This is a genomic window from Collinsella aerofaciens, assembly GCF_039758965.1.
Lineage (GTDB): Bacteria > Actinomycetota > Coriobacteriia > Coriobacteriales > Coriobacteriaceae > Collinsella > Collinsella aerofaciens_BR.
Genome location: NZ_JBDMSL010000010.1, coordinates 1 through 57,671, shown reverse-complemented (window position 1 = coordinate 57,671; position 57,671 = coordinate 1). Strand labels below are relative to the sequence as shown.

Genomic DNA, 57,671 nt, shown 5'->3' with positions numbered 1-57,671 from the left:
GCACTGCCGTTTATGATCGATGGTGAGATCAAGGCCTTTGCACTCAATGACGAGGTGCTGGCCTACAACCGTACGGGCAAGGACGGCGAGTCTGCGACCGTTATCATCAACCGCAGCCTGCGCAACTCGCATCGTGTGACCATTCCGGCACTCGGCGAATGTGCGAGCGATGTGATTAGTGGCCACGAATGCGAAATCCACAACGGCACGGTCACGCTCGACTTGTACCCGCTGGGCTCGTCGATCATCTATCACCATGCCGAGCAGCGCCTGCAGGAGCCGCTCGATTACGGTGCGGGTGTTGTGTGCCATATCACATCGGTGCCGACCGACGACGGCAAGCCCGGTACGATCGGCGCGCCCACGCGTCGCTTTATCGACCATCTGGCCGCCACGGGCATGCGCTACTGGCAGGTTCTCCCCGTAAACCCCACGGACTTCTTCCGCTCCCCTTACGCCGGCCCTTCGGCCTTTGCAGGCAATATCGACCTGCTTCCCGAAAGCCACGAGGAGCTGGCCGCCGACTTTGAGGCCTGGAAGGCCCGCGGCGGCGAGGATGCCGACCCGCTGTACACGGCGTTTAAACATCGCAACGCCGATTGGCTCGAGAAGTACTGCGTCTACATGGCCGTTAAGAAGTACTTTGAGGGCGAGTCGCGCCACGATTGGCCTGCAGATGTCGCGCGCTACAACGAGTATCTGATCGATGACAAGCGCTTCCACGACGAGGCCGAGCTGCAGGCGTACATGCAGTACCGCTTTGACCTGGCTTGGTGCGAGCTCATGAACTACGCGCACAAGAAGGGCATCGAGGTCATCGGCGATATCCCGATGTATGTCTCGGACGATTCGGCGGATGCGTGGAGCGAGCCCGAGAACTTCTGGCTGTCCGATACCGGCAAGGCGATCGAGATTTCCGGCGCGCCGCCCGACAACTTTGCACCCGAGGGCCAGGTGTGGGGCAACCCGACGTTCCGCTGGGACCACATGAAGCAGAACGGCTATAGCTGGTGGATGGATCGCCTGCGTCGTGCGTTTTCGCTCTACGACCGCGTGCGTCTGGATCACTTCCTGGGCTTCCACAGCTACTTTAGTATCCCCGCGGGCAAGGCTTGCGCCGACGGTCGCTGGCTGGCGGGCCCGGGCAAAGACCTGTTCCAGACCGCCTATGACGAGCTGGGTCCGCTCAACTTTATCGCCGAGGACCTGGGCTATTTGACGCCCGGTGTTCGCGCCATGGCTTCGACCTGCGGCTTCCCCGGCATGGACGTGCTGGAGTTTAGCAATTACGACGTCCGTTGCGGCGTGCATCCCACGCCCGGCAAGATTCTGTACACCTCGACGCACGATACGTCGACGCTGGCCGGTTGGTGCACACGTTCCTTTGCGGGCGGCGATGAACCGAGCGGTGTTGAGGTGGCGGCAAAGCTGATGAGCGACGCGCTTGCAAGCGACGCTCCCCTAGTGATGATGCCGCTACAGGATATCCTGGGGCTTAGCGACGACGCGCGCATGAACGTTCCGGGCGTGGCAACGGGCAACTGGACCTGGCAGGCTGACGAGGCGGACATTGCAGCCGCCGAGGACAAAACCGCACAGCTCCTGCGCAACAACCATAGATTCTGGGGCGAAGCGTGATAAAACCCCCGATATAGGGTACAGTTACAGACGTTTGAATTTATGCGGGCAGAGCGATCTGCCCGCTTTGTGCTGAAAAGGAAGTATTATGGCGCGCTACGATTACAAGTGCTCGAGCTGCGGCAACGTGTTTGAGGTTGAGCATCCCATGTCCGAGACTCCCGAGGTCGTTTGCCCGAGCTGCGGCGCCCCGGCGGCCAAGACGTTCTCGGCCAGCGGCATTAAGTTTGAGGGCAGCGGTTTCTACAACACCGACCAGCGAAGCGGCGGCTCCAGCACCAGCGCCACAAGCGGCTGCTGCGCCAACTGCCCGCATAACCACTAGGAACAACGCGGCCCCGCGATCGAAACCGATCGCGGGGCTGTTTCTTTAGCTACCCAGGTTTCCTTATGAGTTGCGGTGAGATAAGGACTGTTTGGTGGGCAGAAGCGGCTTTTCAATCCATATTTCACCGCAACTTAGTAGTTACTTGCGGACCAGTCTGGCGCAGAAGTGGCCGTCGTAGGAGTCGGCGTTTACCGGCACGCTTTGGAAGAGGCCTCGATCGTTCTGGCGTACGGATACGAGCTTCTTGGCCTGATCGAACTCGGGGAGTTGCAGAATCTGTGCCTCGGAGAGCGGTGCGACGCTAAAGTCGGCGCCCTCAGGAGAGGTCAGGAAGGCATCCACGACCTGTGTGTTCTCTTCATCAAAAACCGAGCAGGTGGCATAGATGAGCTCTCCGCCGGCGGCCACGCGCGCAGAAGCCTCCTTAAGCATCGTCAGCTGAAGCTTGGGTAACTCGGCCGTCACATCATTCTCGGTTAGGCGCCACGGGATCTCGGGATGACGGCGCATGGTGCCGGTGCCCGAGCACGGCGCATCGATAAAGACCGTGTCGAACTTAACCGGCTCGCCAAGCATGGCATCAAACGATGTGAGCACCGCATCAAGCTCGCAGGCATCACCCGAAACCGTACGAACGCCCCGAATACCCGCCTTATGCAGGCGCGCGAGATTCTGATCACATTTACGATCATGCAGGTCAAGCGCCGTATGCTGACGCGCATAGCCCGCACGTTTGGCCTGGCACATCATCACATAGGTCTTGGTACCGCGACCGGCACCAATCTCAAGGCAGCTTCCAGGGCGCGTGGCAGCTGTGGCGATAAGCTGCGCGTTGAGATCAGACGCCACCGCGGCAGCACGCTCAAACACACCCGAAGCAACGGTAACCTGGGCATCAACCGGAGCATGGCAGCCCGGGAAGAGAGGCGCGACGAGCTGCGAGATATACGGATCGGGCTTAGTCGCAAAGGCGTTCTCATGCAGGGCCAGCGGCGCGGGGGCCAGATTACCGGCAAAGCTAAGCGCGCCCTCCGGTGTGTCAAACGAAGCCATAATACGAGCGCACAGCCAACGCGGCAGGCCCATCAGGCGCGACAGACGAACCAAGCGTCGCTCAGACTCATCCACATCGGACGCAGTAGCAAAGTCCTCAACGTTGTCCGCGACCTTATGCAGCACAGCGTTCGCCAGACCGGCGGCAGACTTAGCTCCGCTGCGCACCAGCTCAACACCCTGACTTACGGCAACGCGGCCAGGCGTATGCAGATAGAGCATCTCGAAGGCCGAGATGCGAAGTGCCATGCGAACACGCGGCGCAACCTTTTTAGGCTTATCAAGAAACTGATCGAGCAGCTCGTCCAAAATACCCTGTGTGGCGGCCACGCCAAGCGCCAAGCGAGCTGCAAAAGCGGAATCGCGCTGGTCAATAGCCTTGGCCGATGCGCGAGAGGACAGCACGTCACGCGCATACATGCCGCGGCGATCGGCCTCCATCAGCACATCGAGCGCAAGCTTACGCGCGGGAGACAACTTGCTCATGACAAAACACCCCAGATAAGATCGGCGCCTTGCAGGCCAGCAGCCCAAGCAGAAGCGGCCATAGCACGCTTACCATCGGGCTTAACCTCGAGCAACTCAACCGAGCCATCGGAAAGACCAAGGTAGACGCGCTTGGCTTGAACGGCAACAGCGCCCTCGCCAAGCGACACATCAGCCGGCGCAGCATCGAGTACGCGCACGGTCTTGCCGGCAATCACGCAACGAGCAGGCGCGGTATCGGACGAAGCAAGCACATGACGCACACAATCGAGCGCCGCCATCTGCGGATCTAGACGCATCTCCTGCTTAGAAATCTTGGCGGCATGGGTAACAAGCGACTCATCCTGTTCAGTCCACACGGCAGTACCATCGGCAAGGGAAGGAAGCGTATCGGCAAGCAACTTGCCGCCAAGCTCAGCAAGCTCCATGGTCAGCTCCTCAGCATGCTTACCGGCAACCGACGTGGAAGCCTGAGCACAATAAGCACCAGTATCCACGCCATGCCCAATACGCATAATGGAAACGCCAGCGACCTCATCGCCAGCAAGAATCGCACGCTGAATAGGAGCAGCCCCACGCCAACGAGGCAGCAAGGACGCATGAACATTCACAATACCAAGCGGCGCCATATGCAGCACCTCATCGGGCAAAATGCAGCCATAGGCAGCCACACAGAAAATATCGGCATCTGCAGCCTGGAGCGCCTCAACAACCTCGGCCGTCATACGATTAGCCTCAATAACCGGCAACCCCAGCTCAAGCGCCTTAGCCTTAACAGGAGACGGCTCCAGCTTCTTACCACGCCCACGAACAGCATCAGGACGAGTAATTACGAGCGCAATCTCATTACCAGCCTCAACAAGCGAAGTCAGCGAAGGCACAGCAAAATCAGGCGTACCCATAAACACAATACGCATAAAAGATAGTCTCCTCTCAATAACGAGCCGAGACGGCTACAAAAAAGCGTTCCAGGTCGCAAGCGCACCCAGCCGCAATAACAATTCAACAAAACAAATATACCCAAAAACAAAGAAAGAGCCGCATAAAAGCAGCTCTTCCAACAAAGCAATTATCAGCGAAGACGCCCCTCCCTGGCCCAACGGCACCCGGGCGAAGCAAGCCAGAACAACGCAGTCCCCGGTGCTGAGCGCCCACATATCGTCCCGCGCGCAGTTTCGCAGCGCAGCGAGAATGTTTGAGCACGGGATGATATGTGGGCGCTCAGCACCGGGGACGGTGGGACCTACTCTGTCTCGCCCGGTCGAGCGCCGCGGGCCAGGGCGTCCTGGTACTCCTTGACTGCCTTGATGCGCTGCATCGGCTTCAGTCGCTCGAACATGGTGTTACCGTGCAGGTGATCGATCTCGTGCTGCAGGCACACGCAGAACAGATCGCCCGTGGCCTCATAGCGAATAAGGTTGGCATCCAAGTCATACGCCTCGACGACGACATGGTCGGGACGCTCGATCTCGCAGCTAATGCCGGGGATGGACAGGCAGCCCTCGCTAAACGGCACCAGATGGTCGCTCTGCTCCACGATCACGGGATTGATGAGCACGTAGGGGTCATAGTCGTTCTTGTCGCTGTAGTCGCAGTCGATGGTGACGAGCTGAATAAGCTCGCCGATCTGCGGGGCAGCCAGGCCGCAACCGCCGTTATCGAACATCATCTTCTTCATCTTCTCGGCAAGCGCCTCGATCGCCGGAGTGATCTCCTCGATGACGGCGCACTCCTGGCGCAGACGAGGGTCGGGCGACAGTACGATTCCGTTGGCTTCCATGGCCATCCTTTCGGGTTGTTACATCAAATCATAGGCGTCGACGTCAACACTCACGCTCACGCCGCGCACGGAGCCCACCTCTTTGAGGCAGGCGTCGATATCATCAGAGACATGGTACCCTACCGGCGACTTTACAAGCAGATGGAAGCGGTAACGGTCCTTGGCTCTCTCGATTACACATGAAGCCGGACCAAGCACCTGAGGCACGGCGCTCCCCGCCCGCAAAAAGTCGGGCGCGGCGGCATGCCAGCGGCGCTTAAGAAGCTTTGCGATGCGCCCGATGTAATCCTGCGCGTCGTCTCGGTTCGCCGACCACACCAAGATGTTGACCAGGCGAACAAACGGCGGGTACAGCGCGTCGCGGCGCTGGTCCAGGTCGTAGTCGGTAAAGATAGAGCGGTCGTGCTCGGCGACGGCGCGAATGACCGGATCCCCGGGCAGGTAGGTCTGGATGATCACCTCGCCGGGGCGATCGCCTCGACCGGCACGGCCCGCCACCTGTTCCAGCAGGTCGTAGGCGCGCTCTCCTGCGCGAAAGTCCGGCAGCTTGAGGGCGAAGTCGGCATTAACCACGCCCACGAGCGTGACCTCGGGAAAATCGAGACCCTTTGCGATCATTTGGGTACCCAGCAGCACCGCGCAATCGGCCGCATCGAACTGCTCGAGCAGCTTTTTGTGCGCATCCTTGCCGCGCGTGGAATCGGCATCCATGCGAATAATGGCGACATCCTCGGGAAGCATCTGGTGCAGTGCGTCCTCGATCTGCTGCGTGCCCAGACCCATTTTTGCCAGGTAGCGACTGCCACATTTGGGGCAACGGCTCGTGGGTGCGGGATACGGCTGCACGCGCCAGGACGAACCACAGGTGTGGCACTGCAGTGTATGGGTGCGCTCATGGTACGTAAGCGCGGTGGAGCAATGGTTGCAGGTGGGGACGCAGCCGCACTCGCGGCACATCAAGAAGGGCGCAAAGCCGCGACGGTTATGAAGCAGCACGGCCTTTTCTCGGCGCTCAACGACACGTTCCAAGCCCTCCATCAGGGGTTTTGAGAACATGGATCGGCTGCCGTGCGAGAACTCGCGACGCAGGTCGGCGATGCGGACTGTGGGCAAGACCGCGTGTCCGGGGCGCTCGGGCATCTCGACGCGCGTCCAGGTGGCACCGTTATTCGTGCCACGGCGGCAGCGGTCGAGCGCCTCGGCAGAAGGCGTGGCGGAACCCAGCACGAGCGGACAACGATAGCGGCGCGCCATCTCGGCCGCAACCTCGCGCGCATGGTAGCGCGGGCTGGAACCCTGCTTGTAGCTGGTCTCGTGCTCCTCGTCGATAATGATGAGGCCGAGGTCGCTGAGCGGGCAAAAGAGCGCCGAACGTGCGCCAACGACCACGCGGGCCGCACCGCTGGCGACCATATCCCACTGGTCCAGACGCTCACCGGCCGAGAGACGCGAGTGGAAGACCGCGACCGTCTCGCCAAAGCGCGAGCGGAAGCGGCCGACAGTTTGGGCCGTCAGCGAAATCTCGGGCACAAGAACGCAGGCAGAGCGGCCGGCCGCGAGCACGCGCTCAATCGCCGAAAGGTAGACCTCAGTTTTGCCGGAGCCGGTCACGCCGTCCACAAGGACCACGTCACCGTGAGCGTCCAGGCGGGCGCGCTCAATCTGCGCGAGCGCCTGCTGCTGGCCGTTGGTGAGTGCCACCGGGGCCTTGCCGCTTGCCGAAGACAGTGTGGTCTGCTCGCTGCAGCCACGCCAAGCGCGACGCTGCTCCACCACGACGACGCCGCGTTTTTCGAGCGCCTTGATGGTCGCCGACATGCTGTTGTAGAGCAGGTTGAGTTCGCGCGTCGTGACCGGACCGCACTGGAGTGCCTCGATGAGCTGACGCTGACGAACCGCCGTTTTGGGCGGCGTGTAATCAAAGCCCTCAGGCGTGAGCATGACCCAACGGTTTTGGATGGGTTTGACGGCGGGGCGCTCAACGGTCCACACGCCGTCGTCGCCCTTGACCACGCGTGGACTACCGCCCGGGGGCAAGAACAGGCGCAGGCACTCGGAAAGCGTCGCGACATACTCGCGGCTCATCCAGCGTGCGATACGGGCAGCCTCGGCACCAAAGAGCGGTTTGCTGAGGATGGCTTCGACGGGCTTAATGCGCGAGGGGTAGAGGGCGTTGTTGCCCTGTAGGTCGCCCAGCTCAGGCGCAATGTCGACGATATAGCCCGCGGCCGCACGGTTGCCAAAATGAACTAGGACGGTGGAACCGATCTGGACATCGTTGGCGAGTGACTGCGGAATGCCGTAGGCGAACGGCTCGGACAGCGCACGCGTCGGGATGTCGAGAACCACGCTCGCATAGGCGGCGATGGGCTCAGGTGCGGGCTCGGGCTGCGCCGGGGCGGCGGCAGGAGCCGCGGACTTCGGAGCCCCCTCCGGTTCCGGCGTACCAAACAGCGAAAGTTGCTCGGCCATAGCCCCAGCACCTCCTATCCCATACGTCTACAGAAACAAGAGCCCCGCTCTGAGTGAACGGGGCTCGGATACAAACGTTTGCGCAGCGATTACAGCGCCATCGTGCGGGCGCGGTCAATGCGCGCCAGGCAGTCGTCGCGACCGACGAGCGCCATGGTCTCGCCCAGCGGAGGGCTCACCATGTTGCCGCAGACGGCGACGCGCACGGCCTGGAACACCACGCGCTTCTTAAGGTCCATCTGCTCGGGCAGCGGCTCAAGCGCGGCGTCGATGTTGGCAGCCGTCCACTCGCCCACACCCTCGAGCGCGGCCTTGGCGGCATCCAGAATGGCACCCATGCCCTCCTTGGCCAGGCCCTTGTTGACGGACTTCTCGTCATACTCGAGCGTCTCGGCCGTAGCGAAGATGGGAGCGGCAACGGTCACGGCATCGGCCGGCATCTTGGTGCGCGGCTTGACGATGGCGGCAAGCGCATCGATCCAATCCTCGCCGTACTCGACATTACCCTCGATGAGACCCGCCTCGTGCAGTTCGGGGACCATGATCTCGTCGGCAAACTGGGCGTCGGACATGCCGTTGATGTACTCGGCATTGACCCAGTCGAGCTTCTTGGGGTCGAAGGTCGCCGGGTTCTTGGAGATGCGGTCGAGCGAGAACTTGCTGGCCAGGACATCGCGCGGGATGATCGTAGTCTCGCCGTCGAGCGACCAGCCGAGCAGCGCCAGATAGTTGACGAAAGCGTCGGACAGGTAGCCGGCGTCGCGGTACTCCTCCACCGAGGTGGCGCCGTGGCGCTTGGAGAGCTTCTTGCCGTCGGCACCCAAGATCATGGAGATGTGGGCGAACGTAGGCACGGGCGCGCCGAGGGCCTCATAGACCATGACCTGACGTGGGGTGTTAGACAGGTGGTCGTCGCCGCGGATGACATGGGTGATCTTCATCATGGCGTCGTCGACGACGGTCGCGAAGTTGTACGTGGGCGTGCCATCGGAGCGGAAGATGACAAAGTCGTCGAGCTCCTTGGCGTCAAAGGTTACCTCGCCGTGGACGGCGTCGTGGATAACGACGTCGCCGCGGTCCTCGGGCACCTTGATGCGTAGGACGTAGGACTCGCCGGCCTCGATGCGACGGCGGGCCTCCTCGGGATCAAGATCGCGGCAACGGCGCTGATAGCCCTGGAAGGGGTCCTTGCGCTCCTGCGCGGCCTTGCGGTCGGCGTCGAGCTGCTCCTTGGTGCAGAAGCAGGGATAGGCCTTGCCCTCGTCCCAAAGCTTCTGGGCGGCCTGCTTGTACAGATCCATGCGCTCGGTCTGAGCATAGGGGCCAAAGTCGCCGCCTACCTCGGGACCCTCGTCCCAGTCCAGGCCCAGCCAGCGCATGGCGCGCAGGATGATCTGCGTGTTCTCGTCGGTGGAGCGGGTGGGGTCGGTGTCGTCGATGCGCAGGATGAAGGTGCCGCCGTTTGCGCGGGCGAAAGCCCAGTTATAGATAGCGGTGCGGGCGCCGCCGATGTGCAGCTTGCCCGTCGGTGAGGGTGCAAAGCGGACGCGAACGTCTGATGCCATGGAAATCTCCTCGATTGCAGGATGGATGTCTAACCGCACCAGTATAAAGCATCAAAGCAACCTCCGCACAAAGGGCACCGACCTACTCATTGGGGACAGACTTAAATGACCATTCTTTGGGCAACCTGTCGACACTTAGGTAAGGCCGATCATTTAAGTCTGTCCCCAATGAGTAGGTGCGGAAAGGGTGTGAATGTTTGATTTACGCGCTATTATGTGCCCTTGCATAGAGAGCCCGGCGGAATGGTAACGGTCGCCGGGACACGTTTTTGAAAGGACAATCATGTCAGAAGAACTTCGTTCCATCCCGCCCCAACACGGGTCCTTTGTTTTTACGTCGGAGTCGGTGACCGAAGGTCATCCCGATAAGATCGCTGACCAGATCAGCGACGCCGTCCTCGACGCAATCCTCGCCAAAGAAATAGAGCTGCAGGAGCAGGGCTACATCGCCCCCAACGGCGTGCCTGCCAACGTGGAGAACGTCCGCTGCGCCTGCGAGACCCTCGTGACCACCGGCACTGTTATCGTCGCCGGCGAGATTCGCACCCAGGCCTACGTCGACGTACAGGAAATCGCCCGCGGCGTCATCCGCCGCATTGGCTACAACCGTGCCAAGTTCGGTTTTGACTGCGACACCTGCGGCGTTATGAGCCTCATCCACGAGCAGTCGCCCGATATCGCCCAGGGCGTTGACGAGTCCTTCGAGACCCAGACCGGCGCCACCACCGACCCGAACGACCTGATCGGCGCCGGCGACCAGGGCATGATGTTCGGCTACGCCTCCAACGAGACCAAGACCCTCATGCCGATGCCACACTACCTGGCAAGCCGCCTGGCCGAGCGCTTGGCCGCCGTGCGCCACGACGGTACCCTCGCCTATCTGCGTCCCGACGGCAAGACCCAGGTCACCGTGCGCTACGAGGAAGGCAAGCCCGTCGAGGTCACGACCATCGTCATCTCCACGCAGCACGCCGCCGAGATCGAAGACATGGGTAAGATCAAGGCCGACCTTATCGAGCACGTCATCACCCCCGTGATGGCTGCCGAGAACATGCCGTGGGACAACGCGGACATCTACGTGAACCCCACCGGTCGCTTTGTCGTTGGCGGCCCCATGGGCGACACGGGCCTCACCGGCCGCAAGATCATCGTCGACACCTACGGCGGCTACGGCCGTCACGGCGGCGGTGCCTTTAGCGGCAAGGACTGCACCAAGGTCGACCGCTCCGCCGCGTATGCCGCGCGCTGGGTCGCCAAGAACGTGGTCGCCGCCGGCCTGGCCGACCGCTGCGAAGTCGAGCTTGCCTACGCCATCGGCGTTTCCAAGCCCCTCTCAATCATGGTCGACACCTTCGGTACCGCACATGTTGCCGAGGACAAGATCGTCGAGGCCGTAGAGAAGACCTTCGACCTGCGCCCGGGCGCAATCATTCGCGACCTGGACCTGCGTCGCCCCATCTACGAAAAGACGGCAGCCTACGGTCACTTCGGCCGCGAAGACGCCGACTTCACCTGGGAGAAAACCGACCGAGTCGAAGAGCTAAAAGCAGCCTGCGGCCTGTAAGCTAACGAGAAAAGCCACAGACAAATAGCAACGCACCAAAAGAAGTACCGCCCCCAAGCGGTACTTCTTTTTTATTAATCCGGTGGTGAAGATATTTCGATATGAGCCCACGCTGCGTCACCAGCTAATGAATTTTGCAGTACGCGCCCTTCTACCATGTATCCTTAGTCCCGAGGGGCGGGGCATAAGGTCGATCGCGAGTTCCGCACGAGCCGGAGAGCACTTAATGTGCTCTCCGTGCGAGCAGGACTGTCCGAGCAGGCGACCTTATGCCCCGCCCCTCGGGACGACGAGACAAGGCAAAGGAGCAGCCATGGCAGGCAAGCCGCAAACACTAGCTACGACCTCGGCATTCGAGATCCTGGGCCCCGTCATGGTCGGCCCCAGCTCATCGCACACCGCCGGCGCCCTGCGCTGCGCCCAAGTTGCCGCCAGCCTGCTGGAAGGCCGCATCACCAAAGTCACCTTTGGCCTGTGGAACTCCTTCGCCCACACCTACCGCGGCCACGGCACCGACCGTGCGCTCGTCGCGGGCATCCTGGGCCTCGACACCGATGATGAGAACATCAAGCAGGCCTTCAACCTCGCACGCGAGCAGGGCCTCGAATATCACTTTAACATCAAGGGCGACGACGCCTCCATCCACCCCAATACCGTCGACATCGACATGGTCGACGACACGGGCGCCACGGCACAGGTTCGCGGCGAGAGCCTGGGCGGCGGCAAGATGCGCATCAGCCGCATTAACGGCGTCGGCGTCGACATCTCGGGCATGTATTCCACGCTCTTCGTGGCGCACAAGGACGTCCCCGGTGTACTCGCCGCGCTCACCAACCTGCTCGCCTACGCCCACGTAAACATCGCCTTCTGCCGCACCTACCGCACCGAAGTGGGCGGCCAGGCCTACTCCGTCTTTGAGACAGACGGCGCGCCCGACGACACCGTCGTCCCCATGCTGCGCAAGCTCGACAATGTCGATTACGCAACGTTTATCGAGCTCCCCGGTTCTGCCTCGTCGCTCTCCCCCGGCGTCTCGGCCAAGGAAATCTTCGACGACGGTGAGCAGCTGCTCGATGCGTGCGAGGAACTGGGGCTCAGCATCGGCGCCGTCATGGCCGTTCGCGAGGCGCGTCTGACCGGCGAGGCCCACGCCGTCGCCGCCATGCGCCGCGTGCTCGACGTCATGCGCGAGGAGACCACGGCCCCCCTCGCCAATCCGCAGCGCTCGCTCGGTGGGCTAATCGGCGGCGAGGCCAAGCTCGTCGAAGCCACCGGCCGCAACGATTTGAGTGCAAGCCTGATGGGCCCCGTTCAGACCGAAGCTGTGGCCCGCGCGATGGCCGTGCTCGAGCGCTCCGCCACGATGGGCGTGATTGTCGCCGCCCCCACGGCAGGATCCGCGGGTGTTGTGCCCGGCTGCGTGCTGGCACTCGCCGATCGCCTTCAGCTCGACGACGAGCAGGTCATGGACGCGCTCTACTGCGCAGCCGCCATCGGCCTCAACCTCACCACAAGCGCCTGCGTTGCCGGCGCCGAGGGCGGCTGCCAAGCCGAGGTCGGAAGCGCCGCCGCCATGGCAGCCGCCGCGCTGGTGCAGATGCTCGGCGGCACGCCCGAGCAGGCTCTCGACGCCAGTTCCATCGCGCTGAGTAACCTGCTGGGCCTCGTTTGTGACCCCGTCGGTGGCCTCGTGGAGGTGCCCTGCCAAAACCGCAACGCCATCGGCGTGGCAGCGGCCTTTAGCTCGGCACAACTCGCCCTCGCAGGCATTAAGAGCCTGGTGCCGTTTGACCAGATGGCACATGTCATGCTCACGGTGGGTCACGCGTTGCCGGCCACGCTGCGCGAGACGGCAAAGGGCGGCATCGCGCAGGCTCCGGCCGCACTTTCGGCCTGTGCAAAATGCGGTGTGTGCGGATAGCGGCAAAGAACGACTCAAAGGTGGGACAAATGTCCCAGCTCTTTCGAATGCCACCGTTTCCGTACCACAAACAGCAGGGCAATCGCTATAATGCAAGCCCAGTAAAAACACGATGAACCGCAAGGCGAAAATCGAAGGATATGCATACGATGTCGCAAAACGATCGAACTCAACTGATTCCCGATCCGCAGCAGCCGAGCAGGCACACCGGCGGCGTTCAGTCGCCGCGTCCTATCGCGCCGAGCCACGGTCAGCAGCGTAGTGCAGCAAACGCTTCCCAACGCCCGAACCAACAGCGACAGCAGCGTCAACAACGTCAGCAGCGCCAGGCAAACGGCAATGCGCCCAAGCAGCCCCCCACGCACGCTCGAGGCGATCGTGGCCCCGCGCGCAAGTCCGCCGGCAACAATAAGTCGGGCAAAAAGACGACGCTCTTTGTCGTCCTGGGTCTAATCGTCATTGTCTATATCGTAGGCGTCGTAGCATTTTCGCAGGTAGCCTACCCCAACACCACCATCGCCGGCGTCGACGTCTCGTTCTCTAACGCTTCGTCTGCCGCCACCAAGGTCAACTCGGCATGGAAGCACTATAAGCTCACCGTGACAGGCGATGACTTTAGCTGGACCTATCAGCCCGAGTCCGATGAACCCATCGTCGACGGCGAAGCTGCCGCAAAAGAAATCATCAGCCACAACGAAGCCTTTGTATGGCCGGTCCGCCTTGTGGAATCCTTAAGCGGTAAGGCCAAAACAACCGCTACCTCCAACGAAGTCGATCTTGATCAGGACGTCGACCTGTCCATGCTCTCCGACACCTTTGACCAAAAGCAGTTTGAGAAGGATCTGGGCGCCGCCATCGACGAGTTTAACGAGGGCCGTTCGGGCACGTTCGAGGCCAATAGCTCCTATGACGAGCAGGCCGGCAAGTTTACCGTCGAGAAGGCGCGATCCAACGAAAAACTCAACCGCGAGCACGTCATTAAGTACGCCGAGCTCGAGCTTGCCTCGCTGGCCGAGACCGTAGATCTTTCCAAGCTCGGCAACGATGCCTATGAGCCGCTCAATGGAACGCTGACCGATGATCAGATTCAGGCCGCATGTGATGCCGCCAACAACTTCCTGGGCGTCAACGTGACCCTCAAGCTCAACGGCGAGGACGCTGGCAAGGTTGATGGCAGCTCTGTGTTGCAGTGGATCAGCTTTGCCGATCCGGCCAACCCCACACTCGATACGTCGCAGATCAGTAGTTGGGCAGCCGAGCTCGCCAACGGCTTTAATACCGTGGGCTCCACTCGCTGGTGGACGCGCGCCGATGGCAAGCAGTGCGCCGTCGAAGGTGGCGACTTTGGTTGGTCCATCGACAGCAGCTCGCTCGCCAAGCAGGTCGAGGACGCCATTAACCACAAGCAGACCGGCGAAATCGAAATCAAGTACTCCAAGAAGGCCGACACCTTTACCGCAAAGGGAGAGCCCGACTGGAAGGCGTATATCGACGTCGACCTGTCCGAGCAGCACGCGCGCTACTACGACGAGAGCGGCAATATCGTGTGGGAGGCCAACTTTATTTCCGGCAAACCGGGCGAAGACGCCACCCCCGAGGGCGTGTGGCAGATCAACAGCAACGACGGCGGCAGCACCCTGATCGGAGCCAAGGACCCCGAGACCGGTAAGCCCAAATACGAGAGCCCGGTGAGCTACTGGATGCCGTTCGAGGGCAATATGATCGGCTTCCACGACGCTACATGGCAAAACGACAAGAGCTTCGATAATGCTGAGTCGTACAAGTGGTGCGGCAGCCACGGTTGCATCAACCTGCGCCTGGCAGACGCCAAGGCACTGCACGATTGCATCAAAGTCGGCCTGTGCGTGGTTGTGCACTCGTAGTGCAACGCGTGCATTCCTACAACGTGGAACCGCTTCGACCAATCTAACAGTTCCGAAAGAAACCGTCCTATGCGCCCGCCCCAACCGGTGGGCGCATATAATTATCGAGGTTCTTTCTATAAAGGAGACGCTATGCCGAATGTCCCCACGATCACCCCGGGCCCAGATGATACCGAGCGCACGCCCGAAGGTGCCACCGAAACGTTTCCTCTGATTACAAACGTACATGCCGACAAGCAGAGCGGACGCGGGAACGATGCGACCGAGATTTCCGATGAAGAGGCATATGCCAAGCTCAAGGCAAAACGTGCCGAACGTCGACGCAAAAAGCTGATTCGACGCTGTATTGCCGCCGGCGTCGTAGGTGCCATCGCGCTCATTGCCATTGTCGCAACCCTGGTTATCAATGCGCAGCCTCAGAGCGCTAGCGGGCCTGTGACCGACATGGTGACCGAGGGCACGTTTACCACAACGGTCGAGGCGAAAGGCCAGCTCAAACCCATTTCGTCCTCAGTGGTCTCCCCTTCTGTCGACGGCACGGTCGATTCAATCAACGTGCAGGCGGGCCAATCCGTCAACGAGGGCGACGTGCTTATGACCATTAAAAACGACGAGCTCGATCGCAACGTTGCCGAGGCGCAGCGTGCAGTTGCAGCCGCTCAAGAAGACCTCGCCAACGCACAGAAAGCCGCAGCCGCCGCGCAGGCCACCCCAACGACGAACGTTGATGGAGCTTCCGCAGCGGCTGGCATCTCCGCCGCATCGGCGGACACGAACGCCGTATCGGCCGCGCAGCGCAGCCTCGCATCGGCCCACGCAAACCTCGACCAGGCGAACGCCAAGGCCGCCAGTCGCACGGTCACGGCCCCGAGCTCGGGTAGCATCGTGGAGCTTAACGCCAAGGTGGGCGCCACGGTAACAGGCGGCATGATCATGGGCGAAAGCGATACGAGCGGCGGCAAGCAGTGCATGCAGATCGCCGACCTATCCAAGATGAAGGTGACCGTGCAGGTGGGCGAAAAGGACATCGCCAAGATCGCCGTTGGGCAGAGCGCCAACGTCACGTATCCCGCGTTTCCCGATATCGTGAGCCAGGGCACCGTCACGGCTATCGCGTCGGTGGCAAACTCTGACGCCGCCAACGGTGGCGGCGGCAGCGTAACCTTTAACGTCGACATTCTCATAGAGGCGCCCGACGCGCGCCTGAAGCCGGGCATGACAGCCGAGGTATCAGTGGTGACCGAGCAGCTCGACGACGTGGTGATGGTGCCGACGATGGCGCTCATGACCGAAGACGGCGAACACTATTACGTCAACGTGGCGACTGATGACGAGGGCAAGCAAACCCGTCGCGTGAAGGTGACCGTCGTGACGCAAAACGACAACGAAGCCGTAGTCGGCAAGACACAGGTCAAGCGCGACGACCAGGGCAACGAGATCAACCCCAACGTGCCGGTTACCAAGCTGCGCGATGGCGACACCCTCGTCATGGACACCGGAGCGGACGCAGCGGCTGACGGCGGCTACGGCGCGGATTCGGGCAGTATGTCTGCCGACGAGGGCATGTAATGCGTCCCGTTATCGACATCCGCAACGTGCACCGCATCTTTGAGAGCGAGGCGGGGTGCGCCCACATCCTGCACAACGTGAGCCTGGCGGTAAATCCCGGCGAATTCGTCGCTATCACTGGCCCCTCGGGCTCGGGCAAATCAACGCTCATGAACATCCTAGGCTGCCTGGATAAGCCGACGGCGGGCGACTACTACCTGCAAGGGCTCAACGTGGCCGAGCTCGATGATGACGAGCTCACCGAAGTTCGCGCCCTGAGCATTGGCTTTGTCTTTCAGAGCTTCAACCTGCTGCCGCGCCTGTCGGTTATCGAAAACGTCATGCTGCCGCTGGCCTACACCAATGTGCCCCGTAGCCAGCGCGAAATGCGCGCCGTGCACGCGCTGCAGGCCGTCACGCTACCGGTCGACCACTGGGACCACCGCATATCCGAGCTCTCGGGCGGCCAGATGCAGCGTGTCGCCATCGCACGCGCCCTCGTTAATGACCCGCCCATCATCCTGGCCGATGAGCCGACGGGAAACCTGGACTCCGCTACCGGAGCGCTTGTGATGGAGACCTTCCATAAGCTCCAGAAGCGCGGCAAAACCATCGTGCTTATCACACACGACCCCGGCATCGCCGCCGAGGCCGACCGTGCCGTGACCATCCGCGACGGTCGCATTCACGACGGCGCGTATATTCCACATGCACCGCGGACCCTACGCAGCGCCGTAGATAGCCTGCCCATGATTTCCGCCTCCGCCAACCCGCCGAAAGGAGAGATGGCATGAGCGCCCGCGATCTTATCCAGGAAGCCCTTCACTCGCTCGAGGCCAACAAGGGGCGCAGCCTGCTCACCATCCTGGGCATTGTCATCGGCATCGCCTCGGTTATCGCCATGACTTCGCTCATCGGCGGCATCCAAAACAGCTTGGTCAACAGCCTGGGCCTCAATGCGGCACGCATGGTGCAAATCTATTCGTCGCTAGAACTCACCGAGTCGGACATCGAGAAGCTTCAAAAACTGGTGCCGCAGATAGAGCAGATCGGCATTGTCGACAGCGCGTATACCGAGTACAAGACCGGCAATAAAAGCTATACCGTCATGGCACAGGGTGTCGATAGTGACATGCTTGACGCCGTGGGGGCCAGCAAGCTCGTTGCGGGGCGTACCTATTCCCAGGCCGAGTCTCAATCAGGCTCGCGCGTGGCGCTCATCAGCCGCGGCGGCGCCGATCAGCTGTACGGCAACGAACAGGATGCGCTGGGGAAAACCATCAAGGTGTCCAACGGCGAGGTGCAGATTGTAGGCGTGATTGATGGCGGCAGCGACTCCATGGGCTCTCTCACGCTGTATATGCCACGCGAAACCATCTCAGGTCTGTTTGGCGACGAGAATCCCTCATTCCCCAGCGTGATGGCACTTGCCGCCGAGGGCACGGACATGGATGAGCTTTGTAAGACCATCGAGTCCAAGGTGCGCGCGATGAAGGGCATCGAGGAGGAGGATGAGTACGACAGTGTATCGGCGACATCCATGAAAAGCGCCATCGATGCACTCAACTCCTTTATGGGCGCGTTCTCGCTCATCATGGGTGCTGTCGCCAGCATCTCGCTGCTTGTCGGCGGTATCGGCATTATGAATATGATGCTTACCAACGTAACGGAGCGCATTCGCGAGATCGGCATCCGCCGCGCTCTGGGCGCCAGTCGTCGCGATATCACCGCGCAGTTTTTGGCCGAGTCTTCGGCGCTGTGCGTCACCGGCGGACTGTTGGGTGTCCTGATTGGCTATCTGCTGGCCTGGGCTCTTGCGATGTTTGCCTCCGGATCCGGGATTCTTGGCGAGCTCGGTGCCAGCTGGCAAATCACACCGAGCTTTTCAATCGCCACGGTATTGCTGGCCTTCGCCGTCTCCGTCGGCATCGGCGTAATCTTTGGCTTCTACCCCGCTCGCCGCGCGGCAAAGCTCGACCCGGTGGAGTGCCTACGCTACCAGTAAGCCACCGCCAACAAGTTGCGGTGAATTAGAGCGCCTAGCGCGCGAACTCCCGTAAGAGCGCGTCTTCCACTTCCCTAAGCGAAAGGGCCCCGCCTCCCTCGGCGGGACGGGCGACCACGATACAGCGCGCTCCCACGCCGCGCGCGGAGGCGATCTTCTCGGCCGTGCCGCCTACAGTTCCCGAGTCCTTGGTCACAAGCCACTGGGCGCCCACCTGCCGAAGCATCGCCTCGTTGAGCTCGCGGGTAAAGGGCCCCTGCATGCCGATGACGTGCGACGGCGAAAACCCCGCGTCGATGCACTTCGTTATAGCACCGGGCAGCGGGAGCACACGCACGAAGAAGCGCTCCGCGAAATCGGCGACACGCGTGTAGGGAGCAAGCTCCTTGCTCCCCGTCGTGAGAAGCGCGCGACCCGGGTTCTCGGAGAGAAAGCGCGCCGCGCAGGCGATCGACGCGACCGGCACGACGCCTTTGGGCAGCGCCTCGGCCGGGCGCGCAAGGCGCAGGCATCGTGCACCCACGGCGAGCGAAGCGGCCCGGATGTTGCCGCTTGCGAGCGTAGCGAAGGGGTGCGTGGCATCGACGACGATGCGCGCGCCGGAAAGCTCGCGCTCCATGTCGGCCTCGTCGAGCCTGCCCGCATGCACCTCGATGCCCGGAAGCTCGCCCAAAAGCTCGCCTCCGTACTCGGTTGCCGCGTAGGCACGGGCGGGGATGCCCGCCCCGCTCGCCCATTCGCACAGAAGGCGGCCCTCGGTGGTGCCGGCGAAGATGCGCAGCGCCGGCGCGGATGCGGGCGGCGTCACTTCGGGCCGCCTGGGCGCGTGATCTGGTAGAGCAGCGCGTTCATAATGGCAGCCGCCACGGTCGAGCCGCCCTTGCGACCCCTCGCGACGATGGCCGGCACGCGTCGCGCAAGTAGCTCCTCTTTCGCCTCGACCACATTCACAAACCCGACCGGCACCCCAACGACGAGCGCGGGCGCGATCTTCCCCGCGTCCATGAGCTCGGCGAGGCGCAGAAGTGCTGTGGGAGCGTTGCCGACGGCCACGATGAGCGGACCCTCGATGCCGCAAGCTTTGTCCATGCTCGCAACGGCGCGAGTCGTGCCCGCGGCGCGCGCAGCCGCGGCGACATCAGGGTCGGCCATATAGCACACGGCCTTGCAGCCGAGCTTAGCGAGCGCGGGCTTGCTTATGCCTGCGAGCGCCATGTTCGTGTCGGTGAGCACCGTGGCCCCTGCGCGCAGTGCGTCGAGCGCACAGCGCGCGGCGTCATGGGTGAACACGAGGGAATCGGCGTACGAGAAGTCAGCAGTGGTGTGGATGACGCGCTTCACGACGGGCTCTTCGAGCGGCGGGAACGTCCGGCCGCCGAGCTCTTCGGTGATGATCTCAAAGCTGCGCCGCTCGATGTCGCCGGGCGCCATCTCCTTGGAATCCATCTAGTACTCCACTCCTTCCCTTGCACATATCCCCTGCTCGTAGGGGTGTTTCTCGCACCGCATCTCGGTTATGTAGTCGGCCTTCTCCACGATCTTGCGGGAAGGCGCGCGCCCGGTGAGCGCTACTTCGACGCCGCGCGCGGACATATCGAGCGCGCGGTCCACGAGCGCCTCGTCGACAAGCCCCTTCGAAAGCGCGTCGAGCGCCTCGTCGAGCACGAGCAGCCCCTCCTGCGCGCCCTCGAGCTCGGCGAGCGCGGAAGCGAGGTTCCCATCGTGCAGCTCGCGCGTCGCGGCAAGTTCTTCCGACGTCATGGACCAGGTAAACTTGTCCGACGCCTTCCCCGCGAAAACGGGCACGCCGAAATGCTCGGCGAGCAGGCGCACCTCCCCGCTTTCGCCGTCTTTCAGGAACTGCACGACGACGACGCGGCGGCCTGCGGCGAGCATGCGAAGGGCGAGGCCCATCGCCGCCGTGGTCTTGCCTTTGCCGTCGCCATGATACACGTGGATCATACACCCTCCTCGATAATGCGGTAGACATACTCCATGTCGAGCGCCCCGCGCACGGAGTCGGCCAGGCGGTCGAACTCGCGCGCACGATGATCGGCCGCGGACACCGCGCCCTCAGCACCCACGACGCTCTCGGGCAGGCCGCGCATGCGCGCGAGCGAGCGTGCGAGGGCGAGCGCCACCCCCGGTTCGTCGAACAGGCCGTGGAGATAGGTTCCGAACACGTTTCCGCAGGCCGCGCCTTCTGGTTTGCCGCCAATCGTGCCCGCAGGGGCGCAGAAGACGGTCGTTACGCCGTCGTGAATCTCGTACCCGCGCGCCGTCATGCCGTTCCACACCGAGAACGCGCCTTGGGCGCCCGTGATGCGCAGCTCCGACTGGGCGAGGCGCTTTTCCTCCTTGAACACCGTACTTGCAGGGATGAGCCCGAGCCCGCGCGCGGTTCCAGCGCCTTGCCTGCCATGCGGGTCGGAAAGCTCGTCTCCCAAAAGCTGGTAGCCTCCGCATATGCCGAGCACCGGCGTGCCCGCGCCCGAGAGCGCGCGTACACAGGCTCCGATGCCGCTAGCCGCAAGCCAGCGCGCGTCGTCGAGCGTGGTCTTCGAGCCGGGGAGCACCACCAGGTCGGGTCGGCCCAGATCGGTCGTCGAGGAAACGTAGCGCACGCCCACGCCGGGCACGCGCGAAAGCGGGTCGAAGTCGGTGAAGTTCGACAGATGCGGAAGGCGCACGACGGCGACGTCGATGACGCCGCGCGCCTCGCGGGCAGATAGGCGCGGCGCGAGCGAGTCCTCGTCGTCCAGGTCGAGCGTAAGATACGGCACGACCCCCACGACGGGAACCCCGCACATCTTCTCGAGCGGGGCCAAACCCGGGCGCAGGATTTCCACATCGCCGCGGAACTTGTTTACCACAAGCCCCCGCAAAAGCGCGCGATCCTCGGGCGCAAAGAGCGCGACCGTGCCGTAGAGCTGGGCAAACACCCCGCCTGGGTCGATGTCGCCCGCGAGCAGCACGGGGGAGGACACGGCGCAAGCGAGCCCCATGTTGACGATGTCGTTTTCGGAAAGGTTGATTTCGGCGGGGCTGCCGGCGCCCTCGATGACGATGACGTCGTTTTCCTCCGCGAGCGAATCGAACGCCTCCAAAATCTGCGGCATGAGCGCCTTCTTTCGCGCGAAGTAGTCCCTCGCAGCGAAGGCTCCCTGCGCCTTGCCGGCCACGATGAGCTGGCTTCGGTGATCGCTTTCGGGCTTGAGCAGGATGGGGTTCATGCGCACGTCGGGCGCGATGCCGCACGCCTCGGCCTGCATGATCTGAGCGCGCCCCATCTCGAGCCCGTCGGCCGTGACACCGCTGTTGAGCGCCATGTTCTGGCTCTTGAAGGGAGCCACGCGCAGGCCGTCCTGCGAAAGCACGCGGCACAGCCCCGCCGCAAGCAGGCTCTTCCCCGCGTTCGACATGGTGCCCTGGATCATGATGGGCTTCGCCCTACCCACGGGTATCGACCTCCTTCGCCGAGCCTCGGCCATCCGCGCCCGCCATAGCGCCGCTGCAAGAAGCGCCGCCCCGTTCGTCGGGTTCGCCTTCGCCAGATGCGCCTTCCGCCCGAAGCGCGTGGCTGAACGCCATCGCAAGCCGGGCGTTCTCCTTGCGCGTGCGCACCGCGACGCGGCACCAGGAACGGGACAGTACCGAAAACGAGTCGCACGTGCGGACCAAAACCCCCTGTTTATACAAGCGCTCGGGGATGTCTTTCGCCGGCGTGCGGACTAAAAGGAAGTTCGCATCCGACGGCACGACGGAAAGCCCGAGCGAGGAGAGCTCGTGGGAAAGCCACGCTCGCTCGCCCGCCAATACATCGCGCGTGCGCGAAACGTATTCGACGTCTTCCAGGGCGGCGATGCCCGCGGCCTCGGCGACCGAGGAGACGGGCCACGCCTGCCCCGCCCGGCGAATCCCCTCGATGAGTTGGGCGTTTCCGCTGATCAGATACCCCAACCTCAACCCTGCCATTCCGTAGAGCTTGGTGAACGCGGAGAGCACGGCCACATGGTGCGAACACGCGGCGCGTGCGGCCACGCTCCTTTCGCGGGCGTCGGGCGCGAATCCGAGGAAGCACTCGTCCACGACGAGCAGCGCGCCCACCTGCTCGCAGCGGCAAGCCGCGGCATCGATCACGCTGGGGTCGACGAGGCGCCCCGTCGGGTTGTTCGGATTGCAGAGGTACGCCACGTCTCCCGGCCCCTCGATCGCGCGGGCGAAGGAGGCGGGCACGTCGAAGTCGTCCGCTTCGGAGAGCGGGAACGCCTGCACGCATGCGCCATAGTACGATGCCGCCTCCGCATATTCAGAGAACGTCGGCGCGCACACGACGATGCGTTTCGGGCGCACCGCCGCGGCGAGCCGCCAGATGATGTCGGACGCGCCCGCGCCGCAGACGATAGTATCTTCGGGAATGCCCTGGGCGCGCGCTAGGGCGCGAACGAGGGCGCGGCTTTCCCTATCGGGGTAGGCGTCGATTCGAGAAAGCGCCTTGCAAGCTGCGGCGACGGCGAGCGGCGAGGGGCCTGCCGGATTCACGTTCACCGAGAAGTCGATGAGGTCGGAGGCGCCCCCTTCGCAACCGATGCCGAGCGATTGCGCGCTGCCCCCATGCGTACGGGCGCGCAGGATTCCCCCGGCAGCCCGGGACGCGGCGTGGTCTTCCCTCATACAATCGCCCCCACGGCGAGCACGACCGCCGCGCGCGCGGCGCCGAAGACGACGAGCGCGCATACGGACGCGGCGAGCATGAGCCTTGTCGCCCGGGCGATGTCGCCCCACTCGATTTCGCGGGACGCGTCGCCTATCGTCGGTTTCTCAACGAGCTTGCCGAAATACACCGCGGGTCCTGCCAGGCGCAGCCCGAGCGCGCCCGCACACGCTGACTCGGTCTGCGCCGAGTTGGGGCTCGCATGGCGACGCCTGTCGCGGCGCCAGATGCGCGCCGCCCCGCGCGCGTCGAGCCCGACGATCGGGCACACGGCGATCATGAACAGGGCCGATAAGCGCGAGGGAATCCAGTTCACCACATCGTCGAGGCGCGCCGAGGCGCGGCCGAAGTCGATGTAGCGCTCGTTTTTATAGCCCACCATGCTGTCGAGCGTGTTCACCGCCTTGTACGCCATGCCCAAGGGCGCACCCCCGATCATAAGGTAGAAAAGCGGCGCGATGACGCCGTCGCTCGCGTTCTCCGCCACCGTTTCCACGGCGGCGCGCGCGAGGCCCTGCTCGTCGAGAACAGACGTGTCGCGTCCCACGATGAGCCCGACGGCTTCGCGAGCCGCGACAAGGCCGCCCTTCGAGAACGCGCGGGCCACGGCCAGGCTCTGGCGGCGCAGCTCGCATGTCGCGAGAATCTGATAGCTCGCCCATGCCTCGGCCACGAAGCGCAAGCCGGAGTGAACCATGCCGCAAAGATGTAGGATACCCCAGGTCAAAAGCCCACACGCAAGCGGAAGCGCCACGGCGAGCACAAGCCCTGCGGCACGCGTGCCCGCGGACGTTTGCGGGAATGCGCCCCGCAGGCGGCCTTCGGCCCATGTGATCGCGTGCCCCATGGCGACGACGGGATGGGGAAGCCAGCGCGGGTCGCCGAAGGCAAGGTCGGCCGCGAACCCGGCGGCGACGGCAAGAATCGTCATCACCGGGCATCGCCCCCCGAAGCGGGGCGAACGTCGCGAAGGCAGCGCCCATCCCAGGTGGCGGCCCATGCGCCGCCCGGCTCGGTATGCACGTCGAAATATCCCATTTTCGGGACAGCTAGCTCGGAGAGCAGCGCTTTCACGGTACCCGCGTGAACGACGAAGACGGCGCGCCCACTCCCCTGGGCGCGCTCCGATTCGCACGCCTCCCGAAACGCCGCGACGACGCGGCGGGTGAAATCGCTCTTGCCCTCGCCATGCGGGCAGCGCGTCTCGCACCAGGAGTCTACCCAGGCGCGGTAGCGCACATCCTCTTTAAGCTCGGCGGCGCTTCGCCCCTCGAAGTCACCGAAATCCATCTCGCGCAGACCGGGGCACGCCATAAGCTCCGCGTTCGGGAAGAGGATGCGCGCCGTCTGGTCGGTGCGGGCCATGCCGCTCGTGATAACACGGAACACGTCACGATCGCACGCGAGGTCGCGCAAAGCGCGCTCGCCCGCGCTCGACAGGGGCTCGTCGGTGCCCGCCCCGCTGTAGCGATGGTCTTCCGTGCCCGCCGTGGCACCATGGCGCACGAAGACGACCTCCAAAGGCGCGCCCGCGCCCTGCGTCCCTCGAGGCGCATCGGCAAGGTTTCCTTTGATGACCTGGGGAATCCCGCACGTCATGCGCACGACGACGTCGGCGCGCGCAGCGAGCGCGCATCCCAGGCGCCCCGCGAGCTCGCGCCATTGGGCGTCTTCCGCATGCATAGGGACAACCCCAGAGCCGACCAAGGACAGAATCACTGCGTCGAAGCCGATCAGCCGCTCGAGCGCCCGGTCAACGTCGAGCGCGCGTACGAGTTCCTCAGCACGGTACGCGACGCGGCCGGAAAAAGACGCGGGCACGCCGCCCTCCGCAAGCTGCGCTGCGTCGACGAAATCGTCCGCCGCGAACCCGAGCTTTTCGCGCACGAAGGCCCTCTTCCCCGAGTGCGAACCACCTACCACGAGCATCATAGGAGCATGCCCCCCGCCACCAGCATGGCAAGCATCGCGAGCTCGGCCCATTGCAGAAACCATCCGGCCAAATCCCCCGTCACCCCGCCGAAGCGGGACAGCGCAACATGGCGGTACCACGCGAGCGCCAAAAGCCCCGCCACCGCCATAAGGGCGCCGACGACATGAGCGCACGCGACCATCCCTGCAGCCGAAGCCGCAGCGAAAGCGCAAAGCGGCACGACGATCGCCGCGCGCTTCTTCGCAGGCGAGAGTCCCGCGGCCATGCCGTCCGCCCGCGCGGCAGGCCAGCATTCAGCGGCGAGTCCCGAAAGCGCGCGGGAGAACACGAGCGAGCACAGAAGCGCGAGGAACGCCCCCGCCGTAAGCGGCAGCGCAGTGAACAGGGAAAACTGCAAAATAAGGTACACAACAACACCGATGACCCCGAAGGCGCCCGCCCGCGGGTCGTGCATGATCTCGAGCTTTCGCTCGCGCGGAGCCCAACTTGCAAGCGCATCGGAGGTGTCGCAGAGCCCGTCTAGGTGGATGCCTCCCGTCACCGCCACAGGCAGCGCCGCGAGCACGGCCGCGACGATGGTCGCGGGCACGCCGAGCAGGTTCGCCATGTACCCCCACGCCGTCATGAGGAAGCCTTCCGCAATGCCCACCAGGGGAAACGCGGCAAGCGCATGGGTTGACCCGAAATCGGTACAGGCCGATTTCGGGACGGGGATGCGCGAGAACGTTCCGAACGCCGCGCCGATTGCCTCTGCTATCTTCACCTTGTAGGTCCTTCGCCTTTCATCCACACGGGAATCCCGCATACCACTTCGACTGCGCGGTCGGCCAGCGCCGCCACGCCCGCGTTCACGCGCGCGAGCGCGCGCCTCCATGCCTCGGTCCCCTCATCGTAGCGCATCCCATCGGCGAACACGTCGACGGAGACCACCACCGTATACGCAGCGGCCTGAGCGAGCCGTTCGATGTCTCCGAGCACCTCGCGCGCCGCAGCGTCGGGGTCACGTGGGGACAAGCCGCCTTCCGCGAAGAGCTCATTCGCAACCAGGTTGCCCACGTCCTCCAAAAGAAGCGTGCAGCCGCGCGGAAGCCCGGGCACTGCGGCGCCCACGTCACGCGTGCGCTCGAGGGTGGAAAACCCCTTGCCCTCGCGCAGCGCCCGATGGCGCGCGATGCGGCGGGCGCCCTCTTCCCCGAAGGGCTCCATCGTTGCCAGGTACACGCGGGGGCCGTCGCGCCCGAGGCACAGGGACTCGGCGTAGGCGCTCTTGCCGCTCGCGGCGGCGCCGATGACGAGCGTCACCGTCATTTCCCGGCCTCGAAATGCTCGTAAGCAGCCATGCCAGTCGCCGTGAACGTCTTCCCATCCCGGTACACGCGCAGCGCCGAATCCAGAAGGGGCAGATACGCCATGGCGCCCGCGCCCTCGCCCAAGTGCATGCCTGCGTCGAGGGGTGCCTTTATGCCGAGCTCGCGAAGGAGCTCCTGGCTTGCGGGCTCGCTTGATGCGTGGGTGCCCACGAGGTAGCCCAAGGCGTTGGGGCACAGGCGCGCCGCGCACAGGGCCGCCGTGCAGGATATGACCCCGTCGAGGAGCGCCGGCGCCTTCGAGGCCGCGGCTCCCAGGTAGAAGCCGCACATCGCCGCGATGTCGAATCCGCCCACCTTCGAGAGCACGTCGATCGGGTCGGCGGGATCGGGCGAGTTCGCGTCGATAGCGCGCTCGACCACGTCGCGCTTGCGCGCGAGCGAGGCGTCCGAGAGCCCCGCGCCGCGGCCGACGAGGCTCCGCGCGTCCGCCCGGATGAGCACTGCGGCCACCGCCGCCGAGGTGGTCGTGTTGCCGATGCCCATCTCGCCCGCGGCGAGAAGGCGCACACCGGCGCGAGCAAGCCCGCACGCAACGGCGATTCCGACCTCGATCGCGCGCACGGCCCCATCGCGAGACATAGCGGAGCCGTGCGCGATGTTGCCGCTCCCCCGCCGCACATTCGCGCGTACCATGCGCGCGTCTTCTATGCCCCGGGCCATACCCACGTCGACGGGCACGACCTCGGCACCCGCGAACGCCGCCATGCGGCAGGCACTCGTGGCCCCCTCGCACATGTTGCGCGCGACGGCTCGCGTCACGTCTTGCCCGCTTTGCGACACGCCTTCGGCAACAACCCCGTTGTCGGAGAAGAATACCGCGAGCGCACGGGGAAACTCGGCCACCTCGGCGCTCCCCTGAGCTGCGGCGATACGCGCGACGGCGTCTTCAAAGTCGCCCAATCCCCCCAAGGGGTGCGCGATGGAGTCCCACGCGGCGTACGCGGCGGCGCGGGCGCACTCGTCTGCGGGCGCGATCCGGGAGAGCGCGGCTTCGAGCACGGCGCCCGGCGCCGACGAGAACGCGCGCTCGACTTCCTCGTGGATGCAGGCAAGCGCGGTTTCAGTTGCTTCAGCCATGCCGTCTCCTCTCTGCGAACGACGCTGCGGCAGACGCGAACGCGCGCGCAACGTCGGGGTTCGCAGGATAGTACACATGCGGGAAGCCCGCAACCAGGGACGGGGTGGTCGTCATGCACGGCCAGCCCTTGTCGCGCCGGGGCTTCTGCGCCCAGAAGTCGCCGCCCGGGCAGGTGGACTGCCAGTAGTGGAACTCGTGCGCACGGATGCGTGTGCCGCGCGGCCCGTAGAGCCCGTCGCGTTGGGAAGTGAGCTCCACGTACCCGAAATGGGACAGCCTTCCCCCGTTCTCGCTTGCGCCCTCAAGGGCGCCCGCAACAGGCCAGCGCCGCCCCTCGCTATCGGCGATTTCGCGCTGCAGGTACAGAAACCCACCGCATTCGGCGACCGTCGGCATGCCGGATTCCACCGCATGCCGCACCGCCTCGCGCATCGGCGCGTTCTCGGAGAGCTGCTGCGCATGGAGCTCCGGGTAGCCGCCTCCTAGATAGAGGGCGCTTGTCCCCCGGGGCAGCTCACGATCACACAGGGGGCTGAAAAAGGCCAGCTCACAACCCAGGTCCTCGAGCGCGCGCAGGTTCTCCTCGTAGTAGAACGAGAACGCCTCGTCACGCGCGACGGCGACGATGGGCCGCGCTCCCGCGATCGGCTCCAACCGGTAAGGTTCCTCGCGGATATCGGGTGCCGTCGCCGCTATTTCGAGCAAGCGGTCGACGTCGACGCTCTTTTCCACCAGCTCGGCCATTTTGTCGATGCGCGCGGAGAGCTGCTCGACCTCGTCGGCGGTCACAAGCCCCAGATGCCGGCTTTCGAGCGAGAACGCCTCGTCGGCGGGGATATTCCCCAAAACCGCGACGCCCGTGTGCTTCTCGATCGCAGGCGCCGCGTAGGCGCAGGCAGCGGCGCTCGTCTTGTTCAGCACGACGCCGCGCACGTTCGCACAAGGCAGGAACTCGGCGATGCCGCGGATTACGGCGGCGAGCGATAAAGACGCCCCGCGCCCGTTCACCACTAAAACGACCGGCGTTTCCGTGTCGCGCGCAACCTGGTAGCTGCTCGCATCGGCCACGCCGGGCGCCATGCCGTCATAGAAGCCCATGACCCCCTCGAGCACCGCGACATCCGCGCCCGCAGCGCCGCGTGCGAGCAGGGCGCGCAGCGTCGGGGCATCGGTGAAGAAGCCGTCTAAGTTGCCCGAGCGCGCACCCACGACGCGGCGATGAAAGAGCGGGTCAATGTAGTCGGGGCCGCATTTGAAGGCCGCGCATGCAAGGCCGCGACGCGCGAGCGTGCGCAGAAGCGCGCACGTTACGACCGTCTTGCCGCTCCCGCTCGAGGGCGCAGCGACCATGAAGCGCGGGATGGACGTGCTCACCGGGCACCGCCTTCCCCACCTGCACCACGCGCGCTGACGAGGAACACGGGGTTTTGCGCCTTCATAAGATGGTGCGAGCCTACAGCCTCGGCGCGGGCGGCCGACACCTGGCACGCCTCGAACCCCTTAAAGCGCGAACCCGAAAGGAGCGCGCACGCCTCGGTGAGCGTCTCAACGGTGACGCATGGCACGCACAGGCGAACCTGCGAGTTCTTCTCGAGCGCCGCCTCCACGATGGAGGGAAGCTTACCCGCGCTCCCGCCGACGAACACGGCGTCGGGGATGGGCAGTTTCGCGAGCGCTTCGGGGGCGACACCGGGGACCGCATGCACGTTGCCGCACCCAAATGCATCCGCGTTCTCTCGGATGAGCCGCACGCCGGTCGCGTTGCGCTCGACCGCCCATACCGACCCCGCTCGCGTGACGAGCGCCGCCTCGATCGACACGCTCCCCGTGCCGGCGCCGACGTCCCACACGGTGTCGGTCGCGGCAAGGCGCAGCTTCGCGAGCGCGACGGCGCGTACCTCCTGCTTGGTCATGGGAACGTCACCGCGGATGAAGAGCTCGTCGGGAATGCCCGAGGAAGCGTACGGCCAACGGGAGCTCGCGGCGCGGGATGCACCCGCAGGCGACCCGGCGCCGACTGCGAACTCGATAAGCATCACGTTCAAGTCGTCGAACGTCTGACCTGCGATTTCACTTGCGGTCGCACAGGTGATGCGCTCGTCGGGGTACGACAGGCGCTCGGCCACCGTCACGCGCGCGTCCCCGAAGCCCGCCTGCACAAGCTCGCCCGAAAGCCGCGAGGGGTCTTCCCCGCCCGACGTGGCGAGGAAGAGCTCACCTGCGCGCTCGGCCTCGGCCACGATGTCGCACGCCACGCCGTGAGCGCTCGCAAAGCGCCAATCCTGCCATGGACGCGCGAGGCGCGCGGCGAGATACGACGCTGAGCTTATGCCGGGAACAACGCGCACGTCCACCTGCGCGTTGCCGGAGAGCGCCTCCACCAGGCGGCGCGCGCCGCTGAACAGCCCCACATCGCCCGTCATCACGACCACGACGCGCTGCCACGAAGCCACATCGGTGAGCGCGGCGACGATGTCCGCCGTCTTCACGAGCTCGCATCTCACCACGTCGGGCGGCACGTCGATGCCGGCAAGCGCGCGATGAGCGCCGATGACCACGTCGGCGATGTCGATCGCGTCGAGCGCCGCGCGCGAGAGCAAGTCGGGGTTTCCGGGCCCCGCCCCGATAATCGTTACCTTTCGCATGGAATCTCCCGATACCCGCGCGGCGTGACCATACGGCCGCCTACGAGCTTCGTGTCCGCGTTGCCGACGAACACGGTGGTGAACATGTCGGCGTCGATCTCCCCCAGCTCGGAGAGCCTGCACATGCCCGACTGCTGCCCCTCGCGCCCGATGTTGCGTACCCAGCCGCAGAGCGTGTCGGGGGCCTTCCATTCGAGCATAATCTTCGCCGCGCGTGAGAGCCTGTCGGCGCGCTTTCTGCTGCGCGGGTTGTACAAACAGATGCAAAAGTCGGCGCTCGCCACGGCGGCGAGCCTGCGCTCGATGACCTCCCATGGCGTGAGCAGGTCGGAGAGCGATACGACCGCGAAGTCGTGGGCAAGCGGGGCGCCGAGCACCGCCGACCCGCTCTGAGCCGCGGTGGCCCCGGCGATAACTTCCACGTCTACATCGGGGTAGTCCTCCGCAAGCTCCAGCACGGGGCTCGCCATGCCGTACACGCCCGCGTCACCGCTGCACACGAGCGCCACGGCTTCTCCGCTCTGCGCGCGCGAAAGCGCCAGGCGGCACCGTTCGACCTCGTGCATCATCGGCGTCGCGAGATGCGCCGCGTCGGGCACGGCGGCGAGCGCGAGCTCCACGTATTTTGTGTACCCCACAACGATGTCGGCCGCCTCGAGCGCGCGCCGGGCCGCAATCGTCATGCCGTCGGGGCCGCCCGGGCCGATCCCCACCACGAAGAGCTTTCCCATCACCGCTCCTTAAACGAAAGTTTAATAGTTACCTTGGAAAACGCGACGGTCACGCCGCCGTGAGCGAGCTTCGGGAAGATAAGTTTGCCCCCGTCCGCGAGCGCCGCGCGCTCGCACACGTTGTCGACCCCCACCGTCGCGCGCACGAAATCAGATGGCGAAACGCTGCCTTCGACCTGCGACAACTCATCTGCGGAATACGTCGCAAGCGGAATATTGCGCGCGCGGCAGAAGGCGAGCAGACCCTCCTCGTGCGCCTTCACGTCGATCGTCGCCGCCTTGCGCACGGCCGAAGGCGAGATACCCGCCTGCCCGCACGCGAGAAGAAACGCCTCCCCGATCGCTTCGGCGCACGCACCGCGACGGCATCCTATGCCCGCAACGATGCAGGGCACGACAAGGCGAAGCGGCTCGGGCGCAGGCGCCTGCGCCCTCACGCCCGCCGGCTTCCCCGTCTCACCGGCGGGCAAGACCCCGCCCGTTGTCTCCGCCGCGCGAAAGGACGCACCTGCATTCGCGCCAGCAAACGGCGACACGACGATATCGGCCCGCGCGCGGTCGGGAGCAATGTCAACCCCCTCAGGCGGCTGTCCCGAAATCGGCATGTCGGAATAGAGCGCCACGCGCCCGCCCGAAAGCAGCCGCGCCGACACTCGCTTGATGGCCTCGGGATTCGAAACGGCGAGCCCCGCACGGCGCGCCCACGTATCCACCGCCCACACGCCGCGGACGTCAGTCGCCGTGGTGATGACGGGGATGGCCCCTGCCGCGCGTGCCACAGTTTGCGCAAGCTCGTTCGCACCGCCCAAATGCCCCGACAAAAGCGGGACGGCAAAGCGCCCCGCCTCGTCGATCGCCACAACCGCGGGATCGTTTGCCTTCGAGGCGACATGCGGCGCGATCGCCCGCACGGCGATGCCCGCCGCACCCACGAACAGAAGCGCGTCCGACGCTTCCCACGCGAGCGCCGTCCATGCGCGCAGGTCGGCCTTCCCCTCACCGAAACCGCGCGAAACGGAAACGTCCCAGCCAGGGTCATCTTCACCTGTCTGCGCGCAATCGGAAAGCGCGCGTGCGGTGCGCTCCGCCAACGCATACCCCCTCTCAGTGAACGCTATGCAGGAAACCCTCATCTAGCGCACCACCATCGTCGAGAAGTAGCTGCCCCGATCGGGCACATCGTCGAGCGAGCGGTACACGCGCTCGCCCGGAAGCCCACAGTCCTCTACGAGCTCGGCACCGTCGAAGGCGCCCTCCTCGCGAAGAATGCGCTTCGTGTCCGCAAGCGAGCGGCGCGCCTTCATGACCACCTTCGTCCCCGGCCAGCCGATTGCGCGGCCCACCCCGTACAGCACGCCTTTATTCATACGTCGCCCCCAATTCCCCGATAACCGCATCGGCGCCCGACGTGCGGAAAAGCTCGCGGCGCTCGGCGTCGAACACGACCGCGGCGATGTCGCATGCGCCCGCCGCGCGGCGGCGCAACCTGTCCTCGATTGCCGCAGCGAGCGAGGCGCGCGCAGCGTCCCCCACGCCGGCGGCCTCGATTACCTCGAGCGCCGCCGTGGTCGTGACCGACGACATGATCTCGCGCACGGTCTTCGCGCCCGCTCCGGCCATGGCCGCGTGGGCGGCCAGAATCTCCGCGCGGCAGTCGGCGGTACGCGAATGGGTGTCCATGATGCCGCCCGCGACCTTCACCAACTTGCCGATGTGTCCCACAAGAAGGACATTGGTAAATCCCTCGCGAACGCAGCAGTCAATCGCATCGCCCACAAAGTTGGAGATGAAGACCACCGGCGCACCGTTTAGGTGGAAATGCCCCGAGATGAACTGCCCGCCGTAGTTGCCGGGCGTGAGCACAACTCCGCGCCGCCCCATAGCCGCATGCTGCCGGATCTCGAGCTCGATGCTGTCGCGCAAGGCAGCGAGGCTGCGCGGCTCGACGATGCCCGTCGTGCCCAGGATGGAGATGCCGTCCTTTATCCCCAGGTGCGGGTTGAAGGTCTTTTCGGCAAGGGCAACACCCTCGGGTACCGAAATCGTCACAGCAATATTTCCAGAAAAGCCGTGCGCGGCGCACACCTCGCGCACCGCCGAAGTGATCATCGCGCGCGGCGTCGCGTTGATGGCGGCCGCCCCAACCGGCTGCTCGAGCCCGGGCAACGTCACGCGCCCCACGCCCACGCCGCCATCGACGGAAACTTCCGATTCGCGCGCGGGCACGTCCTTGCCGCCCGCAGCACCCGTGCCCGACCCCGCATGTTCCACGCGCGCGTACACGAGCACGCCGTCGGTCACATCGGCATCGTCGCCTGCGTCCTTTCGCACGGCGCACTGAGCGCACCCCTCGCCGATGCATGCGTCGATCACGTTCGCCTCGACGGGCAGCCCGCCAGGGGTGACGATCGACACGAGGCCGACGGGCTTTCGTGACAAGAGCATCTCGCAGGCTGCCTTCGCCGCGAGCGCGGCGCAGCTCCCCGTGGTGTAGCCGCAGCGCAGGCGGGTCGTCCCGGTATATATGTAATGCTCGAAGGCCACGCTAGCTGCTCGCCTTCCGATACCCCGTGGCAAACGAAGGGTCGTAAAGCTTGCTGCGCTCGTACGACTCCGTTTGCGCGCCGTTGTGCGCAAGCCCGCCGCGAGCTCCGAGCACGCGGCCCACCACCACGAGCGCCGTGCGGTCGATGCCCTCTCGCGCGCCCGCGTCGGCGAGCGTGCCCACTGTGCATCGCACCACGCGCTCCTCAGGCCAGGTCGCCTTGTACACGAGCGCCGCAGGCTCGTCGGAGCTGCGGCCCGCGGCCAAAAGCTCGGCGGAAAGCTCGGCGAGCATACCCGAGCTCAGGAAGATGACCATAGTCGAGCCACTTTCCGCCATGGTGCGCATGCCCTCGCCCGCGGGCATGGGGGTTCGTCCGGAAAGCCGCGTGATCACGACCGACTGGCTGATTCCCGGCAGCGTGTATTCCTGGCGAAGCGCCGCCGCGGCACCGCAAAAGCTCGACACGCCGGGCACCACCTCGTAGTCCACGCCGCGCGCGTCGAGCGCGTCCATCTGCTCCTGGATGGCGCCGTACAGGCACGGGTCACCCGTGTGCAGGCGCACCACGTCCTCGCCCCGCGCATCTGCCGCGCACATCACGTCGAGCACTTCCTCCAAGGTCATGTGCGCGCTGTCGTAGACGATGCAGGATTCCTTGCACTCAGCGAGCAGCTCGGGGTTCACAAGGCTTCCCGCCCAAACGACCACGTCGGCTGCGCGCAGAAGGCGCGCCCCGCGCAGCGTGATAAGGTCGGCGGCGCCCGAGCCTGCGCCAACGATATGAATCATCCGAGCCTTCCCTTCCCGTTTCTCATCGCAACCGTTTACGCCGCCATTCGCGCAGCGGGCAAAACACGGCGCCTGCGGCGGCAATCGGCGCAAATACGCAGGCAGAAGGCGCAATGCCGCCCGCCCTGGCTTTGACACGTTCACAAGTGCCCACTATCATAGTAAAAGATTCGGCAACGAGCATATGACAATCGGATAAAAGGAAATGACCGGCGCGGCGCCCGCACAGCCCGCGCTGGCTTGCGGAGGGAACCAGGTGGGAATCCTGGGCAAGGGACATTACTGTATAGGACGCGCGGGCGAACCGCCTCGCGCCCCAAGCCAGACTGCTTCGCCTTTTCCTCACGGCATCGCCGTGGCGTTAGCTCCTTGTGAACCCCGAGGGGTGCGCTTTTCTTTCGCTTGTGCCGACAAGCAACTGTCGCCGGGGGACCGGCAAACCGAGGAAAGGAAAAACCATGTCCGACCAGATGTCACGCCGCGGCTTCATGGGCGCCGCAGCAACCGGAGCCGTCGCGCTCGCCGGAGTCGCGCTCGCGGGCTGCTCCAACACCTCCGCGAGTTCCGAGAAATCGAGTGAAAAGGAGAAGGCCGTGAAGCCGGTCATCCTCGTCACGAGCTTCGGCACGAGCTACAACAACTCGCGCCACATCACCATCGGCGCCATCGAAGACGCTATCCGCGAGAAGTACTGGCAGGACTACGACATCCGCCGCGCCTTCACCGCGCAGATCATCATCGACAAGCTGAAGAAGCGCGACGGCATCACGATCGACAACATGACCGAGGCGCTCGACCGCTGCGTGGAAGACGGCGTGAAGGAAATCGTCGTGCAGCCGACGCATCTCATGGGTGGCCTGGAATACACCGACGTGAAAGACGAGCTCGACAAGTACGCCGACAAGTTCGACAAAATCTCGCTCGGCGACCCGCTGCTCACCTCCGACGACGACTACAAGAAGGTGGCCGCAGCCATTAAGGAGAACATGGCGTCCTTCGACGACGGCAAGACGGCGCTGTGCCTCATGGGTCACGGCACCGAAGCCGATTCCAACGCCGACTATGCCAAGATGCAGGAAGTGTTTAAGAAAGAGGGCTTGACGCAGTTCTTCGTCGGCACCGTCGAGGCTGAACCGACCTGCGAGGATGTTATCGCCGCCGCGAGCGCCGCAGGCTACAAGAAGGCCGTGCTCGCGCCGTTCATGGTGGTCGCGGGCGACCACGCGAACAACGACATGGCAGACGAGACCGACCCCGACAGCTGGGCTGCGAAGTTCGTGGCCGCCGGCTTCGAAGTGACGTGCCTGCTCCAGGGTCTGGGACAGAACGTCGCGGTCGACGACATCTACGTCTCGCACGTGGACGACGCCATCGCCAAGCTGTAAACTCGCCGCGCACGGGGGCGCCGGTCGCGTCCCCGTGCAACGGGCATGCGCCTTCCCCGACTGACGGCGCATGCCCGTTGCATTCGCATCCCGCCCGCCCACCGCACGGCGCGGGCGGTCGAAGCGATTGAAAGGAACCCCTCCATGTTAAAGAAAACCCTCGCCTTCGCCCTGTCGGCGGCGCTTTTCGCGTTCTCGCTCGCCGGCTGCGGCGGAAATTCAATCGACAGCGCAAAGGCAAGCGATGCCGATTCCCAAGAAAAAACTGAACAGGCGGCCGATGCGCCCGAGGGCGCAAGCGCTGCCCCCATCACCGCCGACAAGGTGGCCGACGGCACCTATCCGATCACCGTAGATTCCAGCTCGAACATGTTCAGGATTGTGGACGCCCAGCTCATCGTGGAAAACGGCTCCATGCACTGCGTGATGACACTTTCCGGCACGGGCTACGGCAAGCTCTTCATGGGCACGGGCGACGAGGCTGCCGCCGCAAGCGAGGCCGACTTTATCCCCTATGTGGAAAACGCGGAAGGCAAGTACACCTACGACGTGCCCGTTGATGCGCTCGACGAGGACACCGCCTGCGCCGCGTGGAGCATTAAAAGGGAGCGGTGGTACGACCGCACGCTCGTATTCGAATCCGCCGGCGTCGATCTGCGCGCCGACGCGCTGAAGTAACGCCATGCGGTCGATTCTTCCCAAGGGGGAAAGCAGAAAGCGCCGCAGCATCGCGGCGCGCGCGATCGCCTGCGTTCTCGTCGCCCTGCTCGCGCTTCCCTTCGCGGGGTGCAGTGCGAGCCCGAACGCGACCGGTGCCACGACGGGCTCTCAGGAATACACTGTGAGCGTCTCGCTTTCCGGCGGGTCAGGGCGCGCAAGCATCGCCTCACCCACCACAATTGTGAAGGACGGCGACACCTACACCGCGACCATCACCTGGTCGAGTTCGAACTACGACAAGATGACCGTCGACGGCGTAGACTACGCGCCCGTAAACGACGGCGGCAACTCCACGTTCGAAATACCCGTCACGCTCGACGAGGACATCGCCGTGTCGGCCGAGACCGTCGCCATGTCGACGCCGCACACCATCGACTACACGCTCTACTTCGACTCATCCACCATGAAGAAGAAAACGGGCGACGATGCAAGCGACGACTCCCCTGCGGGAACGGCTTCAAGCGCCGCGGCCGACTTCCACAACGCCGATTTGGGCTGCGGCTGGGAGCCGACGGGGACGCTTCAGCTAGAATACGCCAAGCACTTCACTGTCGACGAGTTCGAAGGCGGCTTGCGGCTTATCTGCGTTTCGAACGGGGAGCGCTTCCTCGTGGTGCCGCAGGATGCGAAGGTACCTGATGGATTGAGCTCCGACATCGCGGTCATAAGGCGCCCCGCCGACAAGGTGTACCTCGTGTCGTCGGCGACGATGTGTCTGGTCGACGCGCTCGATGCAAACGACAATATCATAATGTCGGGCACGAAGGCTAACGATTGCTCGGTCGCGGGCTTCAAAAGCGCGCTCGAAAGTGGGGCGATCGCCTACGGCGGCAAGTACAGCGCGCCCGACTACGAGCGAATATCGGCCTCGGGCTGCACGTTCGCCATCGAGAACACCATGATCAACCACACGCCCGATGTGAAGGAAAAGCTGCAGAAGCTCGGGCTCGTCGTGCTCACCGAACAGTCGTCGAGCGAGCCCGAAGCACTCGGGCGCGTCGAGTGGATTAAGCTTTTCGGCGTCCTGTTCGACAAGGAAGACGAGGCCGCGCACCTGTTCAACGAGCAGAAGGCCCGCGTCGAGCAAACGTCGAGGCTCGCGTCGTCAGGTAAAACCGTGGCGTATTTCTACATTAACTCGAACGGGGCCGCCGTCACGCGGCGGGCGGGCGACTACGTGGCGCAGATGATCGAGCTTGCAGGCGGCAGCTACGCGCTCGATGACGCGCAGACGGCGTCGACGTCAGGTTCGTCAGTAACGCTCGAAATGGAGCGCTTCTACGCGACGGCGAAGGATGCCGACATCATCGTCTACAACGGCACCATCGACGAATCGGTTGCCACCTTGAACGACTTCGTAGGCAAAAACGCGCTATTGTCGCAGTTCAAAGCTGTAAAGAACGGCAACGTCTGGGTCACAAGCGCCGACATGTACCAGCAGATGACTTCTACCGCCGACATTATCGACGAGCTGCACGGGGCGTTCACCGGCGATGACGCGAGCGACTTCCATTATCTGAGGAAGCTTGGCTAGCGTCATGAGAAGCCGGCTTTCCATGACATACGACGAATCGGGGCGCGCCGCGCGGTGTCGCGTCGTGACGGCGCTGCTCGCCGTTGCCCTCATCGTGCTCGTCGGGGCCAACCTGTGCATCGGGAGCGCGCTCGTGCCCGCAGACCACATCCCCGACATCCTTTCGGGCGGCGCGGCCAATTCCATGGAAAGCCAGATCATCTGGGAGATTCGTCTGCCGCGCGTGCTTTCAGCCGTGCTTCTCGGCGGGGCGCTTTCCCTCTCCGGGTTCCTGCTGCAGACGTTTTTCAACAACCCCATCGCCGACCCGTTCATCTTGGGCGTCTCCTCGGGCGCAAAGTTCGTCGTCGCGCTTACGATGATCGTACTTCTGGGCGCGAACCAGGCCATGTCCTCGCCGGCCATGGTGGTCGCAGCGTTTCTGGGCTCGCTTATCACCATCGGCTTCGTGCTCCTCATCGCACGGCGCATAAGTTCCATGGCCATGCTCATCGTGGCGGGCGTCATGGTGGGATACATCTGCTCGGCGGCGACGAACTTCCTCATCGCCTTCGCCGACGACCAGTCCATCGTGAACCTGCACAACTGGTCTTTGGGTAGCTTCTCGGGTTCGAGCTGGGACGACGTCGCGGTCATCACGGTCGTGGTGATCGCCGTGAGCGCATGCGTATTCGCGATATCGAAGCCCCTTTCCGCCTTCCAGCTAGGAGAAGCCTACGCGAAAAGCGTCGGCGTGAACGTCGCACGCTTCCGCGTGGTGCTCGTCCTTCTAGCGAGCATGCTCTCCGCCTGCGTGACCGCGTTCGCTGGTCCGGTGTCGTTCGTAGGCATCGCGGTTCCGCATCTCGTGAAGTCGGCGCTGAAGTCGTCGAAGCCCATCCGCGTGATTCCTGCGTGCTTCTTGGGAGGCGCCATCTTCTGCGCGGGCTGCGATTTGATCGCGCGCACGCTGTTCTCTCCCGTCGAGCTTTCCATCAGCGCCGTCACCGCCATCTTCGGCGCGCCGGTGGTTATTGCGCTCATGTTGAAGAAGCGGGTGAGGTAGATGGAGGAATTCGTGCCGCGGCCCAAAACGCTCGGAGAGGACATTCCATGCTTAGACAGTCCTAAGCTCGCACGAAAGCGCCAGAAGGCACTTTCGGCTCGTGCGGAACTGCGCGCGGAACGCCTCCTCCGAGCGGAGTCGAACCTCGAAACCCCGGTCGAAACGCAGGCTGACGGAGCGCCGCTTTTCCGCATAAGCGACCTGTCGGCGGGCTACGACAAGAAGGTCGTAGTCGAAGGCGTCGATCTGGAGGTTCGCGCGGGCGACGTCGTGGCGCTCATCGGGCCGAACGGCTCGGGCAAGTCGACCATCTTGAAAACCATCACACGCCATCTGGCACCGCTTGCCGGCGCGGTCGAGCTCGACGGGCGAGAGAATTCCCGATGGAAGACGGCGGAGTTCGCAAGGAACCTTGCCGTTATGCTGACAGATCGCCCCCGGACCGAACTCCTCACCTGCCGCGATATCGTAGAGGCGGGAAGGCATCCCTACACCGGGCGAATGGGAACACTCTCGCCTGACGACCATAGTCGGGTCGACGAGGCCATGAAAACCGCACATGTGGAAGAGCTCGCCGAGCGCGACTTCATGCAGATAAGCGACGGGCAACGCCAGCGCGTCATGCTCGCACGCGCCATCGCGCAGGATCCGCGTGTGCTCGTGCTCGATGAGCCCACGTCGTATCTCGATATCCGCTACCAGATCGACCTGCTGCGAATACTTCGCCACCTTGCGAAATCGCGGAATGTTGCTGTCATCATGTCCATCCACGAACTCGAGCTCGCGCAGAGAAGCGCCGACAAGGTGATTTGCGTGAAGGACGGCCGGGTCTTCCGCGCCGGCGCACCCGAGGACATATTCACGCGCGAGACGATTGGCGAGCTCTACGGCCTTCAACAAGGCACCTTCAACGAGCGCTTCGGCAGCGTGGAAATTGGGCGTCCACACGGCGATGCGCACACGTTCGTCATCGCCGGCGCAGGTACGGGGTCAGCTGTGTTTCGCCAGCTCATCCGGCAGGGCAAGGCGTTCTACGCGGGCGTTCTGCACGAAGGGGACATCGACTGCGAGCTCGCGCGTGACCTGGCGACGGAATGCGTGGCCGAGCGCGCCTTCGAGCCGATCGGGGATAAAACCATAGCCCGCGCCAAAGAGCTCCTCGTCCACTGCGCGCGCCTTATCGTGTGCCCCGCCGCCTTCGGCACCATAAACGCCCGCAACGCAGAGCTCGTCGAGTTCGCACGCTCGCATGGTATCGAGGTCATGCGAGCGTGCGAAGGCGCATCGGAGGATTCCCAATTGGAGTGGGAAGGATAAACTGGACTTTCATTTAAGGATCCTAAGGCTACAGCTCCTACGCCGGCGAGGTCTCCAAGGCGCCGGAGAACCTCGTGAACAGGAATTTCCACGCCGACGAGCTCAACTAGGCCTAATCCAAACGAGATTCCAGACTCGACAGGCCATTGAGGGTCAGATCGTTGGCGACCTCAGAGACGCGCTCAATAGGAACCGAGCCGTCAGACAGCGCCCACGTGCGATAGATACCGATAATACCCGACAGCAAAAACGCCAGATAGTAGTCGAACATCTCGTCCTTGAGACCTTGGGGCAGCAGATCGCGCTCGGCAATCTCGTGCTCGAGCGGTGCACGAAGACGAGCCATAAAATCATCGAGCGGTATGTTCTCGATCAGCTGACGATTGAGCACGAGGTTGTTGCACAGCGCCTCGTTAACGGTTTTAAAGAAGGTCGCCGCCGCGCCAAGGGCGCGCTCGTTGGTGTCGCCGTCCATGGAAGCAAGCGTTTTCTCGACCGAGTCGACAATCATCTCCACAACATCGACGGCAATGGCATCGAGCAGGCCGTCAACCGTACCAAAGTGAACGTAAAAAGTCTTGCGGTCGACATTGGCCTCGCGCGCGATGGCACTCACCGTAATGTCTGCCAACGGCTTTTCCATGAGCAGGCGCTCGAAAGCAGAAAGGATGGCATTGCGGCTGCGAACGATGCGGCGGTCAAGACGCGGTTTGCTGGTTGCCATGGGCGTGTCCCTTCGATATGCGAGCATTCATCAACAGATGAGAGATAATCTACGTAAGAGGATTATCCCCCATACGGCACAAATATGCCCCGCGTCATGAAGAACGCACGACTGCCCTACTGCGACTTAGGATGCTTCTTCTTATTAAGTGCCGACGGAGATACGCGAATACCATCGCCTGTCTGGCGCACATAGGCTTTATGAGCCGGCTTAGCGGTCCCAGAAGCCTTCTGAGCGTGCTTCCTGGGATCAACGGTAACAGCATTCGTGGGGTGCGGCTTAGTGGGCGCAGAGGGCGTCTGAGGCGTGCGGCCGAGCTTGCGCATCACACGATCCCAGCGCGCATGGATGCTCTCGTTGTGGGCGCTCTTAAGTCCCAGCAGAGGCGCAGCCAAAATGGTAGGGGCAATAAACGTAATGAGACGCCACAGCAGATAGCCGGCGGTCGAAGCCGACCCAAAGAAATGACCCAAGAACAATGCAAAGCCGCCCTCAGCGCCACCAGTTCCACCGGGCAAGGGGACCGCAGAGCTCAGCAACTGGACAAAGGCGCTCGCGGCCATGACCGAGAAAAAGTCGACCTCGTGGTGGCCAAAGGCAAGCATTAGGAAATACGGAACCAGATAGAAAAACGCGAGCTGCAGCATGGTGATAAACACAGTGAGCAGCATGGAAGAAAAATGTCCGGCTGAAAGCTTGAACTTCTCGGAGAAGGAGTAGATCTCGCCATCGACAAACGTGCGCCATCCCTCGATCTTAGTGGCCGAGACACCAATGCGCTCAAGCCAATTGATGATGCAGTGGGCGACGCGCGTGACGGTCTTAGGCATGAGCGCGACGGCGAAGATGCCAAGCAAGATGCAGCAGTGCCCACCAAAGCTAAAGACGCACAGCAGCGTCATGTCGCCATAGCGCTCGGCAAAAAACGGCATGCGAGCAAGCAGTAGGATAGCGCCCCAGGCAACGAGGCCAAACTGATACACGATAAAGCGCGTGAATTGCGTGGCTCCGGCCTCGCCGACATTTTGGCCCGCCTTGGTCAGGCGGTAGATCTGAGCAGGAGTCGAGCCCATCATCATAGGTGTGAGGTTGCCAAAGAAGATGCCGCTCGCCTCGACCGAAATGAGGTCGCGAATGCCGACGGGTGAATTGGGGTCGAGCCAGACAGCGATCGCATAGGCCACAATGCCAAAGAACAGGTACAGGAACATGCAAAAGCATGCAGCAGCGAGCCAAGGCGCCTGGACGCTCGACATTGCGGCCCAGAACTGCCCCATCTGCCCGGTTACCACCAGATAGACGATATAACCCACCAGCACGACGCCGATAAAGATGGCGCCGCGGCGTGCGCTCTTATTGTCATCTCCGCCCGAGGCCTCAACCTCGACCTGGGGCTTAGACGTATGCTGAGAGGACTCCGTCATGAGACTCCTTCTAACAGTCAAAATATCTTGGATATTGTACCCGCAAGGACCATAGACAGAACGAAAAGCTCTGGTTCAAACGGGAATTGCAGACGGTTGTTTGAAAATAAAAAACCCGGCCTTCCATGGGAAGCCCGGGAATCAAATGCGTGGTAGCCCGTACCAGATTCGAACTGGTGATCTCCGCCTTGAGAGGGCGGCGTCCTAAACCGCTAGACGAACGGGCCATAAGCCTCAGCAGAAAAGAAGTGGTAGCCCGTACCAGATTCGAACTGGTGATCTCCGCCTTGAGAGGACGGCGTCCTAAACCGCTAGACGAACGGGCCACATGACATCTGCACTGCCGTGCTGCGAGGAAATATATTACGGGACAAAAAACGTCAGCGCAAGAAGAAATTCCAAATTGCCGAAAAAATGTCGGCAGGTTATGGAACACGCAGGTAAACTGGATAGCTAATTCAAGTTGAGATGGACCAAAAGAGCTTCGCGGTCGTTGGGAATATTGTCTTCGATCACGGCGTCGAGGGCGGAGTTGAGAAGCTGACCCAGTTCCGGCCCGGGCTTGACTCCGGCACGGATCAGGTCGCCGCCGTTGATGGCGAGCATCTTGAGCGTATAGGGCTCCCCTGCCTTCAGCAGCTCGTGCGCCATCGCGCGCATCTCCTCAATCGTCTCAACGTAATAGAAGCAAGACGGGGCCTTGCCGAGCGTATCGGCACGCTTAAGGTCCATGAGCTCGTCCATCAGACGCGGCGTGTCGACGCCCTCGCCCGAAAGCGCGCGCATCATATTGAGCAGGCAGGATCGCTCGGGGCGCAGCGGCTTATCGTGATATTTGATGAGCAGGCACACGTCGCGCACCAAGTCGTGCGAGAGTGCCAGGCGATCCATAATGACGCGCGCTTTCTTGGCGCCGAGCTCGGGATGACCGTAGAAGTGTCCGCTGCCGGCGTGATCGACCGTAAAGCACTCGGGCTTGGAGACATCGTGCAAAAACGCCGCCCACATAAGGCTCGACGATGGCGCGACGCCGTCGCACAGCGCCAGCTCCCCTGCCACCGTCAGCACACGGGCGATATGCTCGTAGACGTTAAACGCATGATAGACACTTCGCTGATCAAACCCGCGACCCGCTGCCAACTCGGGCACAGCGACGCAGATGAGCTCAGGGTAGCGCAACATGGCGTCTCCCCCGTGACCGGTCGAAAGAATGCCCTCGAGCTCAATACCCACACGCTCGCGCGCTACGGCATCGAGCAGCGGCGCGCACTCGGCAAGCGCGCGCTTGGTCTCGGGCTCAATCATAAAGTCAAGGCGGCAGGCAAAGCGCACCGCGCGCAACATGCGCAGTGCATCCTCGTTAAAGCGACGCTTGGGATCGCCGACAGCACGAATCAGCTTGCGCTCCAAGTCACCCTGGCCGTCGTAGCGGTCGACAAGCCCGCGCTCGGGATGCCAGGCCATGGCGTTGACGGTAAAGTCGCGGCGCGCTAGATCGTCCTCGAGCGAGGCGGCACGCTCCACACTCTGGGGATGGCGACCATCGGTGTAAAAGCCATCCAGGCGGTACGTGGTGACCTCGATACGCTCGCCATCGGAAATAGCCGTGATTCCGCCAAATTTAATGCCCGACTCTACGACCGCGATGCCGGCGGTCTCGAGCGCCGCTTTGGACTCCTGCCACAGGCCGCTACAGCACATATCAACATCGTGGCTGGGGCGCCCCATCAGGGCGTCGCGCACCCAACCGCCTACGTACCAAGCCTCAAGACCGGCTGCTTCGAGCGAACGCAGGACGCGCAGGGAGGCATCAGACGGTTGCGTACCGTTGAGAGAAACATTGCACATGCCTATGGCCTCCTGCACTTGCGAGCGTTAATCGATGGTTCTCAAGAAGTCTAACAAGAAACGAGAAAGCGCGCACACGCAATCGCGTCGTCGATTCGATAAAACGAGACAGCAAACGCCACATACGTTCAGCGCACAAAAAACACCCGCCTTGGTAATCCAAAGCGGGTGTTCGGCAACGATGTATCGATGCTGCTAGCAGACCTGGCGAACCTCGATGTGCTTCTTATATTCGTCCACCTTGGCAAAATCGCCCAGACCGGGGCACTCGACCACGTTGGCGCCGGTGGCCATCGAAAGACGCAAAGCATCCTCAACACGCTCGGGGGCGTCGTGCCACACGGACAGGAAGGCAGCGAGCGAGGAATCGCCGGCACACACCGTCGACAGCAGCTTGACGTCGAAGGTGCGGTTGGCAAACCAGATGTGCTCGCCGTTGGAGAAGTAAGCACCGGCGCCACCGAGGGTCAGCAGCACGTTCTTGGCGCCCTTGGCATGCAGCTCGGCCATAGCGCCCTTGACGGACTCATCGTCGCCACCGCTCACCTTGATGCCAAAGATGTCGAGCAGCTCGTCGTCATTGGGCTTGATCAGCAGCGGCTCCATGGCAATGAGGTCTGCCAGCTGATGGCTCGAGATATCGAGCACGAACTCGGCACCCTTGGCCTTGACGCGGCGCAGAACCACGGCCAGGAAGCCCTCGGAAGTGTTGGGAGGCAGCGAGCCACTGATTACCAGGCAGGTCATGTCATCGAGCGAATCGATGAGCTCAAACATCTCCTGCTCGTTGGCCTCGTTGATGGCGGCACCGGCGTTGACCATGTTGTACTCGGTGTCGGGGCCGGCATTGAGGAACACGTTGACGCGCGTGATGCCGTCGGTCCACACGGGCTTGACGGGCACGCCCAGGGCCTCGGCGCCCTTGACGATAAACTCGCCCGAGAAGCCAGCGAAGAAGCCCAGGATCGTGGTGTCGACACCGTAGTGGTCAAGCGTAAACGAGACGTTGAGGCCCTTGCCGTTGGGCGTATAGACGGCGTTGCGAGTACGCGTGACGGTGTTGGCAGCAAGGCCGTCGCAGGCGATGTTGTAGTCAATGGCGGGATTTGCAGTGAGCGTGTAAATCATGAATGTTCCTTTCACGAAGCAACGTGTTAATGAAAGTATATTCCACGCATCGGTAAAAGGCTAGGACAACTCGGTGAACGGTGTGGAAGCGATGAAGTACGGCAGGACATCTCTCCCCTATGACGGAACAAAAAGGCGCCCTGGCCGAAACCGGGGCGCCGCATGCGCACGAATATGTCGCGTTTCGATTACTGACGATCGAGCTTGCGGACAGCAACGCGCTTGCTGTACTCGTCGACGTGACCAAAGTCGCCAATACCGACGGACTCGGCGACGTTGGCGCCGGTGGCCATAGCGAGCTTCATGGCCTCCTCGACGTTGTCGCGATCCCTGTACCACTTGTGCAGGAACGCAGCGAGGGTGCAATCGCCGGCGCAGACGGAAGAAACCAGCTTGATGTTGAACTCACGCTTGGCGTACCAGATGTCCTCGCCGTTGGAGAAGTAAGCGTCGCCGCGGCTACCGCGGGTGAGCAGCACGTTCTGAACGCCAGCGTCGTGAGCCATCTTCATGGCAACGCGAACCTCGTCGTCGGTATCGACCGGCACGCCGAAGATGGCCTTCATCTCGTGATGGTTCGGCTTGATGAGCAGCGGCTTCTTGTGAGCGAGCTCCTTGAGCTTGTCGGAGGACAGGTCCAAGACGACGTCGGCGCCACGAGCCTGAGCGTGCTCCATGACCTGAGCCAGGAAGTCAGGCGTAGCTTTGGGAGGCACGGAGCCGGAAACGATCAGGCACTCGAGATCGCCCGCGGTGTCCAGGATGTTGTAGAGCTCCTCCTGGTGCTGCGGCGTGATCGGAGCACCCGGGTTCAGGATGCCGTACTCGTGCTGGCCATCGTTGACGTAGGTGTTAATGCGCGTGATACCGTCGGTCCAGACCGGGCGGCAGAGGCAACCCAGGTTCATGACCTCCTCGACGATGAACTTGCCCGTGAAGCCGGCGAAGAAGCCGAGCGCGACGGTGTCGACGCCCATCTTCTTAAAGGCGAAGGACACGTCGAGGCCCTTGCCGTTAGCCGTGTAGCTGGCCGAGCCGGTGCGGACGTTCTCGTCGGGCTCGAGCGGAGAGCTCGAAACCGTCATGTCGACAGCCGGGTTAGCGGTTAGCGTGTAGAACATTTACAGTACCCCCTGTATATGTGAGGGCCGCGTGGCCGGCCCATTCCAACCACGCGGTTACCTCTGATACCAAATTAGCGAGCTGCGGACTCGAGCAGTGCCTTGACCTCGGCAGCGGTGTTGCAGGCGAGCGCCTTCTCGGCGAGCTCGTCGCACTCGGCCTTGGTCCACTGGCTGATGGTCTTGCGGGCGCGCAGGATGGACGGAGCACTCATCGAGAACTCCTCCAGGCCCCAGCTGATCAGCAGCGGCTCGAGCAGCGGATCGGCAGCGGCCTCGCCGCACATACCGACCATGATGCCGGCCTTCACGCCGCTCTCGATGATGTTCTTGAGCGAGCGGAGCACGGCGGGATAGTACACCTGGTATAGGTTGGAGATGGTGTCGTTGCCACGGTCGGCGCACATGGTGTAGCCGATCAGGTCGTTGGTGCCGATGGAGAAGAAGTCGGCGACCTCGGCCAGACGGTCTGCGAGCAGCGAAGCGGCGGGCGTCTCGACCATGATGCCGACCTCGATGTTCTCGTTGAACTTGCGACCCTCTTCGGTCAGCTCGGCCTTGCACTGCTCGACGAGCTCCTTGACAGCCAAGACCTCCTCGACGCAGGTGACGAGCGGGATCATGATCTTGACGTCACCGAAGGCGCTAGCGCGCAGCAGAGCGCGGAGCTGGACCTTGTACTGGTCGGGATTGGCCAGGCAGTAACGCACGGCACGGAAGCCCATGAAGGGGTTGTCTTCCTTGACCATGTGCAGATACGGAATCTCCTTGTCGCCACCCACATCGAGCGTGCGGATGATGACCGGAGCACCCTTGAGCGCGCTGGCGGCCTTACGGTAGGCGTTGAACTGCTCCTCCTCGGAAGGAAGCTCAGCAGAGTCCATGAACAGGAACTCGGAGCGGAACAGACCGATGGCCTCGGCGTCGTGATCGAGCGCGTTGGGCACGTCATCGGGGTTACCGATGTTGCAGGCGATGATCTTCTTGATGCCATCGGCAGTCACGGACGGCTTGCCACGGAAGGCCTCGAGGGCTGCCTTCTCGGCAGCGAAGGCCTCGGCCTTGGCGGTGTAGGCAGCGAGCGTCTCCTCGTCGGGATCGGCCTCGACGATACCCTTGCCACCGTCGACGACAACAGTCATACCGTTGCGCAGAGCGGTGCAGCTGTTGGAAACCGAAAGGACAGCCGGGATCTCGAGGGCGCGCGCAATGATCGCGGAGTGCGACGTGCGGCCACCGGTCTCGGTGACGATACCGGCAACGTGGGCCTTATCGATCGTGGCGGTCATGGACGGCGTGAGGTCGTGCACGACAACGACAGTGTTCTCGGGCAGGACGGAGAGGTCGACGACCTCCTTGCCCAGCAGCTCAGCCAGAATACCGGTGCGGATGTCGGCGATGTCGGCCGCACGCAGACGGAACATCTCGTCGTCCATGGACAGGAACATGTTCTCGAACATGGTCGAGGTGTCCATGAGCGCCTGCTCGGCGCAGGTACCGCCGTCAATGGCGGCGTTGATGGCGTCGGTCATCCCCGGGTCCTGAGCCAGGACAATGTGTCCGCTCATGATCTCGGCCTCGGCCTCGCCCACCGTCTCCTTCATGTGGTCGGCCTGAGCCTGGGTCTTCTCGCAGAAGACCGAAAGAGCGGACTGATAGCGCTCCTTCTCTGCTGCCGAATCAGCAACCTCGTGCGGCTCAAACGTCAAGTCGGGATCGACGGCGACCATGACGGTGCCGATACCGATGCCCTCGGAAGCGTTGACTCCCTGATACATTCCCATTCCTCTCTCCGTGTCATGTGATAAAGCGTTTTGCCATATCCATGACAAAAGAGCGCAGCTACCTTACAACAGGTCACTGCGCCCCCAAATATGAACTTAGTTGTTCAACATGCGACCCGTTTGAGTTCTACTCGCCAAGACCGCTCTTGATGAGCTCGATGGCAGCAGCCAGAGCCTCGGCCTCGTCAGCGCCGTCGCACTTGACCTCGACCTCGGTACCGCAGGGGATACCAGCAGCCATGAGGGCCATCGGGGACTTACCGTTGACCTCCTTCTCGGGGGTGACGACAGTCACGTCGCAGGCGTACTTGCCCATGGTGGAGGCGAAGAGGCCGGCCGGACGCATGTGAAGACCCTGCGGATTGACGAGGGTAGCCTTCTCAGAAACCATAATTGACTCCTTTTTTGTGTTTAACCCCTGTCATGCATGCGGCAGGAGTCAGATTCACGACGTTGTTTATATTAACTCACATCAAACTGTTTTTCATTATGTTTCGCACGAATTGTTGGACAGATGTGTTTGTCGTCCGCTTGCTCGCCCACAGGGGGCCGGGCGTGGCCAGTGAGATTTCCTGCTCTACAGTCCTGCTCGCACGAAGAGCACATTAAGTGCTCTTCGGCTCGTGCGGAACTCGCGATAAATCTCGCAGGCCGCGCCCGGCCCCCTGTGGGCGAGCAAGCTGCGGAAACTCAGTCGGTCCAGAGCAATATCGTGCGAACGGAATTCTGGCTGATTTTTGTTCGCCTGGTTGAACTAGTTGAAGGGGCCTATCTGTACCCTTTTGTAAGTTGCGGTGAAATAGGGACTGAATTTGGGGTTGAATCGTTTACACAGTCCCTATTTCACCGCAACTTATTTGGGGATGAAAAAGGCGGAGGCCCTGGAGAGGGTCTCCGCCTTTGTTACAAGGGGCGATGTTATTCGCGTACCGTGGAATTAGACCAGGCGGGCGTTGATCGTCTTGGCGATCTCGGCGGCGTCGGTGGAACCCTTGACGGTGGCACGGAAGTCCTCGTCCATGAGCGCCTCGGCGACCTTGGACAGGATCTTGAGGTGCGTGGTGCCAGCCTGAGCGCCCGGGATGAGCAGGGCAATGGCAACGTTGACGGGAGCGCCGTCCATGGTGTCCCAACCGGTCACGCCAGAGTCGTCCTTGACGACGATGACGGCAGCCTCGGTGATGGCGTCGGACTTGGCATGCGGAATAGCGAAGCCCTCCATCATGCCCGTGGTGCCCTCGGCCTCGCGGGCCAGGAAGGCGTTCATAACGGCGTCGGCGTCGCCGGCGATACCGGCCTTGACGGCCTGGTTGGAAACAAAGCTCAAGGCCTCGTCACGAGAAGCGAAGTCCTCGGCGACAAAGACGTTCTCGACCTTCACGAAGTCGGAAGCCTCGGCCTTGGGGGCCTCGACGGCAGCGGCCTTGGGGGCCTCAACCGGCTTGGCTGCAGGAGCGGCCTTATGGTTCTTCTCGAAGTCGTACTTCTTGAAGGCCACGAACAGGATGCCACCGATCACGGCGCCGATGAGGATAGCGAGGACCCACAGCGGACCGTTCTCGACAACGGGCAGGACCAGGAAGCCACCGTGGGGCGCCGGATCATGAACGTTGAACATGATGGTCAGGATCGAAGCGATGGAGGAACCGAGCATCATGATGGGCATGACGGGCCAGATGTTCTTGGTCATGAACGGAATGGCGCCCTCGGTGATGTGGGTGCAACCAAGGATGAGGTTGACGACACCGGCGTCGTGATCCTCCTGGCTGAAGTACTTCTTGCCGACAACGACGGCGAAGGTGGTGATCAGCGGCGGAACGATGCAGGCGGCGGAGACGGCAGCCATGAAGTTGGTGCCGAAGTTGTAGGTGTCGGTACCGACACCGGCGGCCAGAGCCTCGGTGAGCATAGCGGTACCGGTGACGTAAGCAGCCTTGTTGACCGGGCCACCCATGTCAAAGGCGCACATGCAGCCGATGGCAAGACCCAGGACAACGGCGCCAGAGGCGGACAGGCCCTTGAGGAAGTCCATCATGGCGGTGTTGATGGCAGCCATGGGGCCGGAGATGCCGAGCATGACCAGACCGACGATGGCGGTCGAGAACAGCGGGTACAGGAAGATAGCCTTGAGGCCGTCCAGGTTCTTGGGCAGACCGGCAAAAACCTTCTCGAGCAGCAGGATGACATAGCCAGCGAGGAAGCCGCCGACGATGCCGCCCAGGAAGCCAAAGCCCACACCTGCGCCACCGGCGTCGATCATACCGGTATCGGCGTTAACAGGCAGACCCTGGATGGCGATCATACCGGCGACGAAACCGGGAACGAGCGCCGGACGCTTGCCGATGGATTCGGCGATGTAGGCGGAAAGCACCGGAACCATGAGGTTCATGGCGATGCCGCCGATGATCTTGAGCATCGCAGCAAAGCTGTTGTAGTCAGACGCCGTCGAATCGAAGGACGTAATGCCCCACAGGAACGAGACAGCGGTCAGAACACCACCGGCAACAACGAAGACCAGCATGTGGCTGACGCCGTTCATGAGGTGCTTGTAGATGATGTGGCCGATGGACTCCTTCTCCTCGACATCGTCCTCGACATCGGCGGCAGCTGCAACCGTGTCGTCACCCTTGGCGGCGAGCGCGCGATCAATCAGCTTACCGGCGGCCTCAACGGACAGGGCCTTGGAAACACCAACGGAAACCATGGGCTTGCCGGCGAAACGCTCAGCCTGGACATCCTTGTCGGCTGCGACGACGACGGCCTTGGCGCCAGCGATCTCACTCTTGGTGAGCTCGTTCTCGACACCGACCTGGCCATGAGTCTCGACCTTAATGGTCAGACCGCGCTCGGCAGCTGCCTTCTCCAGCGCCTCCTTCGCCATGAAGGTGTGCGCAATGCCGGTCGGGCAACCGGTCGCGGCGATGATGTCAAACTTAGCCATGTGTCCCTCCTTCTTGAGTACAGCGCCCGCGGGCGCTCCCCTACACGCGCTTCGATGCGCGTTTTTCCACAACTGAAAGATACCAACCTACCGTCCGCGTGAGAAGAGACAAGGTGCAATTCTCCGGTGAAAGGTTCTTTCATAACCGTAAACGGTAAGTGAAAGTTTACCATCAACACTTGAAACGGCAAGGTGTATCTTGTAATTGAAAATGCCCGTATACTATGGCATTGCGAATCAAATTAGATTTTCATGCCAACCAGGAGCCATCCATGACCGATAGTAGCAAGAGCGCACTTTCCCTCATTAGTACCCACCAGGGATACAGCGAGTCCGAGCAGCGCATTGTCGACTATATATTGGAGCACCAGTCCGAGGCTCCACGCCTCACGGCGGCTCAGCTCTCACGCGCCGCTGCCACGTCCGAGGCGACCGTTTCGCGCTTCTGCCGCAAGCTTGGGTTTGGCAGCTTCCGCAGCTTTCAGTTTTCGTTGGCGAGGGATTTGGAAAGCCAGCGCAACGAGGGCCTGACCGACGAGGTCTCGCTCGACAATATGGAGCAGAGCCTCAAGAACATCCTGGCTGCCAAGGTGAGCGAGCTTAATGCGACCATCGACGGAATCGACCACGATACGCTGGCGGCTGTTGTGCATGCCCTTAAGCATGCAGGGGTTATTGAGTTTGCGGCTGTGGGCAATACGAACGCGGTCGCGCTCGATGCGACGTTTAAGTTTTCGCAGCTGGGCCTGCGCTGCATGGCGAGCACCATTAGCGAGACATCAATCGGCTTTGCGCTCACGTTACGCCCGGGTGACGTCATCGTGCTTATCTCAAACTCCGGCAAATCGCGCCGACTGAATCGCATGGCAAAAGCGGCTCGCAACTGCGGCGCAACCGTAGTCGTCATCAGCAGCGACAGCAAATCCCCGCTCGCGCGTCTGGCAGACTACACCTTTAATACCGTCAACCACGAAGCGCTGCTGACGACGGGCGACTTTGCGTTCTCTAAGATCAGCGCCACGATGATCATCGAAGTCATCTACAACTTCCTGCTGCCCGAGATTGAAGACGCGCGTGAGCATATCAGCTACTACGAGGAGCTCATCCAGCCGGATAAGGTCGTTGAGTAGGTAAATTGGGGAGCCGATAGACGCCCCTCGCCACGAAATCCGCCCATCTACTACGTTTTAACCTCAAGCGCCAACCATACACCCAAAATAGAGAAAACCGCAGGCGTTCTACCTGCGGTTTTCTTTTTGCAATTCTTGGCGTGGTTGCCGATGCCCTGCCAAAAGTAGTAGATGGACCCGTTTCGTGGCGGCCGGATTGGACATACATGTGGCGGCTCGGCCTAGGCACGCGCCTCCGCAAGCATCTGTTTGGCGTGCGCCAGGCTTGCCTCGGACTGATCGCCGCTCAACATGCGGGCGATCTCGGCGGTACGCGCTTCGCCGGTTACCTCGTCCAAATGCGTCTGGGGAACATCGCCTGGTTCCTTGCTGACAACATAATGCTTGTCGGCCATGACGGCGACCTGCGCCAAGTGGGTTACGACAATCACCTGATGCGTAGAGGCGAGATCTGCGAGCACGCCCGCGAGTGCACGCGCCGTGGAGCCACCGACACCAGCATCGACCTCGTCAAACACCAGCGTATCGACACCGTCCGCGTTACCGAGGACAACCTTACTTGCCAGCATGACGCGGCTGAGCTCGCCGCCCGACGCAATGCGGCGCAGGGGACGTGGCGTCAAGCCGGCACCGCTGCGGTATAGCAGCTCGTAGCTCGAAGGACCAACGGGCGTCCACTCAGCACGGGGAAGATCGCGCGACTCCCAGACGAGCTCGGCACTACCCATCTCCAAGCGCGCCATCTGGCGGCCAACCTCGTGGCAGAAGCGCGGGGCCGCCGTATTGCGAGCGCGCTTAAGTGCCTTGGCAGCGGCAAACAACTCGCGCTCGGCGCTCCCGAGTGCCTCACGCGCCTTTTTGATCTGCTCATCGCCATCATCGACCAGGGACAGCAGTTCTTGCGAGCGATCGCGCATGGCAAAAACATCGTCCATAGTGGGACCCCACTGACGCAACAGACCCTTGAGGTCGGAATACCGCTCACGCATGCGAGCGAGCTCGCGCGGGTCGAAGGCGACGCCATCGCGATAGGAACGAAGCTCGTTCGCGCAATCCTCAAGGGAGATACAGGCATCCGAAAGCGCATCGGCAATGTCGCCCAGCTTGCGATCGACGGCAGCCATACGGGAAAGCTCTGCCACGGCACTGTTCACGGCATCGAGCGCTCCCCCTTCGGCAGCAAGCGATGCATGGGCATCATTGGCCGTGGCAACCAGTACCTCGGCATGTTCGGAGCGCGGCAGCAGTTCCTCGAGTTCCTCATACTCGCCCGGTTTGGGGTCGACCTCGCCGATGCGCTCGAGCGCAAAGCGCGCCTCCTCGACGCGGCTCCCCTGCGCACGCGAGGCCTCTTCAACACGTCGAACCTCCTTGGCGGCAGCACGCGATGCCTTAAAGCAGGCGCGGTACGCATCCAGCGCCTCGAGCGCAGAGCGTCCCGCCCACGCATCAACCATCGCAACGTGATGCGCCGGATCGAGCAAGCGTTGGTGCTCGTGCTGGCCGCACAAATCCATCATCACGCCAACGCGCTCCGAAAGCTCGCGCACGCTGGCGATGCGGCCGTCAATCTTGACGCGGCTGCGACCCTCGGCAGAAAGGCTGCGCTGCACGGTAAAGCCCTCCGCGTCGTGTGGGCCGTCAAACAGGCGCGCCTCGACGCTCGCCAGCGCCTCGCCCTCACGCACCGTCGACGAATCCGCGCGCTCGCCCAAAATAAGCTTGAGCGCCGAGAGCAGCGCAGTCTTGCCGGCGCCGGTCTCACCGGTCAGGACAGTCAGGCCGGCACTCGGCACCAGCGTCGCCTCGCGAATGAGTGCAATGTTAGAAACCTGCAGCTCATCGATCATGACGGACTCCGTAGAATACGCGGCTCACCGAGTTATAGAAGCTCTCGGGGCCGTAATCCAGCAGCAGCACATCGCCGGGCCCACGACGCACCGCCACGCTCTCAACGGTGCCATCACAGGTAATAAACTGCCCATCGATAGCGATCGCCGGAACGCTCGGACGGTCATCAGACATAAAGATTTCGACGACATCACTCGGCGAAGTCAAGAAGGCACGGGCCTGAATGGTGTGCGGCGCAATGGGTACGCAGACCATGCCCGTATAGTCGGGGCTCACGATGGGGCCACCGGCACTGAGCGCGTAACCCGTAGAACCAGTCGCCGTGGACACGACCACGCCGTCGCCACGCAGTCGATCGATATGGTGGCCCGACACCGTGATGTCGAACTCAACCATATCGGACAGGGGGCCGCGCGTGAGCGCCATGTCGTTCAGGGCGAAAGTGCGCACGACATCCTTCGTACCGTCTTCGCGCACGGACACGATATCCGCGGCGATGGTAGCGCGACGGCTCACGTGCAGCTCACCGGACAGGGCGTCGCTCACGACCTGCAGAATGTCGCGCTCCTCGGGACTCGCAGCAGTTAAAAAGCCCAGGTGACCATAGGAAAGACCGAGGATAGGAATCTCACGATGGTTGAGGATGCGGGCAGCGCGCAGCAACGTGCCGTCGCCGCCGAGCGTAATGACCAGATCGGAGCCGTCAATATCAGGCGTGCTCTGAATCTTGGATCGCTGGTCGGCAGCCCATGCGACCTCATAGCCCTGACGAGTGAGCCAAAGCTCGAGCATCAGGCCGCTCTCGACCGCCTCTTGCTTGTAGTAATTGGGAACCAGAAAGACCTTCATAGCGTTGCAGCTTTCTCGCTCATAACCGATACCTGGGATTGCAGCTCGTCTTGCGAGCGGTCGCCAGATTCAAATCTAGTACCGTACAGGAAAAACTCAACGTTGCCCTTGGCACCATGAATGGGTGACACGCACACATCGACCGGGAACAGGCCCTTGGCGGCAAAGAGTTCAACCGCCGCCACGAGTGTATCGCGGCGCACGGCGGGATCGGTCACAATACCGCCCTCGCCCACCAGCGCCGCCGGAGCCTCAAACTGCGGCTTTACGAGCGTGCAGAATGCACCCGTAGGAGCCAGGCAGGCCAGTACCGCATCGATAATGTTCGCGATGCTGGTAAACGAGACATCACACACAGCCAGGTCGATGGTGCCGGCATAGCCAAGCTCAGGCAGCTGCGTCACGTTTGTGCGCTCATGCAGCGTCACGCGATCGTCCTGACGCAATGACCAATCGAACTGGGCGCGACCCACGTCCACCGAGACAACGGTCGCAGCGCCGCGCTTGAGCAGGCAATCAGTAAAGCCGCCCGTGGAGCAGCCCACATCGAGGCAAGCAAGGTCCGTCGGATCAATCCCAAACGCATCGAGCGCGCCCTCGAGCTTGAGCCCGCCGCGCCCAACATACGGGATGCGCCCCTTAACGTGCAGTGGCAGGCCCGGCGTCACCTTGAGCCCCGGGGAGGTCAAACGCTCACCGCCACTCGAAACCAAGCCGGCCATAAGAGTGCGAAGGGCATCCGCGCGATCGGCGCAGATGCCCTGTGAAATCAGTTCGTCATCGAGACGCACGCGTTTCATGAATGCCATCAACCATTCGTATCCGGGGATGCAGCCTGTCTATCTTGGGACTCGTTTGCCGCATCCTCATCGTATTCCTGCTCGAGCTTGTCGGCCTCACGCGGCGTCAGCTCAAACTTGTCGACCATATCGACCGCTCGGGAGCCCAGCTCAATCGCCTCGTCAAACAAATCGAGCGAACGCTCCAAGGACGTATCCTTGGAGCGAACGGTGGCGATGATCTGGTCCAGGCGATCCGAGATCTCATCGAAGTTGCGGACGGAACCCTCTGGCATGGCTACTCCTCGACGGAGTCGGCCTCGACGGCCCCAGCGGCGTCTGCATCCTCGTCAAGTACACCGGCGGCAGCCTGAGCGGCAGCGACCTTGGCGGCAGCCTCGGCAGCCTGTGCCTCCTCGCGAGCGCGATCTTCGGCCAGCAGCTCTTGGTACAGGTCCTCGCCCGGCAGCTCCTCGCTGCGAGCGATCTTGCCCAGCACGCCGTTGACGAACGAAGCGGACTGGTCGGTGCCATAGGCCTTGGCAAGCTCGACGGCCTCGTTGATTACGATGGCGTCCGAGACCTCCTCGTCGGTGAGGAAACGCATCTCGTAAACGGCGATACGCAGCAGATTGCGGTCGGCGCCGGGCATGCGCATAAGATCCCAGTTCTTGGCAACGGAGCGCAGAGCACAGTCGATGCGATCGATATGCTCGTAGGCACCACGGCAAAGCTCCAGCGCATAGGGGTCGAGGGGACCCTTCGAGATCAGGAAATCACCCTCGAGGACGCGCTCGAGTGGGCTGTCCGTGGCCTCGGCCTGGAACAGCAGCTGCAGCGCCTGACTGCGGGCAAGCGTGCGCCCGCGATAAACCTTAAGGCTCAAAGGTTACTCCTTGGGGAAAACGAGGCCGTCGATGCAAACGTCGACGCGCTCGACCTCAACGCCCACCTGGGCATCGATGGCGGCGACCACGGCGGCGCGAACGGCCTCGGCGAGTTTCTTGAACGGATAGCCAAAGAACACCACGACGCGCACGGTAAGTGCGAGCTTGTCGCCGACGACCTCGGCCTCGACCGCCGGCTCGGAAGCCGGGGCCTTGGACGAAAGCATCATGGAGACAAGGTTGGTGGCAAGGTCCTTGACGCCAACGGAGGCGATGCCCTCGACATCCGACACGGCGCGCGAGACGATGGCGGTCAGAACATCGGGCGAAATGCCGATGCCGTCAATCTTGATTTCCTGGGGCATGAGTCCTCCTAGAAGATTTGGTTGCTAGACGCGGGAGACGAACTTGCCGTCGCGGGTGTCAACCTTGATGACCTCGCCCTCGTTGAGGTACATGGGGACCTGGATGACAGCGCCGGTGTCGATCGTGGCCGGCTTGGTGGAACCCTGGACGGTGTCGCCCTTAAAGCCCGGGTCGGTTTGGACGATGGTGGTCTCGATGAACATCGGCGGAGTCACGCCCATGAGCTCATCGTCGGCAAAGAGCAGCTGGCAAATGTCGTTCTCGCGCAGCCACTTGGAGTTCTCGCCCACCATGTCCTCGGGAACGGGAACCTGCTCATAGGTCTCGTTGTCCATGAAGATGTAGTCGGCGCCATCGTTGTAGAGATACTGGAACTCACGGGTGGTGAGCATGACGCTCTCGAACTTGGTGCCGGCGTTGCAGGTGTTCTCGACGACGCGGCCGCTCTTGATGTCGCGGGTCTTGTAGCGCACAAACGCGCCGCCCTTGCCCGGCTTGACATGCTGGAACTCGACGATGGTGTAGACCTTGTCCTTAATGCGGAGACCGAGGCCGTTCTTGAAGTCGGCGGTAGAAATGGTAGGCATAGCGACCTTTCTTGTTATGGGCAGAACGCACAAGCGTCCAAATTACATACGACCGAAATTATACACTTGCAGACGGCGACTGCAGCGAGCGCATAAAAAGAAAACGCGGGGCGCCCGAATCTACCTTGATTATCAACTTCATCCGAACACCTCCCACATTCATCCGCACATGTGCGGATGAATGTGGGAACCCGATACCC

51 protein-coding genes and 2 tRNA genes (1 of these 53 running past the window's edge) are annotated in these 57,671 nt (G+C 62.9%); 14 read left to right on the top strand and 39 right to left on the bottom strand.

Annotated features, from left to right (window positions below):
* On the top strand, positions 1–1,638 hold the 3' end of the coding sequence (locus ABHU32_RS04575) for a 4-alpha-glucanotransferase (RefSeq protein WP_346979143.1). Its footprint begins 1,659 nt before the window's first position; only the last 1,638 of its 3,297 coding nucleotides appear in the window; its start codon lies beyond the left edge, outside the window; its stop codon occupies positions 1,636–1,638.
* Between the two features lie 88 nt (positions 1,639–1,726).
* The gene (locus ABHU32_RS04570) at positions 1,727–1,963 is read left to right on the top strand and encodes an FmdB family zinc ribbon protein (RefSeq protein WP_117803239.1); all 237 of its coding nucleotides are present in this window, start codon (positions 1,727–1,729) and stop codon (positions 1,961–1,963) included.
* A 141-nt stretch (positions 1,964–2,104) separates the two neighbouring features.
* Here the strand turns inward: ABHU32_RS04570 and ABHU32_RS04565 are convergent, their stop codons facing one another.
* The 5 genes from ABHU32_RS04565 to gltX form a co-directional block, all read right to left on the bottom strand.
* Entirely contained in the window at positions 2,105–3,505 is a 1,401-nt protein-coding gene (locus ABHU32_RS04565; RefSeq protein ID WP_346979140.1) for an RsmB/NOP family class I SAM-dependent RNA methyltransferase, read from the bottom strand.
* Positions 3,502–4,422, bottom strand: coding sequence for a methionyl-tRNA formyltransferase (gene fmt / locus ABHU32_RS04560; RefSeq protein ID WP_346979138.1), 921 nt, complete (start codon positions 4,420–4,422; stop codon positions 3,502–3,504). Before fmt ends, ABHU32_RS04565 begins: the two co-directional genes overlap by 4 nt.
* 326 nt (positions 4,423–4,748) lie before the next feature.
* Entirely contained in the window at positions 4,749–5,285 is a 537-nt protein-coding gene (gene def / locus ABHU32_RS04555) for a peptide deformylase (RefSeq protein WP_055250379.1), read from the bottom strand.
* Between the two features lie 18 nt (positions 5,286–5,303).
* Complete coding sequence (priA, locus tag ABHU32_RS04550) at positions 5,304–7,757, bottom strand: replication restart helicase PriA (protein WP_346979136.1); 2,454 nt, start codon at positions 7,755–7,757, stop codon at positions 5,304–5,306.
* 89 nt (positions 7,758–7,846) lie between these two features.
* The gene (gltX, locus tag ABHU32_RS04545) at positions 7,847–9,322 is read right to left on the bottom strand and encodes a glutamate--tRNA ligase (RefSeq protein WP_346979135.1); all 1,476 of its coding nucleotides are present in this window, start codon (positions 9,320–9,322) and stop codon (positions 7,847–7,849) included.
* A gap of 283 nt (positions 9,323–9,605) precedes the next feature.
* On the opposite strand from gltX, the gene metK reads away from it, so the two are divergent.
* The 6 genes from metK (at position 9,606) to ABHU32_RS04515 (ending at position 18,243) form a co-directional block, all read left to right on the top strand.
* The gene (metK, locus tag ABHU32_RS04540; RefSeq protein WP_346979134.1) at positions 9,606–10,886 is read left to right on the top strand and encodes a methionine adenosyltransferase; all 1,281 of its coding nucleotides are present in this window, start codon (positions 9,606–9,608) and stop codon (positions 10,884–10,886) included.
* 313 nt (positions 10,887–11,199) lie between these two features.
* Positions 11,200–12,807 carry an L-serine ammonia-lyase, iron-sulfur-dependent, subunit alpha gene (gene sdaAA / locus ABHU32_RS04535; protein WP_346979133.1) on the top strand — a complete coding sequence of 536 codons (1,608 nt, stop codon included), beginning with the start codon at positions 11,200–11,202 and terminating at the stop codon, positions 12,805–12,807.
* 149 nt (positions 12,808–12,956) lie between these two features.
* Positions 12,957–14,690, top strand: a complete 1,734-nt coding sequence (locus ABHU32_RS04530; protein WP_346979132.1) for a L,D-transpeptidase — start codon at positions 12,957–12,959, stop codon at positions 14,688–14,690.
* Positions 14,691–14,822: 132 nt separating this feature from the next.
* Complete coding sequence (locus tag ABHU32_RS04525; RefSeq protein ID WP_346979130.1) at positions 14,823–16,259, top strand: efflux RND transporter periplasmic adaptor subunit; 1,437 nt, start codon at positions 14,823–14,825, stop codon at positions 16,257–16,259.
* On the top strand, positions 16,259–17,032 hold the full coding sequence (locus ABHU32_RS04520) for an ABC transporter ATP-binding protein (protein WP_195444297.1): 774 nt from the start codon (positions 16,259–16,261) through the stop codon (positions 17,030–17,032). The genes ABHU32_RS04525 and ABHU32_RS04520 overlap by 1 nt, the downstream gene beginning before the upstream one ends.
* Positions 17,029–18,243: an ABC transporter permease gene (locus ABHU32_RS04515; protein WP_346979128.1), complete on the top strand. Its 1,215-nt coding sequence runs from the start codon at positions 17,029–17,031 to the stop codon at positions 18,241–18,243. The genes ABHU32_RS04520 and ABHU32_RS04515 overlap by 4 nt, the downstream gene beginning before the upstream one ends.
* Positions 18,244–18,277: 34 nt before the next feature.
* Here the strand turns inward: ABHU32_RS04515 and cobK are convergent, their stop codons facing one another.
* Genes cobK through cobM form a run of 17 tightly spaced genes read right to left on the bottom strand, consistent with a single transcriptional unit; the run spans position 18,278 to position 34,051 of the window.
* A complete protein-coding gene (gene cobK, locus ABHU32_RS04510; RefSeq protein WP_346979127.1) occupies positions 18,278–19,051 on the bottom strand; it encodes a precorrin-6A reductase in 774 nt (257 codons plus the stop codon).
* Complete coding sequence (locus ABHU32_RS04505; protein WP_346979125.1) at positions 19,048–19,689, bottom strand: precorrin-8X methylmutase; 642 nt, start codon at positions 19,687–19,689, stop codon at positions 19,048–19,050. Before ABHU32_RS04505 ends, cobK begins: the two co-directional genes overlap by 4 nt.
* Positions 19,690–20,205 (bottom strand): cob(I)yrinic acid a,c-diamide adenosyltransferase, encoded by a 516-nt coding sequence (locus tag ABHU32_RS04500; RefSeq protein WP_117839768.1) that lies wholly within the window; start codon positions 20,203–20,205, stop codon positions 19,690–19,692.
* Positions 20,202–21,701: a cobyric acid synthase gene (locus ABHU32_RS04495; RefSeq protein WP_346979124.1), complete on the bottom strand. Its 1,500-nt coding sequence runs from the start codon at positions 21,699–21,701 to the stop codon at positions 20,202–20,204. Before ABHU32_RS04495 ends, ABHU32_RS04500 begins: the two co-directional genes overlap by 4 nt.
* Positions 21,694–22,917, bottom strand: a complete 1,224-nt coding sequence (locus ABHU32_RS04490; protein ID WP_346979123.1) for a pyridoxal phosphate-dependent aminotransferase — start codon at positions 22,915–22,917, stop codon at positions 21,694–21,696. Before ABHU32_RS04490 ends, ABHU32_RS04495 begins: the two co-directional genes overlap by 8 nt.
* A complete protein-coding gene (cbiB, locus tag ABHU32_RS04485) occupies positions 22,914–23,888 on the bottom strand; it encodes an adenosylcobinamide-phosphate synthase CbiB (protein ID WP_346979173.1) in 975 nt (324 codons plus the stop codon). Before cbiB ends, ABHU32_RS04490 begins: the two co-directional genes overlap by 4 nt.
* On the bottom strand, positions 23,888–24,844 hold the full coding sequence (locus tag ABHU32_RS04480; RefSeq protein WP_346979122.1) for a histidine phosphatase family protein: 957 nt from the start codon (positions 24,842–24,844) through the stop codon (positions 23,888–23,890). The genes cbiB and ABHU32_RS04480 overlap by 1 nt, the downstream gene beginning before the upstream one ends.
* Positions 24,845–24,885: 41 nt before the next feature.
* Positions 24,886–25,653 (bottom strand): adenosylcobinamide-GDP ribazoletransferase, encoded by a 768-nt coding sequence (locus ABHU32_RS04475; RefSeq protein ID WP_346979121.1) that lies wholly within the window; start codon positions 25,651–25,653, stop codon positions 24,886–24,888.
* Positions 25,650–26,198, bottom strand: coding sequence for a bifunctional adenosylcobinamide kinase/adenosylcobinamide-phosphate guanylyltransferase (locus tag ABHU32_RS04470; RefSeq protein WP_346979120.1), 549 nt, complete (start codon positions 26,196–26,198; stop codon positions 25,650–25,652). The genes ABHU32_RS04475 and ABHU32_RS04470 overlap by 4 nt, the downstream gene beginning before the upstream one ends.
* Positions 26,195–27,337 (bottom strand): nicotinate-nucleotide--dimethylbenzimidazole phosphoribosyltransferase, encoded by a 1,143-nt coding sequence (gene cobT / locus ABHU32_RS04465; RefSeq protein ID WP_271738722.1) that lies wholly within the window; start codon positions 27,335–27,337, stop codon positions 26,195–26,197. The genes ABHU32_RS04470 and cobT overlap by 4 nt, the downstream gene beginning before the upstream one ends.
* Positions 27,330–28,712, bottom strand: coding sequence for a cobyrinic acid a,c-diamide synthase CobB (locus ABHU32_RS04460; RefSeq protein ID WP_271738723.1), 1,383 nt, complete (start codon positions 28,710–28,712; stop codon positions 27,330–27,332). The genes cobT and ABHU32_RS04460 overlap by 8 nt, the downstream gene beginning before the upstream one ends.
* Positions 28,709–29,983, bottom strand: a complete 1,275-nt coding sequence (cbiE, locus tag ABHU32_RS04455; RefSeq protein WP_271738724.1) for a precorrin-6y C5,15-methyltransferase (decarboxylating) subunit CbiE — start codon at positions 29,981–29,983, stop codon at positions 28,709–28,711. Before cbiE ends, ABHU32_RS04460 begins: the two co-directional genes overlap by 4 nt.
* Positions 29,971–30,714 carry a precorrin-3B C(17)-methyltransferase gene (gene cobJ / locus ABHU32_RS04450; protein ID WP_117769633.1) on the bottom strand — a complete coding sequence of 248 codons (744 nt, stop codon included), beginning with the start codon at positions 30,712–30,714 and terminating at the stop codon, positions 29,971–29,973. Before cobJ ends, cbiE begins: the two co-directional genes overlap by 13 nt.
* Positions 30,714–31,805: a cobalt-precorrin 5A hydrolase gene (locus ABHU32_RS04445; protein WP_346979119.1), complete on the bottom strand. Its 1,092-nt coding sequence runs from the start codon at positions 31,803–31,805 to the stop codon at positions 30,714–30,716. The genes cobJ and ABHU32_RS04445 overlap by 1 nt, the downstream gene beginning before the upstream one ends.
* A 42-nt stretch (positions 31,806–31,847) precedes the next feature.
* Complete coding sequence (locus ABHU32_RS04440) at positions 31,848–32,081, bottom strand: SAM-dependent methyltransferase (RefSeq protein ID WP_346979117.1); 234 nt, start codon at positions 32,079–32,081, stop codon at positions 31,848–31,850.
* The gene (gene cbiD / locus ABHU32_RS04435; RefSeq protein WP_346979115.1) at positions 32,074–33,258 is read right to left on the bottom strand and encodes a cobalt-precorrin-5B (C(1))-methyltransferase CbiD; all 1,185 of its coding nucleotides are present in this window, start codon (positions 33,256–33,258) and stop codon (positions 32,074–32,076) included. Before cbiD ends, ABHU32_RS04440 begins: the two co-directional genes overlap by 8 nt.
* Before the next feature lies 1 nt (position 33,259).
* Positions 33,260–34,051 carry a precorrin-4 C(11)-methyltransferase gene (cobM, locus tag ABHU32_RS04430; RefSeq protein WP_346979113.1) on the bottom strand — a complete coding sequence of 264 codons (792 nt, stop codon included), beginning with the start codon at positions 34,049–34,051 and terminating at the stop codon, positions 33,260–33,262.
* Between the two features lie 458 nt (positions 34,052–34,509).
* On the opposite strand from cobM, the gene ABHU32_RS04425 reads away from it, so the two are divergent.
* The 5 genes from ABHU32_RS04425 to ABHU32_RS04405 all read left to right on the top strand — a co-directional run bounded on the left by ABHU32_RS04425 (position 34,510) and on the right by ABHU32_RS04405 (position 40,052).
* Positions 34,510–35,436 (top strand): sirohydrochlorin cobaltochelatase, encoded by a 927-nt coding sequence (locus tag ABHU32_RS04425; protein ID WP_346979111.1) that lies wholly within the window; start codon positions 34,510–34,512, stop codon positions 35,434–35,436.
* A gap of 144 nt (positions 35,437–35,580) precedes the next feature.
* Positions 35,581–36,114 carry a hypothetical protein gene (locus ABHU32_RS04420; protein ID WP_195363984.1) on the top strand — a complete coding sequence of 178 codons (534 nt, stop codon included), beginning with the start codon at positions 35,581–35,583 and terminating at the stop codon, positions 36,112–36,114.
* A gap of 4 nt (positions 36,115–36,118) precedes the next feature.
* The gene (locus tag ABHU32_RS04415; RefSeq protein WP_346979109.1) at positions 36,119–37,690 is read left to right on the top strand and encodes an ABC transporter substrate-binding protein; all 1,572 of its coding nucleotides are present in this window, start codon (positions 36,119–36,121) and stop codon (positions 37,688–37,690) included.
* Between the two features lie 22 nt (positions 37,691–37,712).
* Positions 37,713–38,735, top strand: coding sequence for a FecCD family ABC transporter permease (locus tag ABHU32_RS04410; protein WP_346979107.1), 1,023 nt, complete (start codon positions 37,713–37,715; stop codon positions 38,733–38,735).
* The gene (locus ABHU32_RS04405; protein ID WP_346979106.1) at positions 38,736–40,052 is read left to right on the top strand and encodes an ABC transporter ATP-binding protein; all 1,317 of its coding nucleotides are present in this window, start codon (positions 38,736–38,738) and stop codon (positions 40,050–40,052) included. It abuts the gene before it with no gap.
* A 112-nt stretch (positions 40,053–40,164) separates the two neighbouring features.
* Here the strand turns inward: ABHU32_RS04405 and ABHU32_RS04400 are convergent, their stop codons facing one another.
* The 10 genes from ABHU32_RS04400 to ABHU32_RS04355 all read right to left on the bottom strand — a co-directional run bounded on the left by ABHU32_RS04400 (position 40,165) and on the right by ABHU32_RS04355 (position 51,022).
* The gene (locus ABHU32_RS04400; protein WP_157757975.1) at positions 40,165–40,776 is read right to left on the bottom strand and encodes a TetR/AcrR family transcriptional regulator; all 612 of its coding nucleotides are present in this window, start codon (positions 40,774–40,776) and stop codon (positions 40,165–40,167) included.
* Positions 40,777–40,892: 116 nt separating this feature from the next.
* Complete coding sequence (locus ABHU32_RS04395) at positions 40,893–42,200, bottom strand: lysylphosphatidylglycerol synthase transmembrane domain-containing protein (protein ID WP_346979105.1); 1,308 nt, start codon at positions 42,198–42,200, stop codon at positions 40,893–40,895.
* Positions 42,201–42,350: 150 nt separating this feature from the next.
* Positions 42,351–42,427: transfer RNA gene (locus ABHU32_RS04390), tRNA-Glu, on the bottom strand.
* A 22-nt stretch (positions 42,428–42,449) separates the two neighbouring features.
* A tRNA-Glu gene (locus ABHU32_RS04385) sits at positions 42,450–42,526 on the bottom strand.
* A 127-nt stretch (positions 42,527–42,653) separates the two neighbouring features.
* Positions 42,654–44,048, bottom strand: coding sequence for a CCA tRNA nucleotidyltransferase (locus ABHU32_RS04380; RefSeq protein ID WP_346979104.1), 1,395 nt, complete (start codon positions 44,046–44,048; stop codon positions 42,654–42,656).
* Between the two features lie 195 nt (positions 44,049–44,243).
* Positions 44,244–45,176: a 1-phosphofructokinase family hexose kinase gene (locus ABHU32_RS04375; protein WP_346979102.1), complete on the bottom strand. Its 933-nt coding sequence runs from the start codon at positions 45,174–45,176 to the stop codon at positions 44,244–44,246.
* Between the two features lie 188 nt (positions 45,177–45,364).
* Positions 45,365–46,297, bottom strand: coding sequence for a 1-phosphofructokinase family hexose kinase (locus ABHU32_RS04370; RefSeq protein WP_006233969.1), 933 nt, complete (start codon positions 46,295–46,297; stop codon positions 45,365–45,367).
* A 74-nt stretch (positions 46,298–46,371) separates the two neighbouring features.
* A complete protein-coding gene (gene ptsP, locus ABHU32_RS04365) occupies positions 46,372–48,075 on the bottom strand; it encodes a phosphoenolpyruvate--protein phosphotransferase (protein ID WP_346979101.1) in 1,704 nt (567 codons plus the stop codon).
* 133 nt (positions 48,076–48,208) lie between these two features.
* Entirely contained in the window at positions 48,209–48,472 is a 264-nt protein-coding gene (locus ABHU32_RS04360; RefSeq protein WP_022094575.1) for an HPr family phosphocarrier protein, read from the bottom strand.
* A 546-nt stretch (positions 48,473–49,018) separates the two neighbouring features.
* Positions 49,019–51,022 (bottom strand): fructose-specific PTS transporter subunit EIIC, encoded by a 2,004-nt coding sequence (locus ABHU32_RS04355; protein WP_346979100.1) that lies wholly within the window; start codon positions 51,020–51,022, stop codon positions 49,019–49,021.
* Positions 51,023–51,294: 272 nt separating this feature from the next.
* Between ABHU32_RS04355 and ABHU32_RS04350 the strand changes: the two genes are divergently transcribed.
* On the top strand, positions 51,295–52,152 hold the full coding sequence (locus tag ABHU32_RS04350; protein WP_226790721.1) for a MurR/RpiR family transcriptional regulator: 858 nt from the start codon (positions 51,295–51,297) through the stop codon (positions 52,150–52,152).
* Positions 52,153–52,373: 221 nt separating this feature from the next.
* Here the strand turns inward: ABHU32_RS04350 and ABHU32_RS04345 are convergent, their stop codons facing one another.
* Genes ABHU32_RS04345 through efp form a run of 7 tightly spaced genes read right to left on the bottom strand, consistent with a single transcriptional unit; the run spans position 52,374 to position 57,471 of the window.
* A complete protein-coding gene (locus ABHU32_RS04345) occupies positions 52,374–54,002 on the bottom strand; it encodes a DNA repair protein RecN (protein WP_346979099.1) in 1,629 nt (542 codons plus the stop codon).
* Entirely contained in the window at positions 53,992–54,852 is an 861-nt protein-coding gene (locus tag ABHU32_RS04340; RefSeq protein WP_035138200.1) for an NAD(+)/NADH kinase, read from the bottom strand. Before ABHU32_RS04340 ends, ABHU32_RS04345 begins: the two co-directional genes overlap by 11 nt.
* Positions 54,849–55,652, bottom strand: coding sequence for a TlyA family RNA methyltransferase (locus ABHU32_RS04335; protein WP_346979172.1), 804 nt, complete (start codon positions 55,650–55,652; stop codon positions 54,849–54,851). Before ABHU32_RS04335 ends, ABHU32_RS04340 begins: the two co-directional genes overlap by 4 nt.
* An 8-nt stretch (positions 55,653–55,660) precedes the next feature.
* Positions 55,661–55,927: an exodeoxyribonuclease VII small subunit gene (locus ABHU32_RS04330; RefSeq protein ID WP_089571754.1), complete on the bottom strand. Its 267-nt coding sequence runs from the start codon at positions 55,925–55,927 to the stop codon at positions 55,661–55,663.
* Positions 55,928–55,929: 2 nt separating this feature from the next.
* On the bottom strand, positions 55,930–56,517 hold the full coding sequence (gene nusB / locus ABHU32_RS04325) for a transcription antitermination factor NusB (RefSeq protein ID WP_346979097.1): 588 nt from the start codon (positions 56,515–56,517) through the stop codon (positions 55,930–55,932).
* A gap of 3 nt (positions 56,518–56,520) precedes the next feature.
* On the bottom strand, positions 56,521–56,883 hold the full coding sequence (locus tag ABHU32_RS04320; RefSeq protein ID WP_006233982.1) for an Asp23/Gls24 family envelope stress response protein: 363 nt from the start codon (positions 56,881–56,883) through the stop codon (positions 56,521–56,523).
* A gap of 24 nt (positions 56,884–56,907) precedes the next feature.
* The gene (gene efp, locus ABHU32_RS04315; RefSeq protein WP_117806186.1) at positions 56,908–57,471 is read right to left on the bottom strand and encodes an elongation factor P; all 564 of its coding nucleotides are present in this window, start codon (positions 57,469–57,471) and stop codon (positions 56,908–56,910) included.
* Positions 57,472–57,671 lie beyond the last annotated feature (200 nt).

Excerpts from the sequence above, each read along its gene's own strand:
- ABHU32_RS04570 (WP_117803239.1), top strand. The coding sequence starts at position 1,727 with ATGGCGCGCTACGATTACAAGTGCTCGAGCTGCGGCAACGTGTTTGAG.
- ABHU32_RS04565 (WP_346979140.1), bottom strand. The coding sequence starts at position 3,505 with ATGAGCAAGTTGTCTCCCGCGCGTAAGCTTGCGCTCGATGTGCTGATG.
- fmt (WP_346979138.1), bottom strand. The coding sequence starts at position 4,422 with ATGCGTATTGTGTTTATGGGTACGCCTGATTTTGCTGTGCCTTCGCTG.
- def (WP_055250379.1), bottom strand. The coding sequence starts at position 5,285 with ATGGAAGCCAACGGAATCGTACTGTCGCCCGACCCTCGTCTGCGCCAG.
- priA (WP_346979136.1), bottom strand. The coding sequence starts at position 7,757 with ATGGCCGAGCAACTTTCGCTGTTTGGTACGCCGGAACCGGAGGGGGCT.
- gltX (WP_346979135.1), bottom strand. The coding sequence starts at position 9,322 with ATGGCATCAGACGTTCGCGTCCGCTTTGCACCCTCACCGACGGGCAAG.
- metK (WP_346979134.1), top strand. The coding sequence starts at position 9,606 with ATGTCAGAAGAACTTCGTTCCATCCCGCCCCAACACGGGTCCTTTGTT.
- sdaAA (WP_346979133.1), top strand. The coding sequence starts at position 11,200 with ATGGCAGGCAAGCCGCAAACACTAGCTACGACCTCGGCATTCGAGATC.
- ABHU32_RS04530 (WP_346979132.1), top strand. The coding sequence starts at position 12,957 with ATGTCGCAAAACGATCGAACTCAACTGATTCCCGATCCGCAGCAGCCG.
- ABHU32_RS04525 (WP_346979130.1), top strand. The coding sequence starts at position 14,823 with ATGCCGAATGTCCCCACGATCACCCCGGGCCCAGATGATACCGAGCGC.
- ABHU32_RS04520 (WP_195444297.1), top strand. The coding sequence starts at position 16,259 with ATGCGTCCCGTTATCGACATCCGCAACGTGCACCGCATCTTTGAGAGC.
- ABHU32_RS04515 (WP_346979128.1), top strand. The coding sequence starts at position 17,029 with ATGAGCGCCCGCGATCTTATCCAGGAAGCCCTTCACTCGCTCGAGGCC.
- ABHU32_RS04505 (WP_346979125.1), bottom strand. The coding sequence starts at position 19,689 with ATGGATTCCAAGGAGATGGCGCCCGGCGACATCGAGCGGCGCAGCTTT.
- ABHU32_RS04500 (WP_117839768.1), bottom strand. The coding sequence starts at position 20,205 with ATGATCCACGTGTATCATGGCGACGGCAAAGGCAAGACCACGGCGGCG.
- ABHU32_RS04490 (WP_346979123.1), bottom strand. The coding sequence starts at position 22,917 with ATGAGGGAAGACCACGCCGCGTCCCGGGCTGCCGGGGGAATCCTGCGC.
- cbiB (WP_346979173.1), bottom strand. The coding sequence starts at position 23,888 with ATGACGATTCTTGCCGTCGCCGCCGGGTTCGCGGCCGACCTTGCCTTC.
- ABHU32_RS04470 (WP_346979120.1), bottom strand. The coding sequence starts at position 26,198 with ATGACGGTGACGCTCGTCATCGGCGCCGCCGCGAGCGGCAAGAGCGCC.
- cobT (WP_271738722.1), bottom strand. The coding sequence starts at position 27,337 with ATGGCTGAAGCAACTGAAACCGCGCTTGCCTGCATCCACGAGGAAGTC.
- cbiE (WP_271738724.1), bottom strand. The coding sequence starts at position 29,983 with ATGCGAAAGGTAACGATTATCGGGGCGGGGCCCGGAAACCCCGACTTG.
- cobJ (WP_117769633.1), bottom strand. The coding sequence starts at position 30,714 with ATGGGAAAGCTCTTCGTGGTGGGGATCGGCCCGGGCGGCCCCGACGGC.
- ABHU32_RS04440 (WP_346979117.1), bottom strand. The coding sequence starts at position 32,081 with ATGAATAAAGGCGTGCTGTACGGGGTGGGCCGCGCAATCGGCTGGCCG.
- cobM (WP_346979113.1), bottom strand. The coding sequence starts at position 34,051 with ATGATTCATATCGTTGGCGCAGGCTCGGGCGCCGCCGACCTTATCACG.
- ABHU32_RS04425 (WP_346979111.1), top strand. The coding sequence starts at position 34,510 with ATGTCCGACCAGATGTCACGCCGCGGCTTCATGGGCGCCGCAGCAACC.
- ABHU32_RS04420 (WP_195363984.1), top strand. The coding sequence starts at position 35,581 with ATGTTAAAGAAAACCCTCGCCTTCGCCCTGTCGGCGGCGCTTTTCGCG.
- ABHU32_RS04415 (WP_346979109.1), top strand. The coding sequence starts at position 36,119 with ATGCGGTCGATTCTTCCCAAGGGGGAAAGCAGAAAGCGCCGCAGCATC.
- ABHU32_RS04410 (WP_346979107.1), top strand. The coding sequence starts at position 37,713 with ATGACATACGACGAATCGGGGCGCGCCGCGCGGTGTCGCGTCGTGACG.
- ABHU32_RS04405 (WP_346979106.1), top strand. The coding sequence starts at position 38,736 with ATGGAGGAATTCGTGCCGCGGCCCAAAACGCTCGGAGAGGACATTCCA.
- ABHU32_RS04400 (WP_157757975.1), bottom strand. The coding sequence starts at position 40,776 with ATGGCAACCAGCAAACCGCGTCTTGACCGCCGCATCGTTCGCAGCCGC.
- ABHU32_RS04395 (WP_346979105.1), bottom strand. The coding sequence starts at position 42,200 with ATGACGGAGTCCTCTCAGCATACGTCTAAGCCCCAGGTCGAGGTTGAG.
- ABHU32_RS04380 (WP_346979104.1), bottom strand. The coding sequence starts at position 44,048 with ATGTGCAATGTTTCTCTCAACGGTACGCAACCGTCTGATGCCTCCCTG.
- ABHU32_RS04375 (WP_346979102.1), bottom strand. The coding sequence starts at position 45,176 with ATGATTTACACGCTCACTGCAAATCCCGCCATTGACTACAACATCGCC.
- ABHU32_RS04370 (WP_006233969.1), bottom strand. The coding sequence starts at position 46,297 with ATGTTCTACACGCTAACCGCTAACCCGGCTGTCGACATGACGGTTTCG.
- ptsP (WP_346979101.1), bottom strand. The coding sequence starts at position 48,075 with ATGTATCAGGGAGTCAACGCTTCCGAGGGCATCGGTATCGGCACCGTC.
- ABHU32_RS04360 (WP_022094575.1), bottom strand. The coding sequence starts at position 48,472 with ATGGTTTCTGAGAAGGCTACCCTCGTCAATCCGCAGGGTCTTCACATG.
- ABHU32_RS04355 (WP_346979100.1), bottom strand. The coding sequence starts at position 51,022 with ATGGCTAAGTTTGACATCATCGCCGCGACCGGTTGCCCGACCGGCATT.
- ABHU32_RS04350 (WP_226790721.1), top strand. The coding sequence starts at position 51,295 with ATGACCGATAGTAGCAAGAGCGCACTTTCCCTCATTAGTACCCACCAG.
- ABHU32_RS04345 (WP_346979099.1), bottom strand. The coding sequence starts at position 54,002 with ATGATCGATGAGCTGCAGGTTTCTAACATTGCACTCATTCGCGAGGCG.
- ABHU32_RS04340 (WP_035138200.1), bottom strand. The coding sequence starts at position 54,852 with ATGAAGGTCTTTCTGGTTCCCAATTACTACAAGCAAGAGGCGGTCGAG.
- ABHU32_RS04335 (WP_346979172.1), bottom strand. The coding sequence starts at position 55,652 with ATGAAACGCGTGCGTCTCGATGACGAACTGATTTCACAGGGCATCTGC.
- ABHU32_RS04330 (WP_089571754.1), bottom strand. The coding sequence starts at position 55,927 with ATGCCAGAGGGTTCCGTCCGCAACTTCGATGAGATCTCGGATCGCCTG.
- ABHU32_RS04320 (WP_006233982.1), bottom strand. The coding sequence starts at position 56,883 with ATGCCCCAGGAAATCAAGATTGACGGCATCGGCATTTCGCCCGATGTT.
- efp (WP_117806186.1), bottom strand. The coding sequence starts at position 57,471 with ATGCCTACCATTTCTACCGCCGACTTCAAGAACGGCCTCGGTCTCCGC.